The sequence below is a fragment of the Pseudomonas sp. P1.31 genome, assembly GCF_001269815.1.
GTDB classification, from domain to species: domain Bacteria; phylum Pseudomonadota; class Gammaproteobacteria; order Pseudomonadales; family Pseudomonadaceae; genus Aquipseudomonas; species Aquipseudomonas rustica.
The window spans coordinates 1-57,671 of sequence record NZ_LHVN01000023.1 but is presented as its reverse complement, the minus strand read 5'-3'; the positions used below and the strand labels follow the sequence as shown (position 1 = coordinate 57,671).

Sequence of the window (57,671 nt, the reverse complement as noted above, 5' to 3'; positions counted from 1 at the left end):
CGCATCGCGCGAACGCGGCGGCGCCCACGGATCATCGACCGACGTGGCGAAAACGCATGGCGTTGTGACCTCGGCGTAGAGCGCATGCAGATGGCTCATCTCGGGGTCGTCGAAGTAGTAGTGGGGGAATTTGCACCAGCGTTTCCAGTCGTTGTAAACGCCCAGCGGCAAATCATCGCCCATGCCCAGCATGCTCCAGGCCATGTAGCCTTTGCGGGCGACAATCACCGGCAGCACAAACGTCCACATCAGACGGATTTTCCAGGCCTCGGTTCGGGACATCCAGCCGCTCCACCCCGCGCCACTGCCCAGGGTGTAGCAAGCTGTCAGGGCGGGGTGATTGGGCAACAGACCAATCGCATGACCACCAAACGAATGGCCGACCCAATACAGCGGCAATGCTTCCTGGCTTAGCAGATCCACTGCCGCCGCCAAATCCTGATAAGCCCAATCCAGATAAGACATCTCAAAGCCTTTGAGCGAAGCCGGTTTCGACTCACCGATGCCCCGGTAATCGAGGGTCAGCACGTGAAAGCCCTGGCGCGCCGCGTGCTCGGCAAAACGCCGATAAAAGCGCTGCTGGACCCCGGTGGCACCGGCCATGATCAGGTTACCTTTGACGACGCCCGCTGCGCCGTAGCGCTTGGCGGACAACGGATAACCATCGCGGGCAATGAGGGCGATGTCCTGTCTCTGGATCGATTCGGCAAAGGCTGCGGCCATGGTGTTCATGAAATTGTTCCGAGTGAGTTGAGCAAAGCCTTCAGCGACCTTTGAACTGCGGTTCGCGCTTTTGCATCATCGCCATGACGCCTTCGCGGACATCCTCGGTTTTGATCAGAGCCAGCAGTTGTTCATCAAGCGTCGACAGTGCCGCATCGTCTCCCTGATCCTGCGCCAGAAACGCCGATTGCAGCGTCGCCTGAATCGCCAGAGGCGCAGCCTTGGCAATGCGTTCGGCGTATTCGATGGCGCGTGCCAGAGTCTGGCCGGGTGCGACCACTTCGGTCAGCAGGCGCATGTGCAGGGCGGCATCGGCATCGAACTCTTCCGCCGTGAGCATGTAGCGCATGGCGGCGGTCCAGCCCGCTGCGCGGGTGAAGCGCACGGTGGAACCGCCGGCGGGTGAGATCCCGCGCAACACTTCCAGATGAGCGAAACGGGCATTGGTGGCGGCAATGCTGATATCGGCGTTGAGCATCAATTCGATGCCCGCCGTCCAGCAAATGCCTTCAATGGCAACCACCACCGGTTTACGCCTGCGCGGTTTGGAAACGCCCCATGGGTCGATGCCTTCTTCAGGATACTTGAAGGCGCCTGACACCAGTTTCGGCGTCAGCTCCATCAAGTCCAGGCCTGCGGTGAAGTGCTCGCCATGCGCGAACAGCACGGCGCAGCGGAGTTCGTCATTGCGCTCATACTCGCCGATGGCCAATGCCAGGTCCGTCAGCATTGCACTGTCGAATGCGTTGCGTTTGCCGGCGCGATCCAGACCGATCAAAAACAACTGACCGCGTTGTTCGCGGGTGACTCGGCCGGGGCCACTGTTGGCTTCGTTCATCTCTGCTCTCCCTGATTTTTTGTCGGCGGCCAGTTACTGACCATCTGTTCGGTAAATAGAAACTAAACGAACAGTTGGTAACCGTCAAATTGAGAAGGGCAGGCTTATGTCATAGAATCACCGCCAGTTATCCGGATCAGGAAATACCCGTGCGACCGTTGAAAATCCCCCGTGAAGAGCTGCTCCTGCGGTGCGCCAATACCTTCAAACGCCTTGGCTACCATGGCACCACCATGGACGTACTCGCGTCCGCTTGCGGCTTTACCAAGGCTTCGTTCTATCACCACTATCCGAATAAGGAGGCCTTGCTGCGTGACGTGCTCGACTGGACGCATCAGGTCATCAACCAGACCTTGTTTGCCGTGGCCTTCGACGAAAAACTCACGCCACAAGAACGCCTGAGCAAAATGGGCCGCAAGGCTGCGCGGCTGTTTCAGAATGACTCGATTGGTTGCCTGATGGGCGTGGTGGCGGTCGATGCTGCGTACGGTAAAAGTGAATTGCTGGAGCCGATTCGCGGCTTTTTCGATGCATGGGCCAAGGCGTTTGCGCATTTGCTGGAAGGCGAGGTCGATGAGGGACAAGCCTTGCTGACCGCTCGACAATGGGTGGCGGATTACGAGGGGGCGATTCTGCTGGCTCGGGTCTATGGTGACGCGGCTTACATCGATGCGGTGACGCGTCGGGCGCTGGAACACTTGAGTGCCTGTCAGGCACCGACATAAGGCTTACGCGCTGTGTGTTGTGTCCTCGACAGTGTCAGCCACGACGCACACTGACTTTTTATCCGATCAGGGAGCAACACCATGAGTGCAATCACCCCGGCCGTGATGGCCGATCTCGCGCCCGACGGCGTGCTGCATGCCGCCATCAATTTTGGCAACCCGGTGCTGGCACAGCGCGGGGCGGACGGTGCGCCGCAGGGTGTTTCGGTGGCATTGGCCAGAGCATTGGCTGCCGAGCTGGGTGTCGAATTGGAGTTGCGCACCTTTGATGCGGCGGGCAAGGTTTTCGCGGCGTTGGAAGAGGGCGTATGGAATCTGGCGTTTCTCGCCATCGAGCCGGTGCGCGAGGCGCAGATTGCGTTCAGCGCGCCTTACGTGATCATTGAAGGGACTTATCTGGTCAAGGCACAGGCCCCGTATCGCAACGTCGAGGATCTCGATCAGCCAGGATTGCGATTGGCCGTTGGCAAAGGCGCAGCCTACGACTTGTTCCTCAGTCGCACGCTGCAGCACGCACAATTGGAGCGTGCCGAAACCTCGGCGGGTGCCGTTGACCTGTTTATCGAGCAACACCTGGATGCCGCCGCCGGTGTCCGTCAGCCATTGCAGAAAGTCGCGGATGCCGACGCGCGTTACCGCGTGCTGGACGGTGCATTCACGGCGATTCGCCAGGCCATGGCCGTGCCCCGTGGGCGCAGGGCCGGCGCGGCGTATGTGCGGGCGTTTGTCGAGCGCAAGAAGGCTGAAGGGTTTGTCGCTGCAGCGCTCGCCGAGAGCGGGCAGGGCGATGTAACGGTCGCGCCTTGAGATCAAAAAAAGTGCCACCGCGGCCCTGAGGCGCAAACACGGTTTAATTGTAGGAGTGAGCCTGCTCGCGATAGCCTCTATGCGAGCAAGCCCGCTCCGACATTTGGAATGCATTCCTGTAGGAGCTGTCGAGTGAAACGAGGCTGCGATCTTTTGATCTTGTTTTTAACGGCAAGATCAAAAGATCGCAGCCTGCGGCAGCTCCTACAGGGGGTTTCAGTGGGAACCGGCGGCTTTGTTGAGGTCGCTTTCGCTCCATTCGGTGTAGACGCAGGCATCAGCCGTGGCCCAGCGCACTTGTACCGGGTCGCCGGCCTTGAGCGGCATGCCCGCGGCTGACAATGCTTTCACCGTCATTGAGGTGCCGCCCGAGGTGACCACGCTGCAGGTCTGGCTTTCGCCGAGAAACAGCACTTCTACGACCTTCGCTGAAACCTCGTTCCAACCCGATGGCAACGGTTCGCTGATCGCTTGCGCCACGCTCAACGCCTGCGCTTTTTCCGGCCGCACCATCAGCAACACATCCTGATCGGTGTGCAACCCAGCGGTCAGGCGAATCGACAATGACTGTCCTTCAAACGAAGCCGCCGCATTGCCCTGCGCCTTGAGCTTGAGGAAGTTCGAGTTACCGAGGAACGAGGCGACAAACGCATTCGGCGGATTCTGATAAAGGTCATAACCACTGCCCAATCCAACAATCTTGCCGTGACTGAAAATCGCGATGCGTTGCGACAAGCGCATGGCTTCTTCCTGATCGTGGGTCACGTAAACGATGGTGATGCCCAGACGACGATGCAATTGGCGCAATTCATCCTGCAAATCCTCGCGCAGCTTTTTATCCAGCGCGCCGAGCGGTTCGTCCATCAACAGAATGCGTGGTTCGTAGACCAAGGCGCGGGCGATGGCGACACGCTGTTGCTGGCCGCCAGACAGTTGCGAAGGGCGGCGATGAGCGAACTGATCGAGCTGCACTAGTTTCAACATCGCATCGACACGCTTCTCGCGCTCCGCCGTCGCCAGTTTGCGAATCGCCAGAGGAAACGCAATGTTGTCGCGCACCGACAGATGCGGGAACAGCGAATAACGCTGGAACACCATGCCGATGTCACGCTTGTGCGGCGGTACATTCACCAGCGATTCACCGTTGACGAGGATCTCGCCACTGCTCGGCGTTTCAAACCCGGCGAGCATCGACAGCGTGGTGCTTTTGCCCGAGCCGCTGGAACCGAGAAAAGTGAGGAATTCACCGTCCTTGATGTCCAGCGAGATGTTGTCGACGGCGGCAAAGTCGCCGTAGTGCTTGTTCAGGTTGCGCAGGCTGACCAGGGGTTTGTCGTTCTGCTGGGAAGCGTCTTTGATCACGGCACTCATGTCGTACTCCTGGGCGCTCAGGCGCTGATTTCGTTGCGCCGGCGCAGTGCGGCGGCGATGACCATGACCAATACCGAAAAGCCGATCAGCAGCGTCGAAGCGACGGCGATCACTGGCGTCAGGTCCTGGCGCAAGGTGGTCCACATTTTCACGGGAAGGGTTTGCAGGGTCGGGCTGGCCATCATCACGCTGAGCACCACTTCGTCCCACGAAACGAGGAAGGCGAAGAGGGCGCCGGCAACCATGCCCGGGCGGATCGCCGGGAACGTCACCTTGAACACCGCTTGCAGGCGTGACGCGCCGCAGATCACCGCCGCGTCTTCAATCGACTGGTCGAACAGTTTCAGCGAGTTGATGATCGAGATGATGGTGAACGGCAGCGCGACGATCACATGGCTGACCACGAAGGCGAACATCGTCCCGGTGTAACCGAGCTTGAGGAACAGCGCGTACACCGCCACGGCGATGATCACCAGCGGCACGATCATCGGCAGGGTGAACAGGCCGTAGAGCATTTCCCGGCCGGGAAAACGTCCGCGCACCAGTGCAAACGCAGTCGGCAAACCAAGGGCCACGGCGCAGATCGTGGTCAGCACAGCGACCTTGAGACTGGCGGCTGCGGCGTTCATCCAGTCGGGATTGGAGAAGAACTGGCCGTACCATTTCAGCGTCCAGCCCGGTGGTGGAAACACCAGCCACTGCGAGGAACCGAACGACAGCAGCACGATAAACACGATCGGCAACAGCAGGAACAGACCGATCAGCCCGGTGGTTGCATACAAGCCGAAGCGCATGCGCCGGCTCATCGCATTGGGGGTCAGGAGCATGTCGGCTTACCTCGCGTTACTGGCGCCAACCGGGGATTCCGGTTGAAGCTTCAGGTAGAAGTAGAACAGCACCAAAGTGATCGCGATCAGCAACGCGGCGCCGGCACTGGCCAGGCCCCAGTTGAGGAACGATTGCACCTGCTGAATGATGAACTCCGGCAGCATCATGTTCTGCGCCCCGCCGAGCAGCGCCGGGGTCACGTAGTAACCGAGCGACATGACGAACACCATCAAACCACCGGAGGCCAGACCCGGCCGGCACAGCGGCAGGAACACCCGGAAGAAGTTGCTCCACGGACTGGCGCCGCAGATCGAGCCGGCCTGCAGGATCATCGGGTCGATGGCCTGCATGGTCGCCTGCAACGGCAGCACGATGAACGGAATCATGATGTAGCTCATGCCGATCACCACGCCGGTGAGGTTGTGCACCATCTCCAGCGGCTGATCGATGATGCCCATCGCCATCAACGCCTTGTTGATCACGCCCGACGCTTGCAGCAACACCAGCCACGAATAGGTGCGGGCGAGCAGGCTGGTCCACATCGACAGCAGCACGATGTTGAGGATCCAGCGCCCCCAGCCGCGCGGCACCAGAGTGATCGCCCAGGCCAGCGGAAAGCCCAGCAGCAGGCTGAACAGCGTTACCAGCCCGGCCACCGAAAAGGTGTTGAGCAGGACGCGGGCATAGGCCGAGTTGGCGAACAGTTGTTCATAGTTGCCGAGGCCTGGCGTCGGTTCGAGCACGCCGCGCAGCAGCAGGCCAATCAACGGCGCGAGAAAGAACAGGCCGATGAACAACAGCGCCGGCACGAGGTTGCCGGCGCCGCGCCAGCGTTGTCTGAGGGACGGGGCTTGCTGCATCGCAACCGCCTGTGTTCCGTGGGCCGAGCCGGCAGCGCTTTGGGCGCTGCCGGTGGCAGTGGAGGGACGGGACGCGGTGGCCGCCATTTTCATTTGACCAGCCATTCGTTCCACCGTGTCGCGATGGCCTGGCCGTTTTTGGCCCAGTACGCGAAATCAAGAGTGATCTGATCCTTAGCGTAGGCAGTCGGCAGGTTGGGGGCCAGCGCCGAATCCAGACGCTCCACACTGTCGAGGTTGACCGGGGCGTAGGCGGTCAGGTTGGAGAAGTCGGCCTGGCCTTTGGCGCTGCTGGCGCTGGCGAGAAACTTCATCGCTGCGTCCTTGTTTTTCGAGCCCTTTGGAATCACCAGAATGTCGGCCATGACCAGGTTCTGTTTCCAGCTCACGCCGACCGGCGCGCCGTCTTCTTGCAGGGCGTGAATGCGACCGTTCCAGAACTGGCCCATGCTCGCTTCACCGGACGCCAGCAGTTGCTGCGACTGCGCGCCGCCGCCCCACCAGACGATGTCTTGCTTGATGGTGTCGAGTTTTTTGAAGGCGCGATCCAGATCCAGCGGGTAGAGCTTGTCGGCAGGTACGCCATCGGCCAGCAGCGCCAATTCGAGCACGCCGGGGCTTGGCCATTTGTAGAGGGCGCGTTTGCCCGGGTAGGTCTTGGTGTCGAACAGGGCGCTCCAGTCCTGCGGCTTGTTGGCGCCGAGTTTGCCCTCGTTGTAACCGAGGACGAAGGAGAAGAAGAACGAGCCAACGCCGTAATCGCTGACGAAACGCGGGTCGATCTTGTCGCGCTGGATGACTTTGAAATCGAGGGGTTCGAGCAGGCCTTCAGCGGCGGCGCGCAGGGCGAAATCGGCTTCGACATCGACCACGTCCCACTGCACGTTGCCGCTCTCGACCATGGCTTTGAGTTTGCCGTAGTCGGTCGGGCCGTCCTGCACGACGGTGATGCCGCTGGCCTTGCTGAACGGATCGGCCCAGGCCTGTTTCTGCGCGTCCTGGGTGCTTCCGCCCCAGCTGACGAAGTTCACGCTGTCGGCCGCCATTGCAGCCTGGCCGGTGACGCTGAGCAGTCCCGCAAAAAAGATCGCGGTTGCAGCTTTGTTCAACACCATGTTCACGCCCTCATTGTTGTGTTTTTGAGCGGGCTTGCGTTGTTGCCCGCCTATCGGGAGCAGTAGATGGACGTTCGTTGGAGTGTCCGGTCTATGGAATATCATATTATGGTATTCCAAACTTTGTGCAAGCACTTTGCCTTACCGGTTATCTGGCGGAGCTGCTTTTTGTGGCTTGAAATGCGAAACACTGTGGGAGCGAGCCTGCTCGCGAAAGCGGTGGATCAGCCAACATCTCCAGCGACTGAAACCCTGCTTTCGCGCGAGCAGGCTCGCTCCCACACTGGATTTGCGGAGGTTTCGGGTTATTCGGTGAAGGGGATGCTTTCGACGACTTCCAGGTCATACCCGGTCAGGCCGGCGTATTTCAGAGGAGGGCCTAGGTGACGCAGCTTACCCACCCCCAGATTCTGCAAAATCTGCGCCCCAGTCCCCACCTCGGAATAAATCCGCGATTGCGAACGACTGAACTGCCTTGGCGGCTGGGTCAATTGCGGCACTCGCTCCAGCAACGCCTGCGACGACTCGTGATTGGCCAACACCACCACAACCCCATGCCCCTCAGCCGCGACCCGTTGCAACGCCGCCCACAACGTCCAGTTGGTCGGCCCGCTGTACTCGGCGCCAACCAGATCCCGCAGCGGATCAATCACATGCACACGCACCAGCGTCGGCTCTTCGCGGCGCAGATCGCCCATGACCATCGCCATGTGTACACCGCCCTCGATGCGATCCTCAAAGGTGATCAAACGGAACGTGCCATGCACCGTCGGCAGCTCACGTTCGCCAATCCGCTCGATGGTGTGTTCGGTGCTCAGGCGATAGTGGATGAGGTCGGCGATGGTGCCGATCTTGATCCCGTGCTTGCGCGCAAACACTTCGAGATCCGGACGTCGCGCCATGGTGCCGTCGTCATTCATCACCTCGACGATCACCGATGCCGGCGTAAACCCGGCGAGGCGTGCCAAATCACAACCCGCTTCGGTATGCCCGGCGCGGGTCAGCACGCCACCTTCCTTGGCGCGCAGCGGGAAGATATGGCCGGGCTGCACCAGGTCTTCAGCGCGGGCATTCGGAGCAACGGCGGCGGCAACGGTGCAGGCGCGATCCGCTGCCGAGATACCGGTGGTCACGCCAACTGCCGCTTCAATCGACACTGTAAACGCGGTGCTGAACACGCTGCCGTTGGCCGGCACCATTTGCTCAAGACCCAGACGCTGGCAGTGGTCGTCGGTCAGCGTCAGGCAAATCAGCCCGCGTGCTTCACGGGCCATAAAGCTGATCGCTTCTGGCGTGCAACGGTCGGCGGCCAGCAACAGGTCGCCTTCGTTTTCGCGGTCTTCGTCATCGACCAGCAAAACCATTTTGCCGAGACGATAATCTTCGATGATTTCTTCGATGCTGTTGAAGGCCATGCTGGACTCTCAGGGTTCGTTGGAAATATATTGGTATACCATAATACAAAATCAACAAAGAGGTCACTATGAAGGCGTACTGGATTGCTCATGTGGACATCGCCGATGCCGATCACTACAGCCAATACACCCAGCGCGCCCCGGCGGCTTTCGCAGCGTTCGGCGCGAAATTTCTGGCGAGGGGCGGGCGCAGCGAAGCGATGGAAGGGCGCAAGACGCCACAGCGCAGCGTGGTGATTGAGTTTGAGAGCTACGAAAAAGCCGTGGCGTGCTACCACTCGGCGGCGTATCAGGAGGCGAAGAGTTATCGCGAAGAATGGGCGAAGGCGGAGATCATCATCGTCGAAGGCATCGCCCCAATTTAAGCAACATCACTACCACCCTGTGGGAGCGAGCTTGCTCGCGAAGGCGTCGTGTCAGTCGATACACATGTTGAATGTCTGACCGCATTCGCGAGCAAGCTCGCTCCCACAGGGGGATAGGCAATCTTCAGCGGATAAAGTGGATCTTGCCGCTATCATCATTGCCCATGTAGATCCCATAAACCCCGGCCAGGCGCTCTTCGATATAGCGCTCAAGAATCTGTCGGATCGCCGGGTAATAGATCTGCTCCCACGGAATGTCTTCCGGCGCGAAGAACTTGTAATCCATGGTCTCCGATCCGTACTGCCCGGTAATCTCCAGCGCGATCGCGCGGAAGATGATGTACACCTCGCTGATCTTCGGCACGCTGAAAATCGAGTACGGCGAAACGATTTCCGCGCGCACGCCGCTTTCTTCCCAGACTTCACGAATGGCCGCTTGCTCAGTGGTCTCGCCGCTTTCCATAAAACCGGCGGGCAGCGTCCAGGTGCCCGGGCGCGGGGGGATCGCCCGTTGGCACAGCAGATATTTGCCGTCCTGCTCGATGATGCAGCCGGCAATGATCTTCGGATTGACGTAGTGGATGTAGCCGCAGCCGCGACACATCAGGCGCTCGTGCGTATCGCCCGCCGGTATCTGCTGACCGAGGTCAGGGCCACCGCATTTCGGGCAATAGCTCGGGCTGAACATATCAGTGACCTATACGGGGTTCTTTCAAGGCGATAGGCAGGGTCATCGCCGGCGTGCCTTTAACGACAGAGCCGGTCTCTTCCTGCTTGCGCTTGAGATAGTCGAGCGCTACCGCAGCAGCAGCGCGAACGTGATCAACACAGGCCTGATGCGCCACCAGCGGATCGCCGCTCTTGATCGCCTCGACCATTTTTTCCATTTCCTGATTACTCGCGCCGCGCCGGTTTTCCTGCGACACCGAAGTCGCACGCAGGTAGCTGATGCGAGCCTGCAACTGACGCAACTGAGTCGCCGCAACATGGTTGCCCGAGCCTTCGAGCAGCACGTCGTAGAAACCTTGCACCGAGTCGATCACCTGTTGCAGTTCGCCGTCCTTGAGGGCCTTGCGGTTCTCGTCGAGGGCTTTTTCCAGGGCTTTGATGTCCTTGGCTTTGGCGCGCAGGGTGAACAGCTGCACGATCAAACCTTCGAGTACGCAACGCAGTTCGTAGATGTCGACGGCATCGGCGAGGGTGATGATCGCCACGCGCGGGCCTTTGGCATCGGCAAACTCAACCAGACCTTCGGATTCCAGGTGACGCAAGGCCTCGCGCACGGAGGTGCGGCTGACGCCAAGGCGATCGCACAGATCGCGCTCGACCAGACGATCACCGGGCATGAGCTGGAAATTCATGATCGCGCTACGCAGTTTATCCAGCACGATTTCGCGCAGGGTAACGGGGTTGCGATTGACCTTGAAGCTGTCGTCGAGTGGCTGGCGTTTCATGGGATCCGCTCTTTCGGTTGGCTGTCCATGCCAGACGGGCATCTAAACAGCCGAGGGGTTAACTGGGGCTTCGGCGTCGGCTTCGGCGAAGGCTTCACGGGCCAGCCGGAAACTGTCCACGGCTGCCGGAACGCCGCAATAAATGCCGACCTGAAGCAGAATTTCGCGTATTTGCTCACGACTCAGGCCGTTACGCAAGGCGCCACGCACATGCAGCTTGAGTTCGTGCGGACGGTTGAGCGCCGAGATCATCGCCAGGTTGATCATGCTGCGCTCCTTGAGCGACAAACCTTCACGACCCCAGACATGGCCCCAGCAGTATTCGGTGACCATTTCCTGCAGCGGGCGGGTGAAGTCGTCGGCGTTGTCTATCGAACGCTGCACATAGGCTTCGCCCAGCACCTGAGTGCGGATCTTCAGGCCTTTTTCATACTTCTCGTTACTCATCATTCCTCCCATCACCCAATTCCCCTGTAGGAGTTGCCGAAGGCTGCGATCTTTTGATCTTGCTCTTGAAAATCAAAGTCAAAAGATCGCAGCCTTCGGCAGCTCCTACAGGGAATTGAGTGTGGCTATCAGGCCAGGGTCGGCAACGGGCCGAGCTTGCCTTTGTGGTAGATCATCGGTGTCACCGGTTGCGCGGGCAGGATCAGGTTCTTCACCGCGCCAACGATGATCGCGTGATCGCCGCCGTCATATTCACGCCACAACTCGCACTCGATGATCGCCGTGGCTTTGGCGAGAATCGGGTTACCGAGTTCGCTCAAATGCCACTCGATACCGGCGGCTTTGTCCTTGCCTTTACCGGCAAAGGCATAGGCCTCAGCCGTCTGGTCAGCCGACAGCAAATGAATCGCAAACTTCTTGCTGTCACGCAGAATCGGATAAGTGTCGGAGGCGTAGTTAGGGCAGAACAGCACCAGCGCCGGGTCAATCGACAGCGCGCTAAAAGCGCTGGCGGTGATGCCGACAATGCCGCCCTCCGGGTCAACAGTGGTAACCACCGTGACGCCGGACGGAAACGAGCTCATGACGTCTTTGTAAATGCCGGGTTCGATCATTTCGCAGGACTCCTAGCGCATCACAAACGGATCAGGCATTGGCGCCTGAGACAAGTTGATCCACACCGTTTTCAGTTCGGTGTAGGCCAGCACCGAATCGATGCCGCTTTCGCGTCCATAGCCACTGTTCTTGAAGCCGCCGATCGGTGCCATCGCTGACACCGCGCGGTAAGTGTTGACCCAGATAATCCCCGAGCGCACATCGCGAGCGAGGCGATGCGCTCGGCCCAAGTCACGCGTCCAGATGCCGGCGGCAAGGCCGAACTGCGAGTCGTTGGCGATGGCCAGCGCCTCGGCTTCATCTTTAAAGCGAATGACCGAAGCCACCGGGCCAAAGACTTCTTCCTGCATGATCTTCATCGAATTGCGATCGCATTCGAACAGCGTTGGCTCGTAGAACCAGCCGTCACCGAGATCGGTCGGCCGCTTGCCGCCAGTGCGCAACCGCGCGCCCTCAGCGATGGCATCAGCGACCAGACCTTCGACCACCGCCAGTTGCTGCGCGGTCGCCATCGGCCCCATTTCACTGGCGTCTTCCTGCGGGTTGCCGATGCGAATGCGCTGGGCGCGTTCGACCAGGCGATTGACGAATTCGTCGTAGATTTCGTCCTGCACCAAAAGGCGCGAGCCAGACACGCAACTCTGCCCGGACGCCGCATAAATCCCGGCAATCGCGCCGTTGATCGCGCTGTCGAGATCGGCGTCGGCGAAGATGATGTTCGGCGACTTGCCACCCAGTTCCAGCGACAGCTTGGCGAAGTTCTCGGCGCTGCTGCGCACCACATGCCGTGCCGTCGCCGCGCCGCCGGTGAAGGCGATTTTGCGGATCAGCGGATGGCGGGTGAGGGCGGCGCCGGTGCTCGGGCCGTAACCGGTGACGACGTTGACCACACCCGGCGGAATCCCGGCTTCGAGGGCCAGACGCGCCAGTTCCAGAATCGTCGCCGAGGCGTGCTCGGACGGCTTGATCACAATCGTGTTGCCAGCGGCGAGGGCCGGGGCGAGTTTGATCGCGGTCAGATACAGCGGGCTGTTCCACGGAATGATCGCCGCGACCACACCCATCGCTTCGTGCACGGTGTAGGCGAACAGATCGGGCTTATCCAGCGGCAGCGTGCCGCCTTCGAGCTTGTCGGCAAGACCGGCGGTGTAGTGGAAAAATTCGGGCAGATAGCTGACCTGGCCACGGGTTTCGCGGATCAGTTTGCCGTTGTCGCGGCTTTCCAGCTGCGCCAGTTGTTCTTTATTTTCGGCGATCAAGTCACCGAGACGGCGCAGCAACTTGCCCCGTGCGGTGGCGGTCAGGCCGCGCCATGCCGGGCTGTCGAAAGCAGTCTGTGCCGCTTGCACGGCGCGTTCGACGTCCGCTTCATCAGCGTCAGGCAATTCTGCCCAGGCTTGCGCGGAGGCCGGGTTGAGGCTTTCGAAAGTCTTGCCGGAGAGGGCGTCGACCCATTCTCCGCCGATGCACATCTGGAAGCGTGCGAGTGTCATGCAACGATCCCCTGTATAGGGTTTTGTCGGGAGTGTGCGAATTGGAGAAATTCCAGCAGCGTCTGATTGACCAGACGCGGCGACTCTACGGGCATCATATGCCGTTGCTCGGCCAGCACGGCAACCTTCGCACCGGGGATGCGTCGGGCCAGTTGCTCGGCCATTTCCGGGGTCGAACCCGGGTCGAGTTCGCCGGTGGCGATCAGCGTCGGCGCTTGAATACTGCCCAAGTCGTCGACGCGGTACATGTCTTGGGTGGCGAACAATTCATAAGTGGTCAGGTAGCCCTGCGGATCATTACCGGCGAGGGTCTGACGGATCGCCGCGATCTGCGCCGGGTTGGCCGCCTGATACTCGCGGCTGAACCAGCGTGACAGCGCCGCTTCGGCATTGGCGTCCGGGCCGTGCTCGGCTGCTTGCGCGGTGCGAGCGATGACGCCGGCTCGCTGTTCTTCGCTGCGGTTGAACACGCTGTTCAACACCACCAGGCTTTGCAGGCGCTGCGGGTAATGCAGGGCAAAGGCCCGCGCGACCAGACCGCCCATGGAGAAGCCGATCACCGCTGCCTGTGGCAGATTCAAGTGATCGAGCAGCTCCAGCAACTGGTCGGCGTAACCGAGCAGATTGGTGCCGCTGGCCGGTCGCGGGCTGGCGCCATGCCCGAGCATATCGTAGGCGATCACCCGGTACTGGCTAGACAGGCCGACTATCTGGCCGCCCCACATTTCTTTATTCAGGCCCACGCCGTGGATCAAAACCACGGGCTGGCCTTGGCCGGTCGCCAGGTAACTGGTGCCAGCCGGGGTGAGTTCAGCGGTGAGCCGAATCATGGAGCGCTCCTGCAATGCCTTTTTATTGTGATTACTGGGCTTTTTCGGCGGCCAGTTCTTCCAGATCGATGTAGCGGTTACCGATGCGCGGGTGCAGGCGACCACCGTCGGCGCAACCCAGCACGACAACGATTTCGTCGGCACGCGGCGCGTCTTCGATCTGCATTTCCAGGGTGATGTAGTGCGAACGCTGACCTTCGTCGTCCTTGTGCATCATCGGGATCTGGATCGAGGTGCCCGGGCCGCCGCGCTTGTTGGTGAAGCTCAGGTAGCTCTTGGCGTTGACGGCTTCGCGGTAGTGGTTGCCGAAGCGCAGGGTGTGGATCACGGCGGAGGCGTGTTCGATCTCGCCATCAGCACCGACCACGGCGGCTTTGCCGTAGGCCTCGATTTTTTCCGCACCGCCGATGATGCCGACCAGACGCTCGACCATCAGCGCACCGAGGTCGGAGCAGTTGGCGCGGATCTGCGGCTTGAGGTCTTCGACGAAACCGTTGCCCACCCAAGGGTTCTTCATCACCACGGCGAGGCCGACCATGGTCACTGGCTTGTCGGTGGCTTTGCCGCCTTCGATAAAGGTTTCTTCGACATAGCTGACGATCTTGCGAATTTCGAAACTCATGAGCTGCTCCGTAGGGGATTGAGAGTGTCTGTGCGTCTGATGGTATACCATAATACCGATCGTGCAAGTCCCCTCGATGACTTTTGCCGCATCACCCCGGCGAATGGTCATGTATTCAGATCCCGCAGCCACCACCAACCCCTGTGGGAGCGAGCTTGCTCGCGAAGAGGCCCTTTCAGTCGACATCTTCATTGCCTGACCCACCGCTTTCGCGAGCAAGCTCGCTCCCACAGGGGAATTTCTTCGTTACAGAGAGCGGCTTTCGGTTAACAAAAGATAACGTGGCGCCGATTGTCAGACGTTTCGAAAGCCCGATAGGATGAGCCAGCTTCCGAAGTGGCTCTGGATTGCGGGTTTCAGGACTATGCTTCTGATCTGCCATCAGCGGAGCACACTTGCGGCGCCCTTGAAGGCCAAATGGCCTAACAATAATAAATAGGGGAAGGTCTATGAGTCGTTGCCGCCCGCCGGCGTTACGCAACACCGCGTTGCTGGCCACAGCACTCTCTCTGCTGGGCTTTGCCACGTTGTCGGCACCCGTAATTGCCGCTGAGGCCCCGGCCGACGTGGTCTATGCCACCGAATCCAGCAAAGCCGCGAAAAGCCTGATTCTTGATGTCGTCCACGCCGGTGCGCGCCTGGTCGCGGTCGGGGATCGCGGGCACATCGTCTATTCCGAGGACCAGGGCAAAACCTGGAAGCAGGCCAAAGTGCCGAGCCGGCAACTGCTGACTTCCGTGTATTTTGCCGACGACAAACACGGCTGGGCGGTCGGCCATGACGCGCAAATCCTCGCCAGCGAAGACGGCGGTCTGACCTGGACCAAGCAATTCGAAGACCTCAAACGTGAATCGCCGCTGCTCGACGTCTGGTTCAAGGACGTCAACAGCGGCTTTGCCGTGGGCGCTTACGGTTCGCTGATGGAAACCACCGACGGTGGCAAACACTGGGAAGACGTCAGCGACCGCCTCGACAACGAAGACCAGTTCCACCTCAACGCCATCGCGGCGGTGAAAGACGCCGGACTGTTCATCGTCGGCGAGTCGGGCAGCATGTTCCGCTCCGCCGACTGGGGTCAGACCTGGGAAAAACTCGAAGGCCCGTACGAAGGCTCGCTGTTCGGCGTGATCGGCACGGCCCAGGCGCAGACCCTGCTGGCCTACGGCTTGCGCGGCAACCTCTACCGCTCCAGCGATTTCGGCAGCACCTGGGAACAGGTCGAACTGAAGGCCGCGCGCGGTGCGCTGGAGTTCGGTCTGTCCGGCGCGACCTTGCTGCCGGATGGCTCGATCGTCATCGTCGGTAACGGCGGCTCGGTGGTCAGCAGCAGCGACAACGGCGAAACGTTCAGCGTCTTCAACCGTCCGGATCGCATCTCGCTGTCTTCCGTCACCGCGGCCGGCGACGGCAACCTGATTCTGACCGGGCAGGGTGGCGTTCACACCACCCAGCCAAACGGCGCCGAAGTTAATAATAAGAAGGCGGGGCTATGACTTCCTTGATCACTCCTCAGCAGGAAAAGGCGACGTTCCTGGAACGCCTGATCTTCAACAACCGCCCGGCAGTGATTCTGATCTGTCTGGTGGTGAGCATTTTCCTGTTCTGGCAGGCGACGCTGATCCGCCCGTCGACCAGTTTCGAAAAAATGATCCCGCTCAAGCATCCGTTCATCGAGAAGATGATGGAGCACCGCAACGACCTGGCGAACCTCGGCAACACCGTGCGCATTTCGGTCGAAGCCACTGATGGCGACATCTTCTCCAAGGAATACATGGAGACCCTGCGCCAGATCAACGACGAGGTGTTCTACATTTCCGGCGTTGACCGTTCCGGTTTGAAGTCGCTGTGGAGCCCGAGCGTACGCTGGACCGAAGTGACCGAAGAGGGTTTTGCCGGCGGTGAAGTGATCCCGCAGAGCTACAACGGCTCGCAGGACAGCCTCGATCTGCTGCGCAACAACGTGCTCAAGTCCGGCCAGGTCGGGCGTCTGGTGTCCAACGACTTCAAGTCGAGCATCGTCGATATCCCGCTGCTCGAGTCGTACCCGGATCCGCAGGATCAGGGCAAGTTGCTCGCGCTGGATTACCGCCAGTTCTCCCATGAACTGGAAGACAAGATCCGCACCAAGTTCGAAGCACAAAACCCCAACATCAAGATCCACATCGTCGGTTTCGCCAAGAAGGTTGGTGACCTGATCGACGGTCTGGTGATGGTGGTGCTGTTTTTCGGCATCGCGTTTGTCATCACCCTGATCCTGCTGCTGTGGTTCACCAACTGCGTGCGCAGCACCATCGCAGTGCTGAGCACGACGCTGGTGGCGGTGGTCTGGCAGCTTGGTTTGATGCACTTCTTTGGCTTCGGACTCGATCCGTATTCGATGCTGGTGCCGTTCCTGATCTTCGCCATCGGTATTTCCCACGGCGTGCAGAAAATCAACGGTATCGCCCTGCAATCCAGTGAGGCCGATAACGCCCTGACCGCTGCGCGGCGCACCTTCCGGCAACTGTTCCTGCCGGGGATGATCGCGATTCTCGCGGATGCGGTGGGCTTCATCACGCTGCTGATCATCGATATCGGCGTGATCCGTGAACTGGCGATCGGCGCGTCCATCGGCGTCGCGGTAATCGTGTTCACCAACCTGATCCTGCTGCCGGTGGCCATTTCCTATGTCGGCATCAGTAAGCGTGCGATTGCCAAAAGCAAGAAAGACGCAAACCGCGAACACCCGTTCTGGCGTCTGCTGTCGAACTTCGCCAACCCGAAAGTCGCACGCATCTCGGTGGTGCTGGCGCTGATCGCTTTCGGTGGCGGTCTCTGGTACAGCCAGAACCTGAAAATCGGCGACCTCGACCAGGGCGCACCGGAACTGCGTCCGGACTCGCGCTACAACAAGGACAACAACTTCATCATCAACAACTACTCGACCAGTTCCGACGTGCTGGTGGTGATGGTCAAGACCAAGGCTGAAGGCTGCTCACGCTACGAAGCCATGGCGCCGATCGACGAACTGATGTGGAAGATGCAGAACACCGAGGGCGTGCAGTCGGCGATCTCCCTGGTGACCGTGTCCAAGCAGATGATCAAGGGCATGAACGAGGGCAACCTGAAATGGGAAACCCTGTCGCGCAACCCGGACGTGCTGAACAACTCGATTGCTCGCGCAGACGGCCTGTACAACAACAGCTGCTCGCTGGCGCCGGTGCTGATCTTCCTCAACGATCACAAGGCTGAGACCCTCGATCGGGCGGTGGCTGCCGTGCAGGAATTCGCCAAGGACAACAACAAGGACGGTCTGGAATTCATCCTCGCGGCCGGTAATGCCGGGATCGAAGCAGCCACCAACGAAGTCATCAAACAGGCTGAACTGACCATCCTGATTCTGGTGTACATCTGCGTGGCGGTGATGTGCATGATCACCTTCCGTTCGTGGGCCGCGACCTTGTGCATCGTCCTGCCGCTGGTGCTGACCTCGGTACTCGGCAACGCGCTGATGGCGTTCATGGGCATCGGCGTGAAAGTCGCGACGCTGCCGGTGGTGGCGCTGGGTGTGGGGATTGGCGTCGACTACGGCATCTACATCTACAGCCGACTGGAGAGTTTCCTGCGTGCGGGGCTTCCGCTGCAGGAAGCCTATTACCAGACGCTGAAATCTACCGGTAAAGCGGTGCTGTTCACCGGTTTGTGCCTGGCGATCGGCGTGTGCACGTGGATCTTCTCGGCGATCAAGTTCCAGGCCGACATGGGCCTGATGCTGACCTTCATGTTGCTGTGGAACATGTTCGGTGCGCTGTGGCTGCTGCCGGCACTGGCGAAGTTCCTGATCAAACCGGAGAAACTGGCGGGGCAGAAGGGTAACTCGCTGTTTGCGCATTGATCTGAAGGGCTGAAACGACAAAGCCGCAACCTTAGGGTTGCGGCTTTTTTTGTGGCTCAAGATCAAGAGCCCCTCACCCTAACCCTCTCCCGGAGGGAGAGGGGACTGATTGGGGGAGATTGGAGATTTACGCCGACTTGAACGGTTTGCTGTGAATCCATAATCGACTCGGTTTTTCAGGTCGATGTATGACGAAGCACAACTCGGTCAGTCCCCTCTACCTCTGGGAGAGGGCTAGGTTGAGGGCAGAGGATCTCAAGCGTTAAGTGAGTTCAGCGCCAAGCACAACACTCAAAGCACTACGCGCATCATCCAGCTGCACCAACGTCGCATGCCGAGCCCCCAGCGCATCACGGTTCTCGATCGCCGTCAAAATCGCCTTATGCCGAGGCAACGCCAATTCATGCAAATTCGGCCGCTGATTCGAATGCTTCAACGCTTCAGCAATCGCCACTGACAGCATATTGCACAGATTCGCCAGCAAATCATTGTGCGTCGCATCGGCAATCCGGCTATGGAAATCCAGATCCGGCTGCAACAAGGCTTCCGGCGTCGGCGCCGCTTCCATGCGCTGATACGCCTCACCAATCGAAGCAATATCCGCCTCGGTCGCATGCTGAGCGGCAAGGGCGGCTGCCGCCGGCTCAATAATGCTGCGCACACTGGTCAGCACATTGAAGAACTCATTCTGCGGGCTGCTTTGCATCAGCCAGTGCAGCACGTCCGGGTCGAGCATGTGCCATTCGCGGCGTGCCTTGACCACCGTGCCCACGCGCGGCCTGGAATACACCAGACCCTTGGCCACCAGCACTCGCGTGGCTTCACGCAACACCGGACGGCTGACCGCGTACTCTTCGCAGAGCAAGGCTTCGGCGGGCAGTTTGTCGTCGGGCTTGAAGCGTCCGGATACGATCTGCATGCCCAGTTCCTGGACGATGCGCGAGTGCATGCTTTTGCGGTCGGAGGGTTTGCGGTAATCCATGGGGAACGGCGCGATCCTGAGCGATGGAGATGCCGCGCATCATAGCAGGCACGGCACAATCTTGAGGCGGGTAAAGAACAACTGTGGGAGCGAGCTTGCTCGCGAAAGCGGTGGGTCAAACAACATAACTGTTGAATGTACCGCCGACTTCGCGAGCAAGCTCGCTCCCACAGGGATTTGTGTGATCAGTGAGAGTGGCGCGGCACTTCAGCCCCACGGCAACCCACCAGGAAGTCAAAGTCACACCCCTGATCCGCCTGCAGCACATGGTCGATGTACAGCTGACGATAACCGCCCACCAACAATTGCTGCGGTGGCTGCAAATCAGCCATGCGCGCTGCCAGCTCAGCATCCGGAATATCCAGGTGCAAGCGCCCGGTGGCGCAATCCAGCTCGATCCAGTCGCCTTCCTTCACCGTCGCCAAAGGCCCGCCAGCCGCCGCTTCCGGCGCCACGTGCAAAACCACCGTGCCGTACGCCGTGCCGCTCATTCGCGCATCGGAAATGCGCACCATGTCCGTCACACCCTGCGCCAACAGCTTCGCCGGCAAGCCCATGTTGCCCACTTCCGCCATGCCCGGATAACCCTTCGGCCCGCAGTTTTTCATCACCAGAATCGAATCTTTATCGACATCCAGCTCCGGATCGTTGATCCGCGCCTTGTACATATCAAAGTTCTCGAACACCACCGCGCGACCGCGATGCTGCATCAGTTCCGGCGTGGCGGCGGATGGTTTGAGCACTGCGCCCAGTGGCGCCAAATTACCGCGCAACACACAAATGCCGCCGTCGGCGCGAATCGGATTGTCGAGGGTGCGGATCACTTCGTCTTCGCCATAGATCGGCGCGTCCTTAGTGTTCTCGCCAATGGATTTGCCGTTGACGGTCAACGCATTCGGATGAGGAATCAGATTGGCTTCTCCAAGGCGACGCAACACCGCCGGCAAACCACCGGCGTAATAAAACTCTTCCATCAGGAAACGCCCGGACGGTTGCAGGTCAACGATGGTCGGCATGCCGCGCCCCATGCGCGTCCAGTCATCCAGATCCAGCTCGACGCCGATGCGCCCGGCGATGGCTTTCAAGTGAATCACCGCGTTGGTCGAACCGCCGATGGCCGCGTTCACCCGGATAGCGTTTTCAAAGGCTTCTTTGGTCAGAATTTTCGACAGCTTCAAATCTTCGCGAACCATCTCCACCGCGCGCATGCCGGACATGTGCGCCAACACATAACGTCGCGCATCCACCGCCGGAATCGCCGCGTTGTGCGGCAGCGAAGTGCCGAGTGCTTCAGCCATGCAGGCCATGGTCGACGCGGTGCCCATGGTGTTGCAGGTGCCCGCCGAACGCGACATGCCGCCCTCGGCCGCAAGGAAATCGTCGATGGTAATGGTGCCAGCCTTGACCTGTTCGCTGAGCTGCCAGACCACCGTGCCCGAGCCGATGTCCTTGCCCTTGTGCTTGCCGTTCAACATCGGCCCGCCGGTGACGACGATGGCTGGCACGTCGCAACTGGCCGCGCCCATCAGCAGCGCTGGAGTAGTTTTGTCGCATCCGGTCAGCAGCACCACGCCGTCAATCGGGTTGCCGCGAATCGCTTCTTCAACGTCCATGCTCGCCAGGTTGCGGGTGAGCATGGCGGTCGGGCGCAGGTTCGATTCGCCGTTGGAGAACACCGGGAATTCCACCGGAAAACCACCGGCCTCGATCACCCCGCGTTTGACGTGCTCCGCAATCTGGCGGAAGTGCGCGTTGCACGGGGTCAGTTCCGACCAGGTGTTGCAGATGCCGATGATCGGCTTGCCATGGAACTGGTGGTCGGCGATGCCCTGATTCTTCATCCAGCTGCGGTACATGAAGCCGTTCTTGTCGGCCGTGCCAAACCATTGGGCGGAGCGCAGGGTGGGTTTCTTATCAGACATGATCGATTCTCTTATTGTATGACTATAGTGTTCCAGCTACGGCCTAATCTAAGCGCAAAATCCTAGGTTTGGAAGTGTTGTTGGTGAATTAGTATTACTATATAGTCGTTTTCGACGGAGGGATGGCCCTGACGGTTTTCCGCGAGAGGCGTCCCCCGAGGTTCTATAAAAACAACAATCGGAGACCGATCTCATGAGCCAGGAACTGCGGCTAATCCGGCGCATAACGCTGAAACTGATTCCCTTCCTGATCCTGCTGTACCTGATCGCCTATGTGGATCGCTCCGCCGTCGGCTTCGCCAAGCTGCACATGGGCGCCGACATTGGCATCGGCGATGCGGCTTACGGCCTCGGCGCCGGGCTGTTCTTCATTGGCTACTTCCTTCTCGAAATCCCCAGCAACCTGATGCTTGAACGCTTCGGCGCACGCCGCTGGTTCGCGCGAATCATGATCACCTGGGGCGCGATCACCATCGGCATGGCCTTCGTCCAGGGCCCACACAGTTTCTACGTGATGCGCTTTCTGCTCGGCGCGGCCGAGGCGGGCTTCTTCCCGGGCGTTCTCTACTACATCACCCAATGGTTCCCGGTGCGCCATCGCGGCAAGATCCTCGGGCTGTTCATCCTTTCGCAACCGATCGCAATGATGATCACCGGCCCGGTGTCCGGCGGTTTGCTCGGCATGGACGGCGTGTTGGGCCTGCACGGCTGGCAGTGGCTGTTCATCGTCATCGGCACGCCGGCGATCTTGTTGACCTGGCCGGTGTTGCGCTGGTTGCCGGATGGCCCGCAACAAGTGAAGTGGATGGATCAGGCAGAAAAAGACTGGCTGACCGGTGAACTGAAAAAGGATCTGCAGGAGTACGGCCAGACCCGCCACGGCAATCCGCTGCATGCACTGAAAGACAAGCGCGTGTTGCTGCTGGCGCTGTTTTACCTGCCGGTAACGTTGAGCATTTATGGCTTGGGTCTGTGGTTGCCGACGTTGATCAAACAGTTTGGCGGCAGCGATCTGGTGACGGGGTTTGTGTCGTCGGTGCCGTACATCTTCGGGATCATCGGTTTGCTGATCGTGCCGCGCAGTTCTGACCGTTTGAATGATCGCTACGGGCATCTCGCCGTGCTTTATGTGCTGGGTGCGATTGGCCTGTTCCTCAGCGCGTGGCTGACCTTGCCGGTGGCGCAACTGGCGGCGCTGTGTCTGGTGGCGTTTGCGCTGTTTTCCTGCACGGCGGTGTTCTGGACATTGCCGGGGCGGTTCTTTGCCGGCGCGAGTGCGGCGGCGGGGATTGCGTTGATCAATTCGGTGGGGAATCTCGGCGGGTACATCGGGCCGTTTGTGATTGGGGCGTTGAAGGAATACACCGGCAACCTCGGTTCCGGCCTGTATTTCCTCTCGGGGGTGATGGTGTTTGGCTTGATCCTGACGGGCGTTGTCTATCGCGTACTGGAACGCAAACACGTCCTGCCGGTTGACCAGTTCGCCGCCAGCGCACGAGGCGCTACCCGTACCTGATTTTTGGGAACTACGTAAATCCCTTGTGGGAGCGAGCTTGCTCGCGAAGAGGCCATCACATTCAACATTGTGGGTGACTGACACACCGCTTTCGCGAGCAAGCTCGCTCCCACAGGGGAACGGCGGTGTTTTTGAGGGAATAGGAGAAGAACATGCATCTGGTTCAATTCGAATTAAGCAACCGCGAACGCCGTGTCGGCGTGGTCGACAACGGTGTGGTGCGCGAAGTACAGGACGCCCGCAGCGTGCGCGATCTGGCGCTCGCCGCCATCGAGGCCGGCAACACCCTCGAGCAACAAGTGCAAACCCTCGGCCTCGGCATAAGCCACGACTACAGCGAACTGCTGTCGCAACTGCGCATCCTGCCGCCACTTGATCACCCGGATCCAGCGCACATGTTGATCAGCGGCACCGGCCTGACTCACCTCGGCAGCGCCTCGGCCCGCGACAAAATGCACCAGCAGGCCGGCGACGAAGCGACGATGACCGACACCATGCGCATCTTCAAATGGGGCGTGGAGGGCGGCAAACCGGCGGCGGGGCAGGCCGGTGTGCAACCGGAATGGTTCTACAAAGGCGACGGCAGCATCGTCGTGCGTCCGGGCCAACCGTTCCCGGTACCGCCATTTGCCGAAGACGCCGGCGAAGAACCTGAGATGGCCGGGCTGTACATCATCGGCAATGACGGCAAGCCTTATCGCCTCGGTTTCGCGGTCGGTAACGAGTTCTCCGACCACGTCATGGAACGCAAGAATTACCTGTATCTGGCGCACTCGAAACTGCGCAGTTGCAGCTATGGCCCGGAACTTCGCACCGGTGAATTGCCTCAACATCTGGCAGGCACCAGCCGCATCCTGCGCGACGGCGAAGTGCTCTGGCAGAACGAGTTTCTCAGCGGCGAGGCGAACATGTGCCACAGCCTCGCCAACCTCGAATACCACCACTTCAAGTACAGCCAGTTCCTGCGTCCCGGCGACGTGCACATTCATTTCTTCGGCACCGCGACCCTGTCGTTCGCCGATGGGATTCGCACTCTACCGGGTGACGTCTTCGAAATCAGCCAGGCCGAATTCGGCGCACCGCTGGTCAACGGCATCGTCCCGGTACCAGCGGCGTTTGAACCGGACAGCATCGGCACCCTTTAAGGAGATCCCATGACTCAGATTCTCGGTCACAACTACATCGGCGGTCAGCGCAGTGCCGCTGGCGACGTCAAATTGCAATCGGTCGACGCCACCACGGGCGAACAGCTGCCCCACGATTTCATTCAGGCCACGCTGGAAGAAGTCGGCGCTGCGGCCAAGGCTGCCGCTGCCGCCTACCCGGCGTATCGCAGCCTTAGCGCTGAGCGCCGCGCGCAGTTTCTCGATGCGATCGCTGATGAACTGGATGCCCTCGGTGATGATTTCGTCGCCGTGGTCTGCCGCGAAACCGCATTGCCGGCCGGGCGCATTCAGGGTGAGCGCGGACGTACCAGCGGGCAGATGCGCCTGTTCGCCAAAGTGCTGCGCCGTGGCGATTTTTATGGCGCGCGGATCGATTTGCCGCTGCCGGATCGTCAGCCATTGCCACGCCCGGATTTGCGTCAGTACCGCATCGGTCTCGGCCCTGTAGCGGTGTTCGGTGCGAGCAATTTCCCGCTGGCATTTTCTACAGCGGGCGGCGACACCGCATCGGCGCTGGCCGCCGGTTGCCCGGTGGTGTTCAAGGCCCACAGCGGCCATATGGCGACGGCAGAACTGGTTGCTGATGCGCTGATTCGCGCCGCCGAAAAAACCGCGATGCCGGCCGGCGTGTTCAACATGATCTACGGCGGCGGCGTCGGTGAATGGCTGGTCAAGCACCCGGCGATTCAGGCGGTCGGTTTCACCGGTTCGCTCAAGGGTGGTCGTGCACTGTGCGACATGGCGGCGGCGCGCCCGCAACCGATCCCGGTGTTCGCCGAGATGTCGAGCATCAATCCGGTGATCGTTTTGCCGCAGGCATTGGCCGAGCGATCCGAAACCATCGCCCGCGATTTGACCGCTTCGGTGGTGCAAGGCTGCGGCCAGTTCTGCACCAATCCTGGCTTGGTGATCGGCATTCGTTCGCCAGAGTTCAGTGCGTTTGTGCAGCAGGTTTCTGGTTTGATCGGTGATCAACCGGCGCAAACCATGCTCAACGCGGGCACCCTCGGCAGCTACGGCAAAGGCTTGCAGAAGCTGCTGGCGCATCCCGGCATCGAACATCTGGCCGGCAATCCGCAGCAGGGCAATCAGGCGCAGCCGCAGCTGTTCAAGGCTGACGTCAGCCTGTTGATCGAGGGTGATGAAGTCCTGCAGGAAGAAGTGTTTGGCCCGACCACGGTAATTGTTGAAGTGGCGGACAAGGCGCAACTCAGCGCGGCGTTGCAGGGTCTGCACGGTCAACTGACGGCGACGATTATTGGTGAACTGGCGGACTTCGAGCGCTTCGCTGAACTGACGCCGCTGCTGGAGCAGAAGGTCGGGCGGATCTTGCTTAACGGCTATCCCACTGGCGTTGAGGTGTGCGATTCGATGGTGCACGGCGGGCCGTATCCGGCCACCTCCGATGCACGCGGCACCTCCGTCGGTACGCTGGCGATCGACCGCTTCCTGCGCCCGGTGTGCTTCCAGAACTACCCGGACAGCTTGTTGCCCGAGCCACTGAAAAACGCCAACCCGTTGCGCATCCAGCGCCTGGTTGACGGCAAACCAAGCCGCGAAGCCCTCTGACACACCACCCCTGTAGGAGCTGCCGAAGGCTGCGATCTTTTGATCTTGATTTCAAAAAACAACATCAAAAGATCGCAGCCTTCGGCAGCTCCTACAGGGGGAGTGTGCTTCTTGAGCTATCATTGCCGGTTTCCCCCTGAAAGACTTGATTGCCATGACTGCCCAAACCCTTCTCAACGCCCTCGAACACTGCGGCATGGTCGAAATCGACGGCCTGCATGCCTTCGAATTCGCCCTGGACGAAGACGACAATCTGAACATCGAATGCATCGATGGCCGAGCGGCCAAGCATTGGCAATTCACCCCGGCTCAAGTTGCAGCGGCCACGTTCGATGACTCGCTGCAGAGCTGGCTGATCGTCGGCTATTTCAATGAAACCAAAGCGATCGGCGAACACCGCCTGGTGTGCCATGGCGATGTCGTCAGCAGCAGCGATGATGAGGATGACACTGATGAAAATGCGTAAATTCTGGCCGCTGCTGATGGCCGGCAGCGTGGGTGCCATGGGCCTGTCCACGGCATCGGCAGAAAGCTTTCAATTGTTGGTCGGTTCTTACACCGCCGGCACCAGCCAGGGCATCTATCGAATGAATTTCGACAGCGCCACTGGCCAGATCGACGCCAAGCCGCTGCAAGTGGTGAAGAGCGAAAACCCGTCGTGGCTGACCCTGTCCAAAGACCAGCATCGCCTGTTCGTGGTCAATGAAAACGGCCCGGGCCAGAAAGACCCGGTCGGCCGCGTCAGCAGCTATTCGATCGATCCGAAAACCCACGCCCTGACCCTGATCAATCAAGTACAGAGCCTGGGCAACGAGCCGACCCATTCGAGCCTCAGCGGCGACGCCAGCCACCTGTTCGTCAGCAACTATTCGGTGGTGGAGGATCCGGGCGGAACCTTGGCGGTGTTGCCCGTCGGTGCTGACGGCAAGCTGAAACCGGTAGTGCAAATGAGCGCGCACCCGGCGAGCCGGGTCAACCCGGAGCGTCAGGCGTCGAACCACGTGCACTCGACGATTTCCTCGCCGGACGGTCGCTACGTGTTCTCCAATGACTTGGGCGCCGACAAGGTCTTCATCTACCAATTCGACCCGAAAGCCAACCCTGATCTGCCGCTGACCCCGGCGAAAACCGCGTTCGTCGCCATGCCAGCCGGCAGTGGCCCACGTCATTTGCTGTTCAGCGCTGACGGCAAACATGCCTGGCTGACCATGGAAATGAGTGCGCAGGTCGCGGTGTTCGATTACAACGATGGCGTGCTGACGCAAACCCAACTGGTCGATCTGGCCGCCGGTCAACCGACCTCGGACAAGGCCGGCGCGGCGCTGCACACCTCGGCGGACGGCAAGTTCCTCTATGTCAGCAACCGTGGCACCGCGAATCAGATGGTGGTGTTCAGCATCGATCCGGCGACCGCCCAGCTCAAAGAGCTGCAAAAGCGTTCGGTGGAAGGTGATCACCCACGGGAATTCAGCCTCGATCCGAGCGGCAAGTTCCTGCTGATCGCTAACCAGAAGAGCAACCAGATTGTTGTCGTTGAACGCGACAGCAAGACCGGTCTGCTCGGCAAAACCGTGCAGAAACTGCCAATGGACGCCCCGAGCGACCTGAAGTTTATGGTGCGACAATAAGCCACAGGCCCCGGTTTGCGGGGCCTGTCTCTTTGTATCAATCGCGCTGATATTCGGTAATGCTACAAAGCATTTCAAGCGAGTAACCGTCGAGCGTTAAGTTTGCTTCACAGCCCAACCGGGCAAGCAAGCCAACCGAACACGAGGGTTACCGCCATGAACTTCAATCTCTTCTCTGTTATCGCCGCTTCCGCCATCTCCGCCACCGTTGTGCTGCCAGCCAGCGCCAACGTTGAAATCAACAGCAAAAAATCCCACACCCAGAGCTACACCCAAAAATACCTGCAACAGAGCGCCAACTTCTACGCGGCTCTGGATCACAAAGCCCAACACTGAAAGTCTGCACAAAACTCCCCTGTAGGAGCTGCCGAAGGCTGCGATCTTTTGATCTTAAACGTCAAAAGATCGCAGCCTTCGGCAGCACCTACATGTTTGTGCGCGTGTGGTTTGATCGTTCCCACGCTCTGCGTGGGAATGCCTCTAGGGACGCTCTGCGTCCAGTGACGCGGAGCGTCACGGGCTGCATTCCCACGCAGAGCGTGGGAACGATCCGTAAAGACCGTCGCCCCCGTGTGCGTGAAGCACGGTCATAGGTTTTCTCAAACGCGCAAATAGACCGGCTAAATAATCAACGCAGTTGATGTTCACTATGGAAAACCCTGAGTGGTTGCCCGTGCTGTTTTGATCGATTCTGTGGCCATCGAAACATGCCCACGGGAGAACACCATGGCCAGCGCAATCATCACTTCAGCCAAACGCGGCGCCTACCTGGCCATCGGTCTTTACCTGGCCGTTGTACTGGTCGTCAGCATCGCCTCGCAGATGGAACACAGCTTCGACGCACCGATCGACGTCGCCCATCCCGGCATTCAGTTTGAAGTCCGCTCGCAGAGCGTGATGGTCGACCGGGCTGAACTCGCAGGAGTCGGCGGCGCATGAAAGGCTACAGACTTTGGGTCATCGCCAGTCTGGCGGTCATGACTAACGGCGCTTCGCTACTGGGTGTCGGCCAAGGCTCGGTGGGCGGGCTGGCGCGGGCCATAGAGGCCAATCACAGCATTGCGCACAATATCGAACGGGCGAATACGCTGGGGCTGATGGCGGGGAATCCGCCGGTGAAGGTTTCGGCGGATTTCCTTGGGCCTTTCGAAGTGGATTGCATGGCGCTTGGGATGTGCAATGCGCTTGCCTAGACACCGCAATCCATTGTGGTGATGGAATTTATTGTGGCGAGGGGATTTATCCCCGATGGGCTGCGAAGCAGCCCCAAATCATGCAACTCAAATTTGCCTGACACACCGCATAGAATGGTTTCACGACTGCTTCGCAGCCGAACGGGGATAAATCCCCTCGCCACAATAATCCCCTCACCACAGGGTTGATCGTTCCCACGCTCCGCGTGGGAATGATCAATCAGGCAGGAAGTTGAGGGTTACTTCTTCATGATCGAGATGAAGAGGTCGGACGCGAGGAAGTTGTCCAACCAAGCCTGCAGACGCGGATAAGGCGTCTGCGCAAACCACTCGCGATCGACATGCGCGAACTGCCGAACAAACGGCAGCAGGGCGATATCCGCCAGGCTCGGATGATCAGCCAGCAAATAATCGCGATCCTGCAACAACCCCTCCAACCGCTGCAAAAACACCGCGCCCTGAGCCCCATAAACCTCCATCGGCTGCTCCGGATAACGCTCGGCGTACTTGTAGCAATTCAAATCCACCTTGAACCCCTGATCGTTCGCCTCGATCAACTCAGCAATCCGCGAATCGCCATCAAGCAACCAGTTCTGCGGATCATTCTGCGCCAGCGCCCAGCGCATGATTTCCAGGCTCTCATCAATCACCCGACCATCCGCATCCAGCACCGGCACCGTACCCTTCGGCGAGATCGCCAGCATCTCCGCCGGTTTGGCTTTAAGGCTGACCTCGACAATCTCCACCGGCACGCCCGAATAACGCAGGGCCATCCGCGCGCGCATCGCATACGGACAGCGGCGGAAAGAATACAGCGTGTTCATTTCACCTCCAGGGTGCTCAAACCATTGCCCTGACGCTGCACCTGAATCTGCACCGGAATCCGTTCGTGCATTTCCTGTACATGGGAAATCACCGCGACCTTACGGCCCTGCGCCTGCAAACCATCCAGCGCATCCATCGCCAGTTGCAGCGACTCCGGATCGAGGCTGCCAAAACCTTCGTCGATAAACAGCGATTCGATTTTCAGCGTACTCGACGCCATCGACGCCAGACCCAGCGCCAACGCCAGCGATACCAGGAACGTCTCGCCGCCAGACAACGAATGCACCGAGCGCAGTTCATCGCCCATTTCGGTGTCCATCACCAGCAAGCCAAGCATGCTGCCGCCGCGTTTCAGGCGATAGCGTTTGACCAGTTGGCGCAGTTGCACGTTGGCGTGATGCACCAGCAAATCGAGGTTGTAGGCCTGGGCGATCTTGCGGAACGTATCGCCGGTGGCCGAGCCGATCAGCGCACTGAGCCGCGCCCAACGCTGATACTCGGCATAGGCATCAGCAATCTGCTGCGCCAAGGCCTGATTGGCATTCTGCCGGCGCTGATCTTCGACCTGTTCGGCGCGCAGTTCAGCGCATTGCTGCTCGCTGACGTTGAACTGGTTCTGCAAATCCGTCAGGGCCGTGGCGAGTTGCTCGGCATCAAGATTGCCGTTGTGCTGGGCTTGATGCGCGGCTAAGCGCTCGTCACGTTCTTGCAACAGCACTTTGGCTTGCTCGATGGCTTTTTCGTTTTGCTGCAAGCGTTGGCGCAGTTCAGCGAGTTGCGCGTCGTCAACCCGCAACAGATCTTCGAGGCCACCGTCATCCAGCTCCGGATGACGCGCGCGCCAGTCGGCAATCTTGCTGGCCAGATCCTTGTCTTCACTTTCCAGAGCCTGCAAACGTTGTTGCTGCGCTTTGAGTTCGGCGGCGATTTGCACAAGCTGCGTGCGCACACTTTGCAGTTCTTGCGCGGTACTGGTTTCGGCGGCGCGCGCCTGTTCCACAGCGTTTTCCAGTTGCTGCTGCCACTGTTCGGCGCTGCTGTGTTCGCTGAGCAATTGCGCCAGTTTCTGCTGGCACAGTTGCTGTTGCTCGGCCAGCGCATTGAACTGCTGTTCAGCGGTTTGTGCCTGCTGTGCGCGGGTCTGCTGCCGATCCTGTTCTTTCTCCAGCGTCTGCTGCCGTTGCTGCTGTTCGCTCAATTCTTCCTTTTGCTGATCGAGTTGCGTCAGACGTTCGGCGATCTGCCGGTCAAGCTGCATAAACGTCGCCGCCGGCTCCAGGCGCAGGGCTTCAAGGGTCTCGGCCGGCAGCAGAGGGCCGAACGCCGTCAGTTCTTCATCGAGGCGTTGACGGTCGCTGCTCAGTTCGCGCTGTTGATTGCTCAGGTGCTGCGCGGCTTGTTGATGCGCGGCTTCGGCCTGACGCAATTGTTGAGTCAACCGCGCCGCATCCTGTTGCAGGGTGAGCAGGGCGCTCTGGCGCTGTTCGTCCTGAGTGATGCTCTGGTTCAACTGCTCGTTCTGGCGGATGAGCCAGGCGTCGCGTTTGTCGGCGTCCTGATTGAGCAACTGAGCAGACAGCGGGTGCGCATCGAGGCTCGGCGCGAGGGCCTGTTGCTGATTCGCCAGTTGCTCCTGTTGTTGCAGCAGTTCTTTCTGCTGAGCAATGACAGCGCCGACGTCGGCGCGCAGTTCACTGAGCTTTTCCTTGAGCTGATCGACGACTAGCTGAGCGTTAGCCTGTTCGCTTTCATCGTGGCGACCGAGGCTTTGCAGCAGCGCCTCCGGCTGGTGATACGGGTGCTCATTGCTGCCACACACCGGGCACGGTTGATCGTCCTGCAACTGCGCGCGCAACTCTTCGACACTGGCACTGCGCGCCAGACGCTGGCGTTCAAGCAGTTCGCGGGTGACGTTGAGGGTTTGCTCGGCGACGGTCAGCTCGGCTTTGGTTTTGACGCCGTCCTGGGTCAGGCGCTCACGCTCCTGCTGCGCATTGAGCTGGCGTTGTTGCAACTCGGCGCCGCGCTTGTCCAGATCCTGTTGAGTGGCCCACAGGCGCGACAGGTCTTCGAAAGCGCGCAGTTGTTTGCGGTTGTCCTGCAACAGCGTGCCGAGAATGCCGATCTGCTCGGCGACGGCATCCGGTTCGGCGCCGGCCTCTTTGAACAGCACTTCGAGTTGTTGCTTCTGGCTGGCGAACTCTTCAGCGCTGCGCGTGGCGTTTTGTTCGAGGTTGGCCAGTTCGGTTTGACCTTTGTTCAGGCGATTGCCGATCAACATCAACTGCTGCAGGCGATCGCGATAGGCATTCCACGCGTCGCTCAATGGCGCCAGATGAGCGCTTTGTTCCAGCTCAGCGGCGATGCGCTGCAAGCGTTCGGCGACCTGCCCCTGCTTTTCCTGCAAGGCTTGAATAGCGCTCTGGCCGTCGGCGCAGGCTTGTTGCGCAGTGGCTTTGGCCTCAGCGCTCGCGGCCACATCTTTGGCCAGACGGGCGAGGGTGCTTTGCTCTTCGAAGGCCTGACGCAACAGCGGGGCGTTTTCAGATTGGCGTTGCTGCGCCTCGGTCAGCGCGACTTTGGCGGCCTCAAGATTCTGCTCGAGTTGCGTCTGACGTTCAGTCAGTTCGGCGTGCTGGCGGGTGTGCTCGGCAATCTGCGCGGCCAACGGCGTCAACAACGCATCGAGTTCGGTTTTGCGGGCGAACTGGTGCCGTTGCGGGCCGAGTTGTTCCAGACGCGTCAGCTTGATGCGTTCGCCGGCCAGCGCTTCCGATTGTTGCTGGGCGCTGTGCAATTGCTCGCTGGCGGCTTGCTGCGCGTCCTGCAACAGCCGCAAATCCTTGAGCCAACTGTGTTGCTGCTCCAGTTGCTTCAATTGTGCCTGCTGCAACTTCAATTGTTGCTGGGCGGCGTTAAAGCGTTCATCCAGCTCGGCGCGCGCTTCGGGGGCGAGGGGAGTGACGCCAGTGGCCTGATCCTGCAACAGCTTGTGCGCTTCGCGGGCCTCTTTGGTCTTGTCGAATGCACGACGGCCGAGGCGGGTGTACAGCGCGGTGTCGGTGAGTTTTTCCAGCAGTTCGCTGCGGTCGTTGTCGTCCGCTTTGAGGAACGCGCTGAACTCGCTCTGCGCCAGCAGCACGGCGCGGGTGAACTGTTCGAAGTTCAGGCCCAGTGCGGCTTCCAGTTGGGTTTTGTATTCACCTTTCTGGCTGGCGAGCAGTTGATCCTGATCGATGTCGCGCAAGCTCTGACGACTGGCCTGCAACTTGCCGCCAGCCTTCTCGCGGGCGCGGTTGGCTTCCCAGCGCGCCCGATAGCGACGGCCATCAACACCGACGAAATCCACTTCCGCATAACCTTCACCGGTGCCGCGACGCAGCAGTGTGCGCGGGTCACCCGTGGCGATCTCGCCATCAGCATCGGGTACTTTGGCGTCGCGGCCGGTGTTGTTCAGGCGCGGAACAGCGCCGAACAGCGCCAGGCACAAGGCGTCGAGCAGGGTACTTTTACCGGCGCCGGTCGGCCCGGTAATCGCGAACAAACCGGCACTGGCCAGCGGTTCAGCGGTGAAATCAATTTCGAACGGCCCGGCCAGCGAGGCGAGGTTTTTCAAACGAATGGCGAGAATTTTCATGGCTGCTCGCCCTCCAGTTGCACGTCTTGCAGCAGTTCGGCGAAGTCCTTCAGCGTCTGTTCATCGACTTCGCTGCCGTAGTTGTCGAGCCAGGCGCGGCTGAACAATTCCTGCGGGGTGAGTTGATCGAGTTCGATCAGCGCGGTGCCGTCCTCTTCGCCGTCAGCGCCACGCTTGCCAGCGTATTCAGCGGCGATGCGCACCAGGCGCACGGCTTTGCCTTGCAGGGCGTTTTCCACTTGATGGCGCAGATCCGGCTGCGGCTCGTCGAGGGTCACACGCACTTCCAGCCATGGCTGGCGCTGGGTTTCAGCGAGCAGGTCGATGTTCGGCAGGTCGGCCAGTTGCAGCAGAATCTCGGCCAGCGGTGCCGGGCCGATGCGTTGCAGGTTGACCGAGCGCGGGATCAGTTTTGGCTCGACGCTGACCAGGGTTTCGCCATCAAGCGTGACGTCGAGGATCTGGTGCTGATAACCGATCTCCGAGAACGACAACGGGATCGGCGAACCGCTGTAGCGAATGCGCTCTTCGCCGTTGACCTTCTGTGGCTTGTGCAAATGGCCGAGGGCGACGTAACTGATGCTCGGCCCGAACAGACTGGCGGGCAGGGCTTCGGCGTTACCGATGATCAGGCTGCGCTCGGAGTCTTCCGAGACCGAACCACCGGCCATGTGCGCGTGGCTGATGGCGATCAGCGCCTGACCCGGTTGGCGCTTGGCGTTGGCCGCTTCGATCAGCCATTCGTGCACCTGACCGATGCCGCGCAAATAGTTGTCGCCCAGATGCGCACCGGTGACTTCGGCCGGACGCAGGAACGGCAGCGCCAGGCACCACGCAGCGATGTCGCCTTTGGCGTTCGGCAATGGCAGCAGCAGACGTTCGGAATCGAGCTGGCCGTCGTCCAGCCACAGCACGCGACCCAGCGCATGGGTGCGCAAGCGCCGCATCAACGGCGCGGGCAGTTCGATGCGCGAGCCGGAATCGTGGTTGCCGGCGATCATCACGATGGTCAGCAAGGGCTGCTGCTCGTGGGCGTTGACGATGAAATCGTAGAGGCATTCCTGGGCTTTGACCGGCGGATTGACCGTGTCAAAGATGTCACCGGCAATCAGCAGCACATCCGGCTGCGCCAGTTTCAGTTGGCGCAGCAGCCATTCGAGAAAACAGGCGTGCTCGAAATCGCGCTCCTGACCATGCAGGTTTTGCCCAAGGTGCCAGTCGGAGGTGTGAAACAGACGCAAGGCGGACTCCGCAACAAAAAGAGGTGATGGCCGCGCGGGAATGAAGAGGCGGCGAAAGAGGCGGAGAGTTTACAGTTTATTGCCCCGCGCAGTCTGCGCATGGATCCCCTTACCCCATTGGATCAAAAGATCGCAGCCTGCGGCAGCTCCTACATTTGGGAATGCAGTCCCCTGTAGGAGCTGCCGCAGGCTGCGATCTTTTGATCTTTTACTTCGGGTAGAGCGGTGGCAACCCGCTGTCACCCACCGGGTCGTGTACGCGCTCGGCGGTGGGAATCGTGCGGATTGCCCGCCACAAATCCTCGCCCTGCCAATGCTGCCCGGTTTCGCTGTAGAGCGCGCCATTCAAGCCATCCAGCGCATCCGACAACGGCACAAACCGCGCAGCCATGTCCGCCAGCGTCTCCGGCTGCTGACGCGCCCAGGCATCCAGCGCCTGCCGCGTCGCCTGCGGGTCATTGGCCTGGCTCGCGCGTTTGATGTCGTCGAGCAAGGTGCGCGGGCTCGGGCCGGTTTGTGCGGCGCGCAGGATCGCCGGCTGCCAGCGCGCTCGCCACCACAGACCAAAGCCGAGCAGGGTGGTGCAAGCCAGTATCAGCGTGCTGAGTTTCCACCACCACAGCGTGTCGTTATCGACGATTCCGGGTTGCAGATTGCCCGTCGGCGTATCGACCTGCAGGCTCGGGTTATTGGCGACTTGCAGGGTGCGCGCCGGCAGGCTGCTGTGTTCCAAATGATCTTCGAAAGTGTTCCACCACACCACGTCCACCGTCGGCAGGTCGATCGAGCCGCTGCGGCTCGGCACCAGCGCTTCGCGTTCTTCACGGCTGCCGATCAGGCCACGGTCGCTGCTTTGATTGCTCAGCACCGGTTGATCGGGGTAGCGGCGCAGGCCATTGACGTCGGTGGCGGGCAAGGCGGGCAATTGCGAAGCGGCCAGACCTTCGACTTTCAGGGTCAGGCTGCGGGTCAGCGAATCGCCGATCTGCGTGTGTTCCGGCTCGGGGTTCCAGCTCTCGCTCAAGCTCAGGCTGCGTGCCGGCAGCCATGGCGCATCGGCAGGATAAGTCAGCGGTTTGGGCTTGACCGTCAGCGGAATTTCCGAAGAGGTGACGCGCATCAGCTTGCCCGGCTTCGGCCCCTGTGGGCTGGCGTCCTGGGCCGGTTGCGTGTCGACCAGCGTGGCGCTGAAAGTCTGCGGGGTGATCGTCAGCAAACCGCTGTGCTGCGGATAGATCGCGTAGCGCATTTCGATGACGCCGTGGCGCACACCGTTGATGTCTTTCTCGTAGGTGCGCGTGTCGCCGAGCTGCTCAACCCGCGCATCGACGATTTGCAGCGGCGACAGGCTGCTGTCGTCGTACAGCGAAACCGAGTGATAGACGCGCACAGTCAGGATCGCCTGCGCCTGCACATACACGCTGGACTGATCGAGACTGGCTTCGATAAACACCGGATCAAGGCTGTTCTTGTCTTCGCGGGTGTCGCTTTCGACCACTTGCACGGTGATCGGCTGGCTCTGCACCTCGCCCATTTGCAGCGAGGGAATCACCACGCTGCCGTTCTCTTTGGGCAGCAGCGTAATGATCCAGCGTGTGGTCGCGCGGTTGTCGCCGTTGAGGGTATTGAGCTGGTTGACCTGCCGCGTGCCGCGCACTTCGAACAGCGGCTCCAGCGGGGTCAGGTCGGGTTTGCCGAACTGGGTGACGTCGCTGATTTCGAGGGTGAGCTCGACCGTCTCGCCGGAATTCAGGCGACTGCGATCCACACTGGCGATCAGCTCGGCCGCGTTGGCGGTCGTGCAGAGCAGCAGGGGCAGCAAGAGAGCGGTGAAGCGGGTCATCGAGTGTTTTCCTGATCCTGATGTTGTTGCTGTTCGTACCAGAATTTGCGTCGCAGCAGTTCGCCCGGATCATCCGGGATTTTGCCCAGCCATTGTTCCAGTGCCTGACGTTGCTCGCCTTCGAGGTTGTCCTCGGTCGGGCGCAGCGTCGGCACGGTGTTGGTTTCCTCTTCCTCATCGTTGCTGCCCGGCACCTCATTCGGGCCTGGCTGCGGCGGTGTGGTCGGCGGCGGTTCACTGGCAGACTCGCCGGATTGCGCCTCACTCTGGGTTTCGCTTTTCACCGCTGGTGGCGGCGCGGTGGGCGGCGGAGGTTCACCGCCCGGCAGATTCTGTTCGGGCTGCTGGCTTTCCGGTTCGACCGGTGGCGGGGTGCTTTTCTGCTTCAGCAGATTTTCCACCAGCGCCTTGTTGGTCTGTGCCGGACGCAGATCCGGTTGCAGCTCCAGCGCCTGTTCATAGGCGTCGATCGCCGCGTCCAGCTCACCGCTTTTCGCTAAAGCGTTGCCACGATTGTAGTGGGCGCGGGCATCGCTGCCTTCGGCAAAACGCTGGGCGGCGCCACTGTAGTCGCCAGCCTCGTACAACGCCACCCCTTGCCACTGGTGATCGTCAAAATGTTCTGCGGCTTCGGCGGGACGTTTCTGTTTGAGCAAGTGCAGGCCTTGCTGGTCGGGGCGCAGCCACAAGTCTTCGAAGTCAAAAGCGTAGCTCGGCTGCGGCAGGCAGAACAGCAGCGGCAGGCAAAACAGCCAGCCACGCCGCCCGGCACAGGCAGCGAGCAGCAGCAGTGGCAGCAGCAACCAATAACCCTGGTCGGCCCACGTGTCGAGGCGCACGGTCTGGCCATCGCTGCGCAAACTGCGCGGGCCGTTGAGCAGGCCGAGTGCGCCGAGATCGGCTTCATCCAGACGCGCCGCGTGGTAGTCACCGCCGACGCTATTGATGAATGCCGCCAGCCCCGGGCTGTCGAGCTGCGGCACACGGATCGCGCCTTGTTCGTCCTTGAGGAAACTGCCGTCCTCCTGCGCAATCGGCGCACCTTCGGCGGTGCCGATGCCGAGCATCAACAGCTGCGCCGATTGCCCGTTGAGCGCCCGGCGAATGCCTTGCCGTTCATCTTCGCTCAGCGACGAGCCGACCAGCAGAATCCGCCCTTGGCCGAGTGCACCTTGTTTGAGTAAATCCAGCGCTTTAGCGACGGCGAGATCGGCGCGATGACCGCTTTCCGGCATCAGCGACGGCTTCAGCGCGTCGAGCAGATTGCGGCTGGTCGCCAGATCATCCGACAGCGGCACCAGCGTGTGGGCGCTGCCGGCGTAAACAACGATCGCGGTCTGCGCATCGCTGCGCGCCTGCAACAGGTCGAACACCTTGCGCCGCGCTTGTTCCAGTCGCGTCGGTGGTGAGTCGGTGGCGAGCATCTCCGGAGTCAGTTCCAGCACGATCACCAACGGATCGGCGGGTTTCTGGCTGGTCTGTTCGACGCGCTCCCAGCTCGGCCCGAGCAACGCGAGAATCGTCAGCAACCACGCCACGCCAAGGGCCACCCACGGCAGTTTGCTGTCGCGACCGCTGCCGCCACTGAGCAGGGTGGCGTGGAACGCCGGCGGCAGAATCATCTGCCAGCGTCCGGCGCGTTTTTGCCGGTGCCAGAGTTGCCAGATCAGCCAGCCGAGCAGCGGCAACAGCAGCAACCACCACGGACGGAACCAGTGCGGCCAGAGGGCAATCATCGGCGTCTCCGCAGACGCAGGCGTTTGAGACGCTCGCGCCAGTCAGGCAGCGGACTTTGCAGATTAAGCTCCTTGTTGAACAGGCGTTGCAGCGGGTTGTCCGGCCACAATTCGCGGGCGACCAGCAACAGGCTCAACCACAGCGCCAACGCCAGCGGCCAGTGATACAACGCTTGCGCAGGACGTGCCTGGGTCGGTTGTTGGGTCACCGGTTCGAGCTGGTCGAGGGTGTCTTTGATCGCTTGCAGTTCCTGGCCATCATGCGCGCGGAAGTATTGCCCGCCGGTGACTTCGGCGATTTCCTTGAGCGCCGGCTCATCGAGATCCAGGCTTGGATTGACGCCGAGCAGGCCGGTCGAACCGCTGTCCTCAGGATTGGCGCCGATGCCGATCGGGTAAATCTTCACGCCTTCACTGGCCGCCAGTTTTGCCGCCGTCAACGGATCGATTTCGCCGCCATTGTTGGCGCCGTCGGTGACCAGAATCAGCACACGGCTTTGTGCTGGACGCATGCGCAAGCGTTTCAGGCCCAGACCGATGGCGTCGCCGATGGCGGTGTTCTTGCCGGCAATGCCGATCCGCGCTTCATCGAGCCAGACGCGCACGGTGTGGCGGTCAAAGGTCAGCGGTGCTTGCAGGTACGCCTGACTGCCGAAGAGGATCAGGCCGACCCGGTCGCCGTCACGGCTTTCCAGGAAGTCACCGAGCAGATGCTGCACCAAGGACAGGCGACTGACTTCTTCGTCCTGCCACTGCATGTCGGGGAAATCCATCGAGCCAGACACGTCCACCGCCACCAGCAAATCACGGCCACTGGCGGCAATCGGCAACGGTTCGCCGAGCCATTGCGGGCGAGCAGCGGCAGTCAGTAGTAGCAACCACAACAACATGAACGGCGCTTGCTGGCGCCACGCAGGCAAATTGGCGCGGGCACGACGGCGGGCGAGGCCTTCGAGGTCGGACAGAAAGCTGACTTTCAGCGCCGGTTCGCCGCTGTCGGCCACCGGCAATACGAGGCGCATCAGCCACGGCAGCGGCAACAGCAGAAAAATCCACGGCCATGCGAACTCAAACATGTTTGCGAATCCACGTGTCGACGGCTTGGGTCAGGCCGGCAATGGCTTTGTCGTCGAGTTTGCATTCCGGTTTGTACGCGCCTTCGACCAGCACCATCCAGCGCGTCAGGCCAGCGGCGGGGCAACGGTTGTCGAGGAACGCCAGCCATTTTCGGCCATTAAGGGTGTGGCTCTGGCTGTAGGGATAATGGTTGCGACACAGGCGTTTGAGCAGGCCATTGACCTGTTGCAGCCACGCGCCGGCCGGGGCGCCGTCGTAGGGTTTGGGCATTTGCGCCAGTTCTGCGAGGGCGGCAACGCGCACCGGATCGAGTGGCTGTTCAGCGCGCACGATCGGGCGTTTCTTCATGGGAATGAAACGGCGCAGGCGCCACACGGCGTAACCGAGCAGCGGCAATAACAGCAGCAATAACCACCAGCCCGGCGCCGGAGGCCAAAAGGCAATCGGCGGCGGCGAGATCAGCGGTTGCAATTGGTCGAGGCCGTTCATCGACCTTTCCCCGGACGCTGCGGATTGAGGAATTCGCGCATCTGTTCGACCATTTCACTCTGCGTGCTCAACGGCATCAGCAGCACCCGCAGCTTCTGCGCGAGCAATTCCCAGCGAGCGATGCGCGCTTCGGCCTGCGCGCGATAGGTTTGGCGCAAATCAAAATTCAGCGTGTCGAGCTCAAGCTGGGCGCCACGTTCGGCGAAGCGCAGAAGGCCGGCGGCGGGGAGGGCGTGATCGAGTGGATCGGATATCGGCAGCATCAGCAAATCGCAATGGCGCGCCAATAAGCTCAGTTGTTGCTCGGCGCTATCGGACAGCGCGCGCTCATCGCAAATCACAATGGCCAGACTGCCGGGGCGCAGCACTTCGCGGGCGCGGCGCAGGGCTACGCCGAAGGCATCGCGATCCGGCTCACGTTCGCTGTGCAGCGATTGATTGACCTTGACCAAACGGTTGAGCAATTGCAGCAGGCTCTGCTTGCTGCGCCGTGGTTTGATTTCGTAGTGCTCGTTGTCGCCGAACACCAGCCCGCCGACCCGGTCGTTGTGGCCGAGCGCGGCCCAGCCGATCAGCGCTGCGACTTGTGCGGCCAACACCGATTTGAACATCAGCCCCGAGCCGAAAAACAACCGCGTGCTTTGCTCGACCATGATGAAAATCGGCCGTTCGCGTTCTTCATGGAACAGCTTGGTGTGCGGCTCTTGCGTGCGAGCGGTCACGCGCCAGTCGATGGTGCGCACGTCGTCGCCGGCCTGATACACGCGCACCTGGTCGAAGTCGACACCGCGACCACGGAATTTCGAGTGATGCAGGCCGATCAGCGGGCTGCGCTGGCTCGGCGTGGAAAACAGCTGCACTTCACGCACCCGGTGACGCATCTCGATCAGCTCGGCGAGGCTGACGCGGATGCCCGGTTGGGAAGGCTGGGGGGCGTTCATGGGGGTCAAGCGACGGCTACGACGTCGAGAATCCGCTGCACCACCCGATCCTGATCGATGCCGGCGGCTTCGGCTTCAAACGACAAGATGATGCGGTGACGCAACACGTCGAACAGCACCGCTTGAATGTCTTCCGGGCTGACGAAGTCGCGACCGGCCAGCCAGGCGTGGGCGCGGGCGCAGCGGTCGAGGGCGATCGAGCCACGCGGGCTGGCGCCATAGGCAATCCACTCGGCCATTTCCGGATCGAACTTGGCCGGCGTACGGGTGGCCATGACCAGTTGCACAAGGTATTCCTCCACGGCATCGGCCATGTACAGACCGAGAATTTCCTTGCGTGCAGCGAAGATCGCCTGCTGGCTGACCCGGCGCTCGGGCTTGGTTTCGCCGTTCAGTGCTTCACCACGGGCCTGCTGGAGGATGCGGCGTTCGACGGCGGCATCCGGGAAGCCGATTTTTACGTGCATCAGGAAGCGGTCGAGCTGGGCTTCCGGCAGCGGATAGGTACCTTCCTGCTCGATCGGGTTCTGCGTGGCCATCACCAGAAACAGTGGCGACAGCTCGTAGGTGCTGCGGCCGACACTGACCTGACGCTCGGCCATGGCTTCGAGCAGCGCCGATTGCACCTTGGCCGGCGCGCGGTTGATTTCGTCCGCCAGCACGAGGTTGTGGAAGATTGGCCCTTGCTGGAACACGAAACTGCCGGTTTCCGGGCGATAGATCTCGGTGCCGGTGATGTCGGCGGGCAGCAGATCAGGGGTGAACTGGATGCGATGGAACTGGGCTTCGATGCCCTCGGCGAGTTCTTTGATCGCTTTGGTCTTGGCCAGACCCGGGGCGCCCTCGACCAGCATATGGCCGTCGGCGAGCAGGGCGATGAGCAAACGCTCGATGAGTTTTTCCTGGCCGAGAATCTGCGTTGAAAGAAAGGTTCGCAGCGCCAGCAGCGCTTCACGATGTTCCATCGGTGACTGTTCCTGGAAAGGGGTGGCCACAGGCGTTCGGATAACGCCGGGGCTGGGGGCGTTACTTTAATCCATCGCGGGGGGTGGCGACTAACGGCATTTTTCGCAAAGTGCGGGAAATGACTGGGGGAATTGTTGGATTTTTGTAGTACCGGGGAGGGGTAGTGTTCTTTCGGACGCCTTCGCGAGCAAGCTCGCTCCCACATTGACGGGGTGCACGCAGTTCAAATGTGGGAGCGAGCTTGCTCGCGAAGAGGCCTATTCAGACACCATCAAACTTCGTTGATGAAGGTTCCCGTCCCGTCGAGGATATTCGTCAACGTCTCGACAACCTCATCCAGATCAACCATATCCGGGTTAAAGCTGATCTCCAGCACATCATCCCCATTCAACGCATCAGCATCCGCCGCGCCGATTTCAATCTTCAGAAGCGTTGAGCTCAACGTGACCTTCACGCCGTCCAGCGTCGAAGGCTCGCCGTCCAGGGTGATTTCCAGCTCATCCTCGTCCGGATAGCGGCTCATCAGGAACATGTCGCCCTTGTCGCTGTGGCAGCAGAGCATGGCCATGTTGTCTTCTTCGTCGTCGCATGGGTTGACGATCAATAGGGCGGTGGTCATTTGCATGGGGAATTCCTGGGTGGCTAACGCGGTAGACAGTGCGCAAAAAGTGCGATTTTGCCAGCCTGAGGGAAATTCTGCTGAAACATCGTCGAGTGCAGGGCTGTTCTTAAAGACTATTCCCAGAGTCGAGTAAGAAAAATCCGCTGGCCTCGTAGGGTTTTTGAGAAGAATGAAAATAGAGTGAATTGGAGGCCTTTTCGCTTGTTTTGGCGGATGTTTGCCGTCAGATTTTGCTGTTCGAACGCAACGGAGTGCGATGGCCAACATGCAAAAAAGGATGTCTTTTGATGAAGCGATATTTCCAATGGGCGCAAGAAATCAGTCATCTGTCCGAGGAGCAGGTGGAACAGCTTTACCAGCGCTACCTCAACGGCGAAAAAACCGCCGACCTGATCGCCGAGTACAAACTGCCGGATACCGTACGCAGTGTGTTGAAAGTGCTGCCGCCGATCGTCAGTGCCGAACTGACATGCCCGTATTGTGAATTGCCGATGTGGATGCACCGACCCTCCCGTGGCACTCCGGTTTCCCTGCGCAGTGCTTACAAATGTGTGAATTGCGAGCATCAATACTTCACCGCCGGTGCGGGCTCGCGGCGCAGCGTGTGTGGTTGTGATGCCTGTGTCCGGTTGCGCAAACAGCAACTCGCTGATCAGGCCGAACGTGACCGCAGTGATCTGGCCGCGCGCTACGGTACGCCAAGCCCACCGGTACCCTTTGCCAGTCTTGGATTCCAGCAAAAAGTTGCTCTGCTGGCGTTGCTGGATGACGGTGGCCAAGGCGCAGGCGAACGCATTGCCGCGCTTGATGCTGAAATCAGAGGGGAAAAGCTCACGTCCACCGACGCTTTCAGTGAAGAGTTGGTGAAAGGTCTGCACGAGGCGGGCGCCTTGCAGGTCGATACGGTATCGGACATTCGAGCGTTCAATCGGGCCGACGAGTTCAGCATCAGCACGTATTCGGCCGTTTACTGGCGGGCCAACGTCGCCCTGGACGAGGGCGTGCGCTGCACGCGCGATATGCTCTATCTGGCCCTGTACGAAGAGTTGTCCGGGCCTGTACTGCCAGGGTGGAAACGTGAGTTGTACGCATTGATCTTCAGGCTCGCGCGGGAGGAATCCATTCAATACGTTCACCTGCAGGCCAATATGGTCGGTATGGCGTTCACCGCCGAAGCCCGCGCCGACTCGGTGATCGGCACGTTGCTGCAGAACTTCTCGGTCAGTCAGATCTACTACTTCGCCAGAGTCGCGGTCAAAAGCGCTGCGCATTTCTATGCCACCGGCAACTCCAAGGGTCGCACCCACGCCTCCAACACCATTCCGCGCAACATGCAGAGTACCGCGCAACTGGCCTTGGCGGAGAACTGGCGCAAGGACAGCTACCGCGATACACGCGTGCCGCAGCCGGCCATGACCCGCCTGCTTTACGACGTCGTGCTCAAGGACAGTGGTGCCGGTTTTTCCAAGTCGCCGGGGCTGTTCTGGCGAGACGAATTTGTGCCTCGGTTTCTCACGGGCTCGCCGGTCGCCGCGCCACAGGTCGACTATCCGCAGTTGTTCTGCCGCGAGTGCGACTCCAGCAATATCGACGCCAGCATGGACAAATTGACCCTGCAGATGCAGTGCTACGACTGCGCCACCGTGAGCAAATTCCGGGCGTATGAAGAGTTGCCGGACTGATCCGTGTCAAAAGCCAGTGCTGAACCGGATGCCACGCTCAGGGTCGATAGAACGGCCCTGAGGGTTTTCGTTTCTGGATATGTAGCCGCCACGGGTCGGCGATTGGCACGAGTGTCCCGTAAAACCGGGCATTCCCCCCGTCGTTTTCCGCCACGGCTGCTAGTGTTTACCGGTGCGAAAGCCTTCATTTACCTGCCTATGAACGAATATGTCGCAGCACCGCAAGCAGACACATTGTCGCAGCCATTAAGCTGCGCAACGGATGAGCACCCGTAAAGGCATTGTCGGCAAACCTGGCAGTCGCTTTTGCAGATGCCCATTCAATGGAAGGTGAATGTGACCTGAGTGTCTCGTCCAGCTTCACCCACCTGTCCCCCTGTTTCCTCTGCCCGAGAATCAGGAACAGGGCGACACAAGCCCCGAAAGGGGTGTTGCACGCGACGCTTTCCATCAATAACAAGCTTAAGCGGAGTACCACAGATGGCGTTCTTCACCGCAGCCAGCAAAGCCGACTTCCAGCACCAACTGCAAGCGGCACTGGCGCAGCACATCAGTGAACAGGCACTGCCACAAGTGGCGCTGTTCGCTGAACAATTCTTCGGCATCATTTCTCTGGACGAGCTGACTCAACGTCGCCTCTCCGACCTCGCTGGCTGTACTCTCTCTGCGTGGCGCCTGCTTGAGCGCTTCGATCACGCGCAACCACAAGTGCGCGTTTACAACCCCGATTACGAGCGTCATGGCTGGCAGTCGACCCACACCGCGGTCGAAGTCCTGCACCACGACCTGCCATTCCTCGTCGACTCGGTTCGTACCGAACTGAACCGTCGCGGCTACAGCATCCACACCCTGCAAACCACCGTGCTCAGCGTGCGTCGTGGCAGCAAGGGCGAGTTGCTGGAAATCCTGCCGAAAGGCACCCAGGGCGACGGCATTCTGCAAGAGTCGTTGATGTACCTGGAAATCGACCGCTGCGCCAACGCGGCCGAACTGAATGTGCTGAGCAAAGAGCTGGAACAGGTTCTCGGTGAAGTCCGCGTTGCGGTCGCCGATTTTGAGCCGATGAAAGCCAAGGTGCAGGAAATCCTCACCAAACTCGACAACAGCGCGTTCGCCGTCGATGCCGAAGAAAAGAACGAAATCAAAAGCTTCCTGGAATGGCTGGTGGGCAACCACTTCACCTTCCTTGGCTACGAAGAGTTCGTGGTCACCGATCAAGCCGATGGCGGCCACATCGAGTACGATCAGAACTCCTTCCTCGGCCTGACCAAACTGCTGCGCACCGGCCTGACCTACGACGACCTGCGCATCGAAGACTACGCGGTGAACTACCTGCGCGAACCGACCCTGCTGTCGTTCGCCAAGGCTGCGCACCCGAGCCGTGTGCACCGTCCGGCTTACCCGGATTACGTATCGATCCGTGAAATCGACGCCGACGGCAAAGTCATCAAAGAACACCGTTTCATGGGCCTGTACACCTCGTCGGTGTATGGCGAGAGCGTGCGGGTCATCCCGTTCATTCGCCGCAAGGTCGCCGAAATCGAACACCGCTCCGGCTTCCAGTCCAAGGCTCACTTGGGCAAGGAACTGGCGCAGGTACTCGAAGTGCTGCCGCGTGATGACCTGTTCCAGACCCCGGTCGACGAGCTGTTCAGCACCGTGATGTCGATCGTGCAGATCCAGGAACGCAACAAGATCCGCGTGTTCCTGCGCAAAGACCCATACGGTCGTTTCTGCTACTGCCTGGCCTACGTGCCGCGCGACATTTATTCCACTGAAGTTCGCCAGAAGATCCAGCAAGTGCTGATGGAGCGCCTGAAGGCTTCCGACTGCGAATTCTGGACGTTCTTCTCCGAGTCCGTGCTGGCTCGCGTTCAGCTGATCCTGCGTGTCGACCCGAAAAACCGTCTCGACATCGATCCGCTGCTGCTGGAAAAAGAAGTCGTCCAGGCTTGCCGCAGCTGGCAGGACGACTACGCCGCACTGACCGTCGAAAGCTTCGGCGAAGCCCACGGCACCAACGTGCTGGCGGACTTTCCGAAAGGCTTCCCGGCCGGTTACCGCGAGCGTTTCGCTGCGCATTCGGCCGTGGTCGACATGCAGCACCTGCTGAGCCTCAACGAAAAAAATCCGCTGGTGATGAGCTTCTATCAGCCGCTGGGCCAGGTCTCCGGCCAACGCGAGCTGCATTGCAAGCTGTACCACGCCGACACGCCGCTGGCGCTGTCCGACGTGCTGCCGATTCTGGAAAACCTCGGCCTGCGCGTGCTGGGTGAATTCCCGTACCGTCTGCGTCACACCAATGGCCGCGAGTTCTGGATTCACGACTTCGCGTTCACCGCCGCTGAAGGTCTGGATCTCGACATCCAGCAACTCAACGACACCCTGCAGGACGCCTTTGTCCACATCGTCCGTGGCGAAGCCGAGAACGATGCGTTCAACCGTCTGGTGCTGACTGCCGGTTTGCCTTGGCGCGACGTTGCACTGCTGCGCGCTTACGCCCGTTACCTGAAGCAGATTCGTCTGGGCTTCGATCTGGGTTACATCGCCAGTACCCTGAACAACCACACCGACATCGCTCGCGAGCTGACCCGGTTGTTCAAGACCCGCTTCTATCTGGCGCGCAAGCTCAGCGACGACGACCTGGAAGACAAGCAACAGCGTCTGGAACAAGCGATTCTGACCGCACTGGACGACGTTCAGGTGCTCAACGAAGACCGCATCCTGCGTCGTTACCTCGACCTGATCAAAGCGACCCTGCGTACCAACTTCTATCAGACTGATGCCAACGGCCAGAACAAGTCGTACTTCAGCTTCAAGTTCAACCCGCACGCGATCCCTGAACTGCCGAAGCCAGTGCCGAAGTTTGAAATCTTCGTCTACTCGCCACGCGTTGAAGGCGTGCACCTGCGCTTCGGTAACGTCGCCCGTGGCGGTCTGCGCTGGTCCGACCGTGAAGAAGACTTCCGTACCGAAGTCCTCGGCCTGGTAAAAGCTCAACAAGTGAAGAACTCGGTCATCGTGCCAGTGGGCGCGAAGGGCGGCTTCCTGCCGCGTCGCCTGCCTCTGGGCGGCAGCCGTGACGAGATCGCGGCCGAGGGCATCGCCTGCTACCGCATCTTCATTTCCGGTCTGCTGGACATCACCGACAACCTGAAAGACGGCGCGCTGGTGCCGCCATTGAACGTGGTGCGCCACGACGATGACGACCCGTACCTGGTAGTGGCGGCGGACAAGGGCACTGCGACCTTCTCCGACATCGCCAACGGCATCGCCATCGACTACGGCTTCTGGCTGGGTGACGCGTTTGCGTCCGGTGGTTCGGCCGGTTACGACCACAAGAAAATGGGCATTACCGCCAAAGGCGCGTGGGTCGGCGTACAACGTCACTTCCGCGAGCGCGGCATCAATGTTCAGGAAGACAGCATCACTGTTGTCGGCGTCGGCGACATGGCCGGTGACGTGTTCGGTAACGGCTTGTTGATGTCAGACAAGCTGCAACTGGTCGCTGCCTTCAACCACCTGCACATTTTCATTGATCCAAACCCGAACCCGGCGACCAGCTTCGTCGAGCGTCAGCGCATGTTCGACCTGCCGCGTTCGGCGTGGACCGACTACGACACCAGCATCATGTCCGAAGGTGGCGGTATCTTCTCGCGCAGCGCGAAGAGCATCGCAATCTCCCCGCAGATGCAGGAACGCTTCGACATCAAGGCTGACAAGCTGACCCCGACCGAACTGCTGAATGCCTTGCTCAAGGCGCCAGTGGATCTGCTGTGGAACGGCGGTATCGGCACTTACGTCAAGGCCAGCACTGAAAGCCACGCCGATGTCGGCGACAAGGCCAACGATGCATTGCGCGTAAACGGCAACGAGCTGCGCTGCAAAGTCGTGGGCGAGGGCGGTAACCTCGGCATGACCCAACTGGGTCGTGTGGAATTCGGTCTGAATGGCGGCGGTTCCAACACCGACTTCATCGACAACGCCGGCGGCGTGGACTGCTCCGACCACGAAGTAAACATCAAGATCCTGCTGAACGAAGTGGTTCAGGCCGGTGACATGACCGACAAGCAACGCAACCAGTTGCTGGCAAGCATGACCGACGAAGTCGGCAATCTGGTGCTGGGCAACAACTACAAGCAGACTCAGGCGCTGTCGCTGGCGGCGCGTCGTGCTTATGCGCGCATCGCTGAGTACAAGCGTCTGATGGGCGATCTGGAAGGCCGTGGCAAGCTGGACCGTGCCATCGAGTTCCTGCCGACCGAAGAGCAACTGGCCGAGCGTATTGCTGAAGGCCACGGTCTGACCCGTCCTGAGCTGTCGGTGCTGATCTCGTACAGCAAAATCGATCTCAAGGAGCAGCTGTTGGGCTCCTTGGTGCCGGACGACGATTACCTGACCCGCGACATGGAAACGGCGTTCCCGCCGACCCTGGTCAGCAAGTTCTCCGAAGCCATGCGTCGCCACCGTCTGAAGCGCGAGATCGTCAGCACCCAGATCGCCAACGACCTGGTCAACCATATGGGCATCACCTTCGTTCAACGACTCAAAGAGTCGACCGGCATGAGTCCGGCGAACGTCGCTGGCGCTTATGTGATCGTGCGCGACATCTTCCACCTCCCGCACTGGTTCCGTCAGATCGAAGCGCTGGACTATCAGGTTGCCGCTGACGTTCAGCTGGAGCTGATGGACGAGCTGATGCGTCTGGGCCGTCGCGCCACGCGCTGGTTCCTGCGTGCCCGTCGCAACGAGCAGAACGCTGCCCGTGACGTCGCGCATTTCGGTCCGCACCTGAAAGAGCTGGGCCTGAAACTCGACGAACTGCTGAGCGGCGAAATCCGTGAAAACTGGCAGGCGCGTTATCAGGCGTACGTCGAAGCCGGTGTGCCGGAATTGCTGGCGCGTATGGTTGCGGGCACCTCGCACCTGTACACCTTGCTGCCAATCATCGAAGCCTCCGACGTGACTGGCCAGAACCCTGCTGAAGTGGCGAAAGCCTACTTCGCCGTGGGCAGTGCGCTGGACATCACCTGGTACCTGCAACAGATCAGCGCGCTGCCGGTTGAAAACAACTGGCAAGCCCTGGCCCGTGAAGCGTTCCGTGATGATGTCGACTGGCAGCAACGCGCGATCACCATCTCCGTCCTGCAACAGGGCGACGGCACACTGGACGTGGAAGCACGTCTGGCACTGTGGATGGAACAGCACGAAAGCATGATCTCGCGCTGGCGCGCCATGCTGGTGGAAATCCGCGCTGCGAGCGGCACGGACTACGCCATGTACGCGGTGGCCAACCGTGAACTGCTGGATCTGGCGTTGAGCGGGCAAGCAGTAGTGCCTGCAGCGACGGCGAATGCCGAGCTTGAAACGGCATAAGTAAGCGCTGAATGAAAAAGCCCCGGTATCGTGAGATGCCGGGGCTTTTTTGTGTCTGCGAGTTTTGTGGTGCCTATTGCGGCCCTTTCGCGAGCAAGCCCGCTCCCACAGGAGGTACGAATTTCAAATGTGGGAGGGGGCTTGCTCGCGAAGAGGCCCTTACATTCAATACAACTTCTGAGCCGGTTTAGTATCAAGCATCGACACTTTATCCGCAGGCCGTGCGACTAAATTGTTGAGCGATTGGTCAAACTTTTGCAGCGCCCGAACTTGCACGTCTTGCTGCTGGTTAATATCGGCAACAATCTCTTCCGAACGTTTGAAGTCCGCCCACACCGGTGTCAGTTCTTTCGCTTCTGAACCTTTTGCCGTGCCAATGTAGTTCAAACCCGCATCATAAAAATCGGCACTGACATCAGCCTTTATATCCGAGCTGCGCGAGGTGATCAGTTGGCTGTGGGTGTCGACGATTGCGGTGACATCCGGTTTGGCTGCACGCAAGCTTTGCATGTCCGGATACACCGTCACTGAACCGAACTGGCGTTGCAGGGAGGCGTTGACCCATTCCACCGCCATGTCCGGTTTCGAGCTGGCGACGTAGGCGTCGTGGATCGGCTGTACCAGCAGGCTCTGGCCGAAACCGGTGCCGGCGTTGGCTTGGTAGTCGCGCAGGTATTCGCGGTTGCTCTGGGTGCTTGGGCTGTAGACCACGCCGAGCGATACGCCGGGACCGCTTTTTACCTGAGTGGCGCTACTGCGACCGGTTGGATGCGGCAGCAGGGTATCGAGAGACGAGACTGCTTTTGGCGCCGTCGGCACTGAACAGGCGGAGAGGGCTAAAACCGATATCGCCAACATACTGGTGAACGCAAGTTTCATGGTGTTTCTCCCGTGAAACAACATCAGTCGGAAAGTTTAAAGTTGCCGTCAATGACGGCAGTTAATTCAGACTACCCCCGTCGCACGGCAAATAAGCTGACAATTTGCTGTCTGGTTTTGTATTGAATAGTTTTATTTGCTGTAAACCGATCCGGTTAATTGCATCGGGATATAAAAAGGCGCAAATCGGCAATTTGCGCCTTTTTATTTATGGCTGGCTAAACAACCATCAGTTTTTCAGCGGAATCAGCACTTTCTCATCCGGGGACAGCACCATGAACACCAGCAACTTGGCTGGCTTGGTTTGGCTGGCGTTTTTCGAGACCAAATGCTCGGAACCGGCCGGTTCGTACCAGAACTGACCTTTCTTATAGGTGATCGCCTGTTCGCCCTTGACCTGAGAGATCACTTCCCCTTCGAGCACGTAGGCCATCGCGGTGCCGTCGTGTTTGTGAGCGATGGAAGACTGGCCGGGTTTGTAGTCGACTTCGATCATCATGGCTTTTTTGCCGGGGGCGTTTTTCAGCATCTGGTCTTGCAGTACGGTGACTTTTTCCGAGGGGTCGTGGGCGAAGGCCGAGGTGGAGAGGGCCAGGGCGAGGGCGGCAGCGACAAGGTGCAGGGTTTTCATGGTGGATTACCGGTTGGGGGGTGGTTGGTAATCACAGTAGTCCGAGGGGCGGGGCAAGCAAACGGCCAATATTCGGGAAGATTGGGTGACCAATTACGGTTTGCACAAAAAGCAAAGATCGCAGCCTTCGGCAGCTCCTACAGTGAACGAATTCCAATGTAGGAGCTGCCGAAGGCTGCGATCTTTTGATTTTCTAAACAATGGGAAAACTGTTGAAGTCCACACTATTGGCCAACCGGCTATCAATCAGGTCTATAAACCCCTGCGCTTCAGGCCGGTTGAAATGCGCTTGCATCGCCGCTTCCGACTGCCAGCGCGCACTGACCGTCCAGCGGTGGCTGTCCTCGGGGCAGCGGTCGACCAGGTAGGAATCGCAGCCCGGCGTTTCGCGCAGGGTTTCGACGATCCTTTGCAGTTGCTTGCCCAGCTCGTCAGAGCGGCCGGCAGCAGCCTGCACCTGCACCGTATTGATCACTTCGTTGGACATTGCTCACACTCCTGAATCAGGCCGGACGAATCCTGCTCATTGAGGGATAACGCCTGTGCAGAATAGGCCTGCACCCGCCGATCACCAATAACCAATCGGCGGTTAATCCGTTAGGCCAATCGCTCAGGCAACTTGCTGGAGAATGTCGCGCAGGCGATCGAGGGCGATATCAATGTCCAGCGTCTCAATCGCGCCGAAGCCAAAGTACAAACCATCACGCGGTGTCTGCTGGTAATAAAAGCCATTGATGGCGTAGAGACCGACTTCGACCTTTTTCGCCAGTTCGATCACCAGCGGCAGGTCGATCGGCACTTTGCAAAACACCGCCATGTGGAATCCGGCACTGGCCGGCACCGCATCAAGCCAAGGCGACAGATCGCTGGCCATGCGCGCCAGAATCCGTTCGCGGCGCTGCGCATAAATCGTGTGGCAGCGGCGAATATGCTTGAGCAAACAGCCCTCGGCGATGAACTTGGCCAGCGCCCATTGCGGCAGGGTGGACGCGTGCAAATCGGTGAGCTGCTTGGCGCGGATCACCGCTTCGAGGATCGCCGGCGGCAGAATTCCGTAGCCCAGGCGCAACTCGGGCAGCAAGGTTTTCGAGAAGGTGCCTACATACGCGACGAGACCGCGCTGGTCGAGGTTGTACAGCGAATCAGTGGGCCGGCCTTCGTAGCGAAACTCGCTGTCGTAGTCGTCCTCAATGATGATTGCGCCGAGCTCATGCGCACGCACCAGCAAGGCTTCGCGGCGCGCCTGACTCATCGGCATGCCCAGCGGAAACTGGTGCGACGGCGTCACGTAAATCAGCCGCGTGCCCTCGGGAATATGTTCGACCTGAATGCCCTCGGCATCCACTGGAATACCGACCACGGTGGCGCCGTGCGTGCCGAACAGCAGGCGAGCTGGCGGATAGCCCGGGTCTTCCATCGCCACCAGACTGCCAGGACGCAGCAGCACGCGAGCGATCAGATCCAGCGCCTGCTGCGCGCCATTGCAGACCACGATGTCTTCGTCCTGACAGTTCACCCCTCGAGAAAATGCGATGTGTCGGGCAATCGCGTTGCGCAGCGACGGCAAACCTTCGGCGACGCTGTAAAAGCCTTTCGACTGAGCCATTTGCCGCATTGCATGGGCGACGCAGCGCCGCCAGTCATCCTGCGGAAACTGGCCCTTGCTGGTGGCGCCGCCAATGAAGTCGTAACGCAGCGAACCTTCCAGTGTCGGGTGCCGCAGGAATACCGGCAGATTGCGCCAGCTCTCGATCACCTCGGCACTGGCCAGTTCGCTGTGACTTTGCTTGCGCTGAACCTGCGCCGGGCGCGCGTTGACGTAGGTGCCTTTGCCGATCACGCCGGTGAGGAAGTTTTCGTAGGTCAGTTGCGCGTAAGTGTCGGAGATGGTCTTGCGCGAGATCCCCAGTTGCTCGGCGAGCAAGCGGCTGGGCGGCAATTGCGTGCCAGCGGCCAGACGCCCGGATTCGATGGCGCCGCGCAGCTGTTGGTACAACTGACCGGCGAGATCCTTGCGGCCGTTGATCACGACATGAAGTTCCATACCGACGTGGCTCCGAGGCAATGTGAAGTGCCCGCCAGATTAGCGCTGTTGGGCGATTGGCAGAAGTTGCGCAGCACAAATACCCGAAATTGGCATAAACCCCTGTAGGAGCTGCCGAAGGCTGCGATCTCTTGATGTTGCTTTTTAAGATCAAGAGATCGCAGCCTTCGGCAGCTCCTACAAGGAGTTTGTGTTGAGCCCGCTATTGGTGTGGCACTTTTCCGTGGAATTGGGGCTGTAACGCTAGCCTCTTGGCGCTTACTTTGAAGTCTTTATTGCGCCTGCCGAGATCAAGCCATGTCCCCGCGTCTGGATTACTACAGCGCTTCACCCAAAGCGATGAAAGCGATGATTGCCATGGAGGCGCTGACCAGCAACTTGAGCATCGAACAGCCGTTGCTGCAACTGATCAAGATCCGCGCCTCACAACTTAACGGCTGTGCGTTTTGCACGGATATGCATTCGGTCGAAGCCCGGCGAGCGGGGGAGAGTGATCGGCGGTTGTATGCGATTGCAGTGTGGCGTGACAGCGGGTTTTTCAATCCTCGTGAACGCGCGGCACTGGCCTGGGCGGAGGCGGTGACCTTGTTGGCGGAAAGCCATGTGCCGGATGACGTGTATCAACAGGCGCGCGAGCAGTTCAATGAAGCCGAGATGGTCGATCTGACTATCGCGGTGACCACAATCAACAGCTGGAATCGCCTGGCGGTTAGTTTTCGGCAAGCCCCAAGTGAATAGAAGTAGCCCGCCACCGTTAAATCTGTAGGAGCAAAGCTTGCTCGCGAAAGCGGTGGCTCATTCAAAGAATATGTTGGCAGGTATGGCCTCTTCGCGAGCAAGCTCTGCTCCTACAAGGTTTCGGTAGATTAGTTGTTGTTAGTTGGATTTAGTGTTGCCTGGGCAACACTTATGTTGCTCTAAGCACACTCCGCCAAGCCGATATAACCTAAGCGTTATTGGTTCTTTTGCCACAGCCCTCCGCTCGTCTAGCATCGGCCTCCAAGGGGAAAAGCTTACTTTTGGGGATCCTGCGTTCTATTTGCACTTTCCGATCTAACAGCCTTCGCTGCCTTCCTGTTTTATAAAACTACAGCAGACATTGCCGTGCACTGATGGCCGACGACTTTTGGTTGGCAGGGCCGGGTATTAGCTGCGATTCAAGGAGCTGTTGCATGTATTACCGTTCGCGTTCATTACTCGCTGCTGCTGTGCTCACGTCCATCTGGCAACTTCCCGCGCAAGCTGACGATGAAGCCAAACTCGATACCGTATTGGTGACCGGCACTCGTGGCACGTCCCGCACCGTGCTGGATTCGCCAGTGCCGGTCGACGTGCTCACCGCTGATGACCTGAAAGCCGCCGGCGCGGCGGATGGCGAATTGGGCGCAGCGTTGCAGACGCTGTTGCCATCGTTCAGCCTGCCGCGCCAGTCCAACTCCGGCGGTGCCGACCATGTACGCGCCGCTCAACTGCGCGGCATGAGCCCGGATCAGGTGCTGGTGTTGGTCAACGGCAAACGCCGGCACACTTCGGCGGTGGTCAACGACTCCTCGAAAATCGGTCGCGGCACGGCGCCGGTGGATTTCAACTCAATCCCGATCAGCGCGATCAAACGCATCGAAGTGCTGCGCGATGGCGCCGGTGCGCAATACGGCTCCGATGCGATTGCCGGGGTGATCAACATCATCCTCGACGACGCCCCCGAGGGCGGCGAAGTGACGACGAGCTACGGCGCCTACCACACCCATCAGGACGCGATTGGCAAAACCACCACCGACGGCCAGAACAGCGTGACCACCGCCAAGATCGGCACGCGCCTCGGCGAGGAGGGCGGCTTCATTCGCGGCGGCACCGAGTACAAGGATCGCAACCCGACCAATCGCGCCGGTTTCGACGGCTTCGACGACATCCCCAACCAGCGCAACTACGTGATGGGCGACGGCATCGCCCGCGACGTCAACCTGTGGTTCAACAGCGAACTGCCGCTGGCCGGCGGCAAGGCCTACAGCTTCGGCACCTACAACCAGCGCCACACCACCGGCGCCGAATTCTATCGCTACCCGTACGAGCAGCCGCAGTTCTACCCCAACGGCTACCTGCCGCAATCGCTCGGCGACAACAAGGACGTCTCCGCCACTGCCGGGTTCAAAGGCATGATCGGCGACGACTGGGACTTCGACAGCAGCGTCACCCATGGCCGCAATCGCTTCGATGGATCGACCCGACGCACCCTCAACGTCAGCCTCGGTGAAGACTCTCCCACCGAGTTCGATACCGGCGATTACGAGTTGCGCCAGACCACGACCAACCTCGATTTCACCCGCGAACTGCGCCTCGGCGAACGCTCATTTGTGTTGGCCGTCGGCGGCGAATACCGCTACGAAAACTACCTGACTTACGCCGGTGACGCGGCTTCTTACGTTGGCTCCGGAGCCGATGGCGCCAATGGACTGCGCCCGAGCGAAGAGTCAGATCTGGATCGCAATGTGTTCGGCACTTACGCCGAGTTGTCCGGCGATCTCACCGACCGTTTCTTCGTCGACGCCGCCACGCGTTGGGAGCATTACGACGACGCCGGCAGCAAACTCACCGGTAAACTCAGTGGCCGCTACAAACTCACCGAGCAGTGGGCGGTGCGCGGCGCAGTGTCGAACAACTTCCGCGCGCCGTCTCTTGCGCAGAGCGGTTTCCAGAACACCACCAGCAACTTCGGCGACGGCGGCACGCTGACTGACATTCGCGTGCTCTCGGTTAACGATCCGATTGCCCGCGCATTGGGCGCAGAAAAACTTGATCCGGAAACCTCGAAAAACTTCAGCCTCGGCCTGACCTTCCAGTTGAACGAACGCTTCGATGCGTCGCTGGACGTGTTCCGCATCGACGTCAAAGACCGCATCACCCTGTCGCAACGCATCGGCAGCGATGCGCTGGAAAACTACATCAATGACAACTTCGGCGTGGCCGGCATACATGACGTCAACTTCTTCACCAACGCCGCCGACACCAGCACCCACGGCGCCGAACTGGTGCTCAACTATCATCAGCCGTTCTACGAAGGGCAACTCGGCCTGACCACCGCGTACACCTACAACCACACCAAAGTCACCAGCACCAAAGGCACGCCATCGCAATTGACCGCGCTGGGCATCGGCAATGACGCGCTGGTCGGCGTCGAAGAAACCAACACCTTGACCGACGCCGCGCCGAAGGATCGCTTCATCTTTTCCGCCAACTGGGCCAGCGAACATTGGGGCTTGCTCGGACGCCTGACCCGTCAGGGCGAGACTACTCGTGTGTTTGATTTCGGTGATTCGCAACCGGAGCAGACCTACGGTGCGGTGTGGCAACTGGACGCTGAAGTCGCCTACAAATTCACCCCGAAATTCAACATCGCCGTCGGTGGCAACAACCTCACCGACAACTACCCGGAACGCTCCGGCTCGGCGATCAACTACGGCGGCAACTTGCCGTACGACGTGCTCTCGCCAATCGGCACCAACGGCGCTTACTACTACGCTCGCGCCACGTATGGTTTCTAACGCCGGGCCGGGGCGGCATCTGCCGGTGTTCCAGGCGCTGCTGATTACGCTGGGCATGGTGATCACCACCGACATCCTGAAAACCGCGCCGACCGTGGCGCTCAATGTCGGGCCCGAGCACTTCTACCTGGTGTGGGTGCTTGGCGGCGTGGCGTCGATGATCGGCGCGCTGTGCTTTGCGGAAATGGCCACAGCGTTTCCGCATCCCGGCGGCGACTACCATTTTCTGCGCACTGCGTATGGCGAGCGCATGGGGTTTCTGTTCGCCTGGTCGCGGTTTTCGGTGATGCACACCGGGTGGATTGCGTTGTCGGCGTTTATGTTTGCCGATTACGTGAATGCGGTGGTGCCTTTAGGACAGTATGGATCGGGGCTGTTTGCCGGGGCGGTGATCGCAGCGTTGGTGCTGCTGAATCTGACTGGCAAGCACATCGGTTTCATCACGCAGACATTGCTGGTTGGCTTGCTCGCGTTAGGCTTTTTGAGCATCGCCAGTGCCGGTGTTTTTCTGGCGTGGCAAGGGGTTGAACCGCCGGCGCCAAGCTCGGCGGTATTGCCGGAAAATACTGGCATGGCCGGGTTTTCGGCGGCGATGATTTTTGTGTTTCTGGCGTTCGGCGGCTGGAGTGATGCGGCGACGTTATCGGCGGAAGTGCGCGATGGTCGGCGAGGGATTTTCATCGCCATGATCGGCGCGCTGACGGTGTTGATGATTATCTATCTGGCGCTGAATTGGGCGTTTGTTCAGGGGCTGGGATTTGCCGGATTGGCGGCGAGCAATGCGCCGGCAGTTGAACTGCTCAACCGTGCTTTTGGCGCGCCCGGGGTCATGCTGATTCTGCTGATGGTGGGGATTGCGGCGATCGCCACGATCAATTCGACGTTGCTGGTTGGCGCGCGCACGACCTACGCCGCTGCTCGCGATGTACCGCAGTTGCGCAGTTTTGGTGATTGGGATGATCGCCATGGCGTGCCGCGCAAAGCGTTGCTGGCCGAAGGCGCGGTGGCGTTGTTGCTGGTGTTGTTCGGCAGTTTTACTCAGAGCGGGTTTAACACCATGGTCGAGTATTTGACCCCGGTGTATTGGTTGTTTTTGAGTTTGAGCAGTGTCGCGTTGGTCATATTGCGGCGGCGGTTTCCCGAGGTGGCGAGGCCGGTGCGGGTGCCGTTGTATCCGCTGTTGCCGTTGCTGTTTTTTGGGTTGTGCCTGTACATGCTGTATTCCAGCGTGACGGTGGTCGGGTATGGGGCGTTTTTGGGGATTGGCGTTCTTTTGGTTGGCGTGGTGGTTTTGGCCGGGTTGAGTCGCTTAACGGCAAACCCTCACCCCAGCCCTCTCCCGGAGGGAGAGGGGGCCGACCGAGTTGTCTTGAGTGATACATCGACCTGAAAAACCGAGGCGATTATGAATTTTGTAAGGCATGTTCAGCAGACCGAGCCGATTATGGATTCGCCAAAGCAAGTCCAGGTCGGCGAACCCCTCAAATATCCCCCAATCAGTTCCCTCTCCCTCCGGGAGAGGGCTAGGGTGGGTAAAGACCGGGTACATCCTTTACGTTTGAGACCGGGGACATGGTTTACAGGTATCAATCATGGTCAGGAGGTGCTGACCATGCCCTGGAATCAAGAGTCCCCAATGGATCAACGAGTGAAGTTAGTCAGCGACTGGCTTGGCGGCAGTTACACCAAGAGCCAATTAAGCCGGCGCTATGGCGTCAGCCGTCCGACCATCGACAAGTGGCTGGAACGATACGCAGCGTTGGGCGTAGATGGCTTGAAAGAGCA

The 57,671-nt window shown here is 60.0% G+C and carries 49 protein-coding genes (1 of these 49 running past the window's edge); 19 read left to right on the top strand and 30 right to left on the bottom strand.

Annotated features, from left to right (window positions below; genetic code table 11):
* Together AD669_RS15240 and AD669_RS15235 are read right to left on the bottom strand one after the other, a co-directional pair.
* Nucleotides 1-732 carry the 5' portion of an alpha/beta fold hydrolase gene (locus AD669_RS15240; RefSeq protein ID WP_053121201.1) on the bottom strand. The gene continues 162 nt to the left of window position 1, outside the view, so the window shows 732 of its 894 coding nt (coding positions 1-732); the start codon lies at nt 730-732; the stop codon falls past the left edge of the window.
* Nucleotides 733-763: 31 nt separating this feature from the next.
* The gene (locus AD669_RS15235) at nt 764-1,561 is read right to left on the bottom strand and encodes a crotonase/enoyl-CoA hydratase family protein (RefSeq protein ID WP_053121199.1); all 798 of its coding nucleotides are present in this window, start codon (nt 1,559-1,561) and stop codon (nt 764-766) included.
* A gap of 149 nt (nt 1,562-1,710) precedes the next feature.
* On the opposite strand from AD669_RS15235, the gene AD669_RS15230 reads away from it, so the two are divergent.
* Nucleotides 1,711-2,286, top strand: a complete 576-nt coding sequence (locus AD669_RS15230; RefSeq protein WP_053121198.1) for a TetR/AcrR family transcriptional regulator — start codon at nt 1,711-1,713, stop codon at nt 2,284-2,286.
* Nucleotides 2,287-2,367: 81 nt separating this feature from the next.
* Nucleotides 2,368-3,093 (top strand): transporter substrate-binding domain-containing protein, encoded by a 726-nt coding sequence (locus AD669_RS15225; RefSeq protein ID WP_053121196.1) that lies wholly within the window; start codon nt 2,368-2,370, stop codon nt 3,091-3,093.
* Between the two features lie 216 nt (nt 3,094-3,309).
* On the opposite strand, the gene AD669_RS15220 is transcribed toward AD669_RS15225, so the two are convergent.
* The 5 genes from AD669_RS15220 to ribBA form a co-directional block, all read right to left on the bottom strand.
* Entirely contained in the window at nt 3,310-4,464 is a 1,155-nt protein-coding gene (locus tag AD669_RS15220) for an ABC transporter ATP-binding protein (RefSeq protein WP_053121194.1), read from the bottom strand.
* 17 nt (nt 4,465-4,481) lie between these two features.
* Nucleotides 4,482-5,291: an ABC transporter permease gene (locus AD669_RS15215; protein WP_053121192.1), complete on the bottom strand. Its 810-nt coding sequence runs from the start codon at nt 5,289-5,291 to the stop codon at nt 4,482-4,484.
* Nucleotides 5,292-5,297: 6 nt separating this feature from the next.
* Nucleotides 5,298-6,245 (bottom strand): ABC transporter permease, encoded by a 948-nt coding sequence (locus AD669_RS15210; RefSeq protein WP_053121191.1) that lies wholly within the window; start codon nt 6,243-6,245, stop codon nt 5,298-5,300.
* The gene (locus tag AD669_RS15205; protein ID WP_053121189.1) at nt 6,242-7,267 is read right to left on the bottom strand and encodes an ABC transporter substrate-binding protein; all 1,026 of its coding nucleotides are present in this window, start codon (nt 7,265-7,267) and stop codon (nt 6,242-6,244) included. Before AD669_RS15205 ends, AD669_RS15210 begins: the two co-directional genes overlap by 4 nt.
* A 305-nt stretch (nt 7,268-7,572) precedes the next feature.
* Complete coding sequence (gene ribBA, locus AD669_RS15200; RefSeq protein WP_053121187.1) at nt 7,573-8,682, bottom strand: bifunctional 3,4-dihydroxy-2-butanone-4-phosphate synthase/GTP cyclohydrolase II; 1,110 nt, start codon at nt 8,680-8,682, stop codon at nt 7,573-7,575.
* A gap of 68 nt (nt 8,683-8,750) precedes the next feature.
* Between ribBA and AD669_RS15195 the strand changes: the two genes are divergently transcribed.
* Nucleotides 8,751-9,047 carry a DUF1330 domain-containing protein gene (locus AD669_RS15195; RefSeq protein ID WP_053121186.1) on the top strand — a complete coding sequence of 99 codons (297 nt, stop codon included), beginning with the start codon at nt 8,751-8,753 and terminating at the stop codon, nt 9,045-9,047.
* 124 nt (nt 9,048-9,171) lie between these two features.
* Here AD669_RS15195 and AD669_RS15190 read toward each other — a convergent pair whose 3' ends face one another.
* The 7 genes from AD669_RS15190 to AD669_RS15160 all read right to left on the bottom strand — a co-directional run bounded on the left by AD669_RS15190 (nt 9,172) and on the right by AD669_RS15160 (nt 14,508).
* Entirely contained in the window at nt 9,172-9,735 is a 564-nt protein-coding gene (locus tag AD669_RS15190; protein WP_053121184.1) for an NUDIX hydrolase, read from the bottom strand.
* A 1-nt stretch (nt 9,736) separates the two neighbouring features.
* Nucleotides 9,737-10,501 (bottom strand): GntR family transcriptional regulator, encoded by a 765-nt coding sequence (locus tag AD669_RS15185; protein WP_053121182.1) that lies wholly within the window; start codon nt 10,499-10,501, stop codon nt 9,737-9,739.
* A 42-nt stretch (nt 10,502-10,543) separates the two neighbouring features.
* Nucleotides 10,544-10,948 carry a carboxymuconolactone decarboxylase family protein gene (locus AD669_RS15180; protein WP_053121180.1) on the bottom strand — a complete coding sequence of 135 codons (405 nt, stop codon included), beginning with the start codon at nt 10,946-10,948 and terminating at the stop codon, nt 10,544-10,546.
* A gap of 128 nt (nt 10,949-11,076) precedes the next feature.
* Entirely contained in the window at nt 11,077-11,562 is a 486-nt protein-coding gene (locus AD669_RS15175; RefSeq protein ID WP_053121178.1) for a flavin reductase family protein, read from the bottom strand.
* A gap of 12 nt (nt 11,563-11,574) precedes the next feature.
* Nucleotides 11,575-13,056: an aldehyde dehydrogenase gene (locus tag AD669_RS15170; RefSeq protein WP_053121176.1), complete on the bottom strand. Its 1,482-nt coding sequence runs from the start codon at nt 13,054-13,056 to the stop codon at nt 11,575-11,577.
* The gene (locus tag AD669_RS15165) at nt 13,053-13,886 is read right to left on the bottom strand and encodes an alpha/beta fold hydrolase (RefSeq protein WP_053121174.1); all 834 of its coding nucleotides are present in this window, start codon (nt 13,884-13,886) and stop codon (nt 13,053-13,055) included. Before AD669_RS15165 ends, AD669_RS15170 begins: the two co-directional genes overlap by 4 nt.
* Nucleotides 13,887-13,917: 31 nt before the next feature.
* Nucleotides 13,918-14,508 (bottom strand): amino acid synthesis family protein, encoded by a 591-nt coding sequence (locus tag AD669_RS15160; protein WP_007917992.1) that lies wholly within the window; start codon nt 14,506-14,508, stop codon nt 13,918-13,920.
* Between the two features lie 449 nt (nt 14,509-14,957).
* On the opposite strand from AD669_RS15160, the gene AD669_RS15155 reads away from it, so the two are divergent.
* Entirely contained in the window at nt 14,958-16,001 is a 1,044-nt protein-coding gene (locus AD669_RS15155) for a YCF48-related protein (protein WP_053121172.1), read from the top strand.
* The gene (locus AD669_RS15150; protein WP_053121170.1) at nt 15,998-18,382 is read left to right on the top strand and encodes an RND family transporter; all 2,385 of its coding nucleotides are present in this window, start codon (nt 15,998-16,000) and stop codon (nt 18,380-18,382) included. Before AD669_RS15155 ends, AD669_RS15150 begins: the two co-directional genes overlap by 4 nt.
* Nucleotides 18,383-18,644: 262 nt before the next feature.
* Here AD669_RS15150 and AD669_RS15145 read toward each other — a convergent pair whose 3' ends face one another.
* The gene (locus AD669_RS15145; protein ID WP_053121168.1) at nt 18,645-19,364 is read right to left on the bottom strand and encodes a FadR/GntR family transcriptional regulator; all 720 of its coding nucleotides are present in this window, start codon (nt 19,362-19,364) and stop codon (nt 18,645-18,647) included.
* A 185-nt stretch (nt 19,365-19,549) separates the two neighbouring features.
* Nucleotides 19,550-21,286 (bottom strand): IlvD/Edd family dehydratase, encoded by a 1,737-nt coding sequence (locus tag AD669_RS15140; protein ID WP_053121166.1) that lies wholly within the window; start codon nt 21,284-21,286, stop codon nt 19,550-19,552.
* Nucleotides 21,287-21,479: 193 nt separating this feature from the next.
* Here AD669_RS15140 and AD669_RS15135 point away from each other — a divergent pair, with 193 nt between their 5' ends.
* The 8 genes from AD669_RS15135 (at nt 21,480) to AD669_RS15100 (ending at nt 28,358) form a co-directional block, all read left to right on the top strand.
* Entirely contained in the window at nt 21,480-22,802 is a 1,323-nt protein-coding gene (locus tag AD669_RS15135) for an MFS transporter (RefSeq protein WP_053121164.1), read from the top strand.
* 152 nt (nt 22,803-22,954) lie between these two features.
* Nucleotides 22,955-23,947 (top strand): AraD1 family protein, encoded by a 993-nt coding sequence (araD1, locus tag AD669_RS15130; protein WP_053121162.1) that lies wholly within the window; start codon nt 22,955-22,957, stop codon nt 23,945-23,947.
* A gap of 9 nt (nt 23,948-23,956) precedes the next feature.
* A complete protein-coding gene (locus AD669_RS15125; RefSeq protein ID WP_053121160.1) occupies nt 23,957-25,537 on the top strand; it encodes an aldehyde dehydrogenase (NADP(+)) in 1,581 nt (526 codons plus the stop codon).
* Between the two features lie 154 nt (nt 25,538-25,691).
* Nucleotides 25,692-26,003 carry a DUF5629 family protein gene (locus AD669_RS15120; RefSeq protein ID WP_053121158.1) on the top strand — a complete coding sequence of 104 codons (312 nt, stop codon included), beginning with the start codon at nt 25,692-25,694 and terminating at the stop codon, nt 26,001-26,003.
* Nucleotides 25,990-27,165: a lactonase family protein gene (locus AD669_RS15115; protein WP_053121156.1), complete on the top strand. Its 1,176-nt coding sequence runs from the start codon at nt 25,990-25,992 to the stop codon at nt 27,163-27,165. The genes AD669_RS15120 and AD669_RS15115 overlap by 14 nt, the downstream gene beginning before the upstream one ends.
* A gap of 156 nt (nt 27,166-27,321) precedes the next feature.
* The gene (locus AD669_RS15110; RefSeq protein WP_007917967.1) at nt 27,322-27,501 is read left to right on the top strand and encodes a hypothetical protein; all 180 of its coding nucleotides are present in this window, start codon (nt 27,322-27,324) and stop codon (nt 27,499-27,501) included.
* Nucleotides 27,502-27,891: 390 nt separating this feature from the next.
* Nucleotides 27,892-28,104, top strand: coding sequence for a hypothetical protein (locus AD669_RS15105; protein WP_053121154.1), 213 nt, complete (start codon nt 27,892-27,894; stop codon nt 28,102-28,104).
* The gene (locus AD669_RS15100) at nt 28,101-28,358 is read left to right on the top strand and encodes a hypothetical protein (protein WP_053121152.1); all 258 of its coding nucleotides are present in this window, start codon (nt 28,101-28,103) and stop codon (nt 28,356-28,358) included. Before AD669_RS15105 ends, AD669_RS15100 begins: the two co-directional genes overlap by 4 nt.
* A 239-nt stretch (nt 28,359-28,597) precedes the next feature.
* Here the strand turns inward: AD669_RS15100 and AD669_RS15095 are convergent, their stop codons facing one another.
* The 10 genes from AD669_RS15095 to AD669_RS15050 all read right to left on the bottom strand — a co-directional run bounded on the left by AD669_RS15095 (nt 28,598) and on the right by AD669_RS15050 (nt 41,738).
* Nucleotides 28,598-29,182: a glutathione S-transferase gene (locus AD669_RS15095; protein WP_053121149.1), complete on the bottom strand. Its 585-nt coding sequence runs from the start codon at nt 29,180-29,182 to the stop codon at nt 28,598-28,600.
* Nucleotides 29,179-32,820 (bottom strand): AAA family ATPase, encoded by a 3,642-nt coding sequence (locus AD669_RS15090; RefSeq protein ID WP_053121147.1) that lies wholly within the window; start codon nt 32,818-32,820, stop codon nt 29,179-29,181. Before AD669_RS15090 ends, AD669_RS15095 begins: the two co-directional genes overlap by 4 nt.
* Nucleotides 32,817-34,061, bottom strand: coding sequence for an exonuclease SbcCD subunit D C-terminal domain-containing protein (locus AD669_RS15085; RefSeq protein WP_053121145.1), 1,245 nt, complete (start codon nt 34,059-34,061; stop codon nt 32,817-32,819). The genes AD669_RS15090 and AD669_RS15085 overlap by 4 nt, the downstream gene beginning before the upstream one ends.
* A 208-nt stretch (nt 34,062-34,269) precedes the next feature.
* Nucleotides 34,270-35,904 (bottom strand): BatD family protein, encoded by a 1,635-nt coding sequence (locus AD669_RS15080; protein WP_053121143.1) that lies wholly within the window; start codon nt 35,902-35,904, stop codon nt 34,270-34,272.
* On the bottom strand, nt 35,901-37,640 hold the full coding sequence (locus tag AD669_RS15075) for a tetratricopeptide repeat protein (protein WP_053121141.1): 1,740 nt from the start codon (nt 37,638-37,640) through the stop codon (nt 35,901-35,903). Before AD669_RS15075 ends, AD669_RS15080 begins: the two co-directional genes overlap by 4 nt.
* Nucleotides 37,637-38,716, bottom strand: a complete 1,080-nt coding sequence (locus AD669_RS15070) for a VWA domain-containing protein (protein WP_053121138.1) — start codon at nt 38,714-38,716, stop codon at nt 37,637-37,639. Before AD669_RS15070 ends, AD669_RS15075 begins: the two co-directional genes overlap by 4 nt.
* Nucleotides 38,709-39,206 (bottom strand): DUF4381 domain-containing protein, encoded by a 498-nt coding sequence (locus AD669_RS15065; protein WP_053121136.1) that lies wholly within the window; start codon nt 39,204-39,206, stop codon nt 38,709-38,711. The genes AD669_RS15070 and AD669_RS15065 overlap by 8 nt, the downstream gene beginning before the upstream one ends.
* On the bottom strand, nt 39,203-40,147 hold the full coding sequence (locus tag AD669_RS15060) for a DUF58 domain-containing protein (protein WP_053121134.1): 945 nt from the start codon (nt 40,145-40,147) through the stop codon (nt 39,203-39,205). Before AD669_RS15060 ends, AD669_RS15065 begins: the two co-directional genes overlap by 4 nt.
* A 5-nt stretch (nt 40,148-40,152) precedes the next feature.
* Nucleotides 40,153-41,112: a MoxR family ATPase gene (locus AD669_RS15055; RefSeq protein ID WP_003218556.1), complete on the bottom strand. Its 960-nt coding sequence runs from the start codon at nt 41,110-41,112 to the stop codon at nt 40,153-40,155.
* A 272-nt stretch (nt 41,113-41,384) separates the two neighbouring features.
* Nucleotides 41,385-41,738 carry a hypothetical protein gene (locus AD669_RS15050; protein WP_053121132.1) on the bottom strand — a complete coding sequence of 118 codons (354 nt, stop codon included), beginning with the start codon at nt 41,736-41,738 and terminating at the stop codon, nt 41,385-41,387.
* A 284-nt stretch (nt 41,739-42,022) separates the two neighbouring features.
* On the opposite strand from AD669_RS15050, the gene AD669_RS15045 reads away from it, so the two are divergent.
* Nucleotides 42,023-43,417 (top strand): hypothetical protein, encoded by a 1,395-nt coding sequence (locus tag AD669_RS15045; RefSeq protein WP_053121130.1) that lies wholly within the window; start codon nt 42,023-42,025, stop codon nt 43,415-43,417.
* Between the two features lie 480 nt (nt 43,418-43,897).
* Entirely contained in the window at nt 43,898-48,793 is a 4,896-nt protein-coding gene (locus AD669_RS15040; protein WP_053121128.1) for an NAD-glutamate dehydrogenase, read from the top strand.
* A gap of 165 nt (nt 48,794-48,958) precedes the next feature.
* Here the strand turns inward: AD669_RS15040 and AD669_RS15035 are convergent, their stop codons facing one another.
* The 4 genes from AD669_RS15035 to AD669_RS15020 form a co-directional block, all read right to left on the bottom strand.
* Complete coding sequence (locus AD669_RS15035; RefSeq protein WP_053121126.1) at nt 48,959-49,672, bottom strand: hypothetical protein; 714 nt, start codon at nt 49,670-49,672, stop codon at nt 48,959-48,961.
* Between the two features lie 229 nt (nt 49,673-49,901).
* Entirely contained in the window at nt 49,902-50,303 is a 402-nt protein-coding gene (locus AD669_RS15030) for a cupin domain-containing protein (RefSeq protein WP_053121124.1), read from the bottom strand.
* 193 nt (nt 50,304-50,496) lie between these two features.
* The gene (locus AD669_RS15025; RefSeq protein WP_053121122.1) at nt 50,497-50,790 is read right to left on the bottom strand and encodes a putative quinol monooxygenase; all 294 of its coding nucleotides are present in this window, start codon (nt 50,788-50,790) and stop codon (nt 50,497-50,499) included.
* Between the two features lie 123 nt (nt 50,791-50,913).
* Nucleotides 50,914-52,347, bottom strand: a complete 1,434-nt coding sequence (locus AD669_RS15020; protein ID WP_053121119.1) for a PLP-dependent aminotransferase family protein — start codon at nt 52,345-52,347, stop codon at nt 50,914-50,916.
* A gap of 297 nt (nt 52,348-52,644) precedes the next feature.
* On the opposite strand from AD669_RS15020, the gene AD669_RS15015 reads away from it, so the two are divergent.
* The 4 genes from AD669_RS15015 to AD669_RS15000 all read left to right on the top strand — a co-directional run.
* On the top strand, nt 52,645-53,085 hold the full coding sequence (locus tag AD669_RS15015; protein WP_053121117.1) for a carboxymuconolactone decarboxylase family protein: 441 nt from the start codon (nt 52,645-52,647) through the stop codon (nt 53,083-53,085).
* Nucleotides 53,086-53,519: 434 nt separating this feature from the next.
* Nucleotides 53,520-55,886: a TonB-dependent siderophore receptor gene (locus AD669_RS15010; protein WP_053121115.1), complete on the top strand. Its 2,367-nt coding sequence runs from the start codon at nt 53,520-53,522 to the stop codon at nt 55,884-55,886.
* A complete protein-coding gene (locus AD669_RS15005) occupies nt 55,876-57,276 on the top strand; it encodes an APC family permease (RefSeq protein ID WP_053121113.1) in 1,401 nt (466 codons plus the stop codon). Before AD669_RS15010 ends, AD669_RS15005 begins: the two co-directional genes overlap by 11 nt.
* A 222-nt stretch (nt 57,277-57,498) precedes the next feature.
* Nucleotides 57,499-57,671, top strand: a 173-nt coding sequence (locus AD669_RS15000; RefSeq protein ID WP_156316163.1) for a helix-turn-helix domain-containing protein, incomplete at its 3' end; no start/stop codon positions are given.

Coding starts and splice junctions, on each gene's coding strand:
- AD669_RS15035 (WP_053121126.1), bottom strand. CDS start 49,672: ATGAAACTTGCGTTCACCAGTATGTTGGCGATATCGGTTTTAGCCCTC.
- AD669_RS15070 (WP_053121138.1), bottom strand. CDS start 38,716: ATGTTTGAGTTCGCATGGCCGTGGATTTTTCTGCTGTTGCCGCTGCCG.
- AD669_RS15045 (WP_053121130.1), top strand. CDS start 42,023: ATGAAGCGATATTTCCAATGGGCGCAAGAAATCAGTCATCTGTCCGAG.
- AD669_RS15145 (WP_053121168.1), bottom strand. CDS start 19,364: ATGGATTACCGCAAACCCTCCGACCGCAAAAGCATGCACTCGCGCATC.
- araD1 (WP_053121162.1), top strand. CDS start 22,955: ATGCATCTGGTTCAATTCGAATTAAGCAACCGCGAACGCCGTGTCGGC.
- AD669_RS15005 (WP_053121113.1), top strand. CDS start 55,876: ATGGTTTCTAACGCCGGGCCGGGGCGGCATCTGCCGGTGTTCCAGGCG.
- AD669_RS15105 (WP_053121154.1), top strand. CDS start 27,892: ATGGCCAGCGCAATCATCACTTCAGCCAAACGCGGCGCCTACCTGGCC.
- AD669_RS15175 (WP_053121178.1), bottom strand. CDS start 11,562: ATGATCGAACCCGGCATTTACAAAGACGTCATGAGCTCGTTTCCGTCC.
- AD669_RS15095 (WP_053121149.1), bottom strand. CDS start 29,182: ATGAACACGCTGTATTCTTTCCGCCGCTGTCCGTATGCGATGCGCGCG.
- AD669_RS15220 (WP_053121194.1), bottom strand. CDS start 4,464: ATGAGTGCCGTGATCAAAGACGCTTCCCAGCAGAACGACAAACCCCTG.
- AD669_RS15050 (WP_053121132.1), bottom strand. CDS start 41,738: ATGCAAATGACCACCGCCCTATTGATCGTCAACCCATGCGACGACGAA.
- AD669_RS15170 (WP_053121176.1), bottom strand. CDS start 13,056: ATGACACTCGCACGCTTCCAGATGTGCATCGGCGGAGAATGGGTCGAC.
- AD669_RS15150 (WP_053121170.1), top strand. CDS start 15,998: ATGACTTCCTTGATCACTCCTCAGCAGGAAAAGGCGACGTTCCTGGAA.
- AD669_RS15025 (WP_053121122.1), bottom strand. CDS start 50,790: ATGTCCAACGAAGTGATCAATACGGTGCAGGTGCAGGCTGCTGCCGGC.
- AD669_RS15030 (WP_053121124.1), bottom strand. CDS start 50,303: ATGAAAACCCTGCACCTTGTCGCTGCCGCCCTCGCCCTGGCCCTCTCC.
- AD669_RS15010 (WP_053121115.1), top strand. CDS start 53,520: ATGTATTACCGTTCGCGTTCATTACTCGCTGCTGCTGTGCTCACGTCC.
- ribBA (WP_053121187.1), bottom strand. CDS start 8,682: ATGGCCTTCAACAGCATCGAAGAAATCATCGAAGATTATCGTCTCGGC.
- AD669_RS15100 (WP_053121152.1), top strand. CDS start 28,101: ATGAAAGGCTACAGACTTTGGGTCATCGCCAGTCTGGCGGTCATGACT.
- AD669_RS15135 (WP_053121164.1), top strand. CDS start 21,480: ATGAGCCAGGAACTGCGGCTAATCCGGCGCATAACGCTGAAACTGATT.
- AD669_RS15055 (WP_003218556.1), bottom strand. CDS start 41,112: ATGGAACATCGTGAAGCGCTGCTGGCGCTGCGAACCTTTCTTTCAACG.
- AD669_RS15110 (WP_007917967.1), top strand. CDS start 27,322: ATGAACTTCAATCTCTTCTCTGTTATCGCCGCTTCCGCCATCTCCGCC.
- AD669_RS15160 (WP_007917992.1), bottom strand. CDS start 14,508: ATGAGTTTCGAAATTCGCAAGATCGTCAGCTATGTCGAAGAAACCTTT.
- AD669_RS15215 (WP_053121192.1), bottom strand. CDS start 5,291: ATGCTCCTGACCCCCAATGCGATGAGCCGGCGCATGCGCTTCGGCTTG.
- AD669_RS15205 (WP_053121189.1), bottom strand. CDS start 7,267: ATGGTGTTGAACAAAGCTGCAACCGCGATCTTTTTTGCGGGACTGCTC.
- AD669_RS15115 (WP_053121156.1), top strand. CDS start 25,990: ATGAAAATGCGTAAATTCTGGCCGCTGCTGATGGCCGGCAGCGTGGGT.
- AD669_RS15075 (WP_053121141.1), bottom strand. CDS start 37,640: ATGATTGCCCTCTGGCCGCACTGGTTCCGTCCGTGGTGGTTGCTGCTG.
- AD669_RS15225 (WP_053121196.1), top strand. CDS start 2,368: ATGAGTGCAATCACCCCGGCCGTGATGGCCGATCTCGCGCCCGACGGC.
- AD669_RS15140 (WP_053121166.1), bottom strand. CDS start 21,286: ATGTCTGATAAGAAACCCACCCTGCGCTCCGCCCAATGGTTTGGCACG.
- AD669_RS15080 (WP_053121143.1), bottom strand. CDS start 35,904: ATGACCCGCTTCACCGCTCTCTTGCTGCCCCTGCTGCTCTGCACGACC.
- AD669_RS15210 (WP_053121191.1), bottom strand. CDS start 6,245: ATGAAAATGGCGGCCACCGCGTCCCGTCCCTCCACTGCCACCGGCAGC.
- AD669_RS15235 (WP_053121199.1), bottom strand. CDS start 1,561: ATGAACGAAGCCAACAGTGGCCCCGGCCGAGTCACCCGCGAACAACGC.
- AD669_RS15120 (WP_053121158.1), top strand. CDS start 25,692: ATGACTGCCCAAACCCTTCTCAACGCCCTCGAACACTGCGGCATGGTC.
- AD669_RS15040 (WP_053121128.1), top strand. CDS start 43,898: ATGGCGTTCTTCACCGCAGCCAGCAAAGCCGACTTCCAGCACCAACTG.
- AD669_RS15165 (WP_053121174.1), bottom strand. CDS start 13,886: ATGATTCGGCTCACCGCTGAACTCACCCCGGCTGGCACCAGTTACCTG.
- AD669_RS15195 (WP_053121186.1), top strand. CDS start 8,751: ATGAAGGCGTACTGGATTGCTCATGTGGACATCGCCGATGCCGATCAC.
- AD669_RS15125 (WP_053121160.1), top strand. CDS start 23,957: ATGACTCAGATTCTCGGTCACAACTACATCGGCGGTCAGCGCAGTGCC.
- AD669_RS15090 (WP_053121147.1), bottom strand. CDS start 32,820: ATGAAAATTCTCGCCATTCGTTTGAAAAACCTCGCCTCGCTGGCCGGG.
- AD669_RS15020 (WP_053121119.1), bottom strand. CDS start 52,347: ATGGAACTTCATGTCGTGATCAACGGCCGCAAGGATCTCGCCGGTCAG.
- AD669_RS15065 (WP_053121136.1), bottom strand. CDS start 39,206: ATGAACGGCCTCGACCAATTGCAACCGCTGATCTCGCCGCCGCCGATT.
- AD669_RS15155 (WP_053121172.1), top strand. CDS start 14,958: ATGAGTCGTTGCCGCCCGCCGGCGTTACGCAACACCGCGTTGCTGGCC.
- AD669_RS15015 (WP_053121117.1), top strand. CDS start 52,645: ATGTCCCCGCGTCTGGATTACTACAGCGCTTCACCCAAAGCGATGAAA.
- AD669_RS15180 (WP_053121180.1), bottom strand. CDS start 10,948: ATGAGTAACGAGAAGTATGAAAAAGGCCTGAAGATCCGCACTCAGGTG.
- AD669_RS15190 (WP_053121184.1), bottom strand. CDS start 9,735: ATGTTCAGCCCGAGCTATTGCCCGAAATGCGGTGGCCCTGACCTCGGT.
- AD669_RS15185 (WP_053121182.1), bottom strand. CDS start 10,501: ATGAAACGCCAGCCACTCGACGACAGCTTCAAGGTCAATCGCAACCCC.
- AD669_RS15060 (WP_053121134.1), bottom strand. CDS start 40,147: ATGAACGCCCCCCAGCCTTCCCAACCGGGCATCCGCGTCAGCCTCGCC.